The following is a 55767-nucleotide window of genomic DNA, read 5'->3' as shown; positions in this document are numbered from 1 at the left end:
AGGTGAGGTCGCCGAGGAGACGGCGCACCAGCCAGCCCCACGGGGCCCACAGGGCGCCGATGAGCGCCGCGAGGAGGAACGTGAACACGTGCAGGCTCGGCAGCAGCCAGTGGTGCATGGCCAGCATGAGGCCGAAGCCGCCCCACCAGCCGTCGTACGCGGCCCGCTTCCCGCTCGGCGCGGTGCGCAGCAGCAGGAGCCAGGGGACCAGGGCGACGTAGGCGCACCACCACAGGGACGGCGCGGGGAAGGCGAGGACGGGGAGGGCGCCCACGACCACCGCGGCTGCCGAGCGGCGCCAGGGGGAGGCGAGCCAGTGGCCGAGCGTCTTCATAGGCGCCTCCTACCCCGCGGTGCCTCCAGTGTGCGCCCTGCGGACGATCCAGGCCGTGTCCGCACAGTCCCGCCTGCCCCGCGTGCGGACGACGGGACCGAGCGGGCACGACCTGGGACAGGGCGCCGGGTCAGTTGACCACAGGTGCCGTCCGCGGCTCGGGAAGACGCCGCCACTTCTCCCGTACGACCACCTCGCTCAGCCGCCAGCCGTCGTCCGTGCGCAGCAGCGCGAAGGCGTACCGGCCGCCGCACACGAAGTCGGGAGCGGGCCCGGCGGTGGCCATGGGATTGACGTAGTCGGCCTGCACCTCGGCGGTGTCGCCGGTGTCCTGCTCCCAGATCCCGAAGCGCACCCGCCGGTTGACGATCAGATGCTGCCGCATCGGGAACAGCCGCAGGCTCTCCGCGAGCCACGCGGCGACCGCCCGCGCCTCTCCCTCGATGCCGCCGGCCGAGCGGTAGTCCGCCCGTCCCCGGGCGGCGAACAGTCCCCGGTAGGCCTCCCAGTCACCGTCGTCGACCGCCACCGCGTAGTCGGTGATCAGCCCGTCGACGGCCAGCCGGTCTCTCACGGTAGCGAGCTCCACGCGCTGCGTCATCGGCCCAGTGTTGGGCATGGCCGGGGCCGGGCCAAGAGCCGTGCGAGTGTGATATTCGGTGGCCGCCGAGGGGCGCCGGGGCCCAGCCTGTCCTGCGTGAAGGATCAGCACGAACCGAAGTTCCAGGTGCGCGCCCGCCACAGCGGGTCCACGATCACCGTTTACCAGGCCTATCGCCCGGAGATCGGCGGCCCCGCCGCCCGCGACGGCCGCTTCCCGGCCGCCTGGAAGCGGGAGCGCATGACATGGATCAAGCCGTCGTTCCTGTGGATGATGTACCGCTGCGGCTGGGGCACCAAGGAGGGCCAGGAGACGGTCCTGGCGATCGAGGTCGACCGCGAGGGCTTCCTCTGGGCGCTGCGCAACGCCTGCCTGTCCCACTACGTCCCCGCCCTGCACGGCGACCGGGCCGCCTGGAAGCGGCAGTTGAGGCAGGCGCCCGCACGGGTGCAGTGGGATCCGGAGCGGGACCTGCATCTCAGCCCGCTGCCGCACCGATCGCTTCAGCTGGGGCTCGCGGGGGAGGCCGCAGCGCGGTACGCGGACGAGTGGATCGTGGGGATCGAGGACGTCACGCCGCTCGCCACCCAGATCCACGGGCTGGTGCGGGCGAGGCAACTGGAGGCGGCCGCGGGGCTGTTGCCCGAGGAGCGGCCCTTCGAAGTCGACGACGAGGTGCTGGCGCGGCTGCGCGTCTAGAGGGGTGGTACGGGTCGGGAAGGGAGTGCGGGAGCCGCTCAGGCCGCTCTGACGACGCTGCCTCGGACCGCGGCCGCCCACTCGACGACGAGAAGCTCGTACTCCGCGCGCTCCTCGGCCGACAGGGTGCCGCCCGTGCGCTGCCACAGCGCACGGATCTCCTCGTTGACCTCGGCAGCGGACCGCACGGAACCAGGGGTCACGAAATCGGGGGACATGCGGACAAGCGTAGGGGCAGCCACTGACAGCCCGCTACCGGACGGCTACCCGATCGCTATGCGGTTGGTCACGAGAGCCGGGTCACACGGCCCCGGAATCAGCCCGCCGACTCGGCCGCGTGGGGGCTCAGGACACCCATGCTGACCAGCACGATGATGACGATGCCGAGGACGATGCGGTAGTAGACGAACGGCATGAAGCTCTTGGTCGAGATGAACTTCATGAACCATGCGATCACCGCGTATCCGACCCCGAAGGCGATGATCGTCGCGAAGATCGTCGGACCCCACGAGACGTGGCCGCCCTCCGTGGCGTCCTTCAGCTCGAACACGCCCGAGGCGAGCACCGCGGGGATGGCGAGCAGGAAGGAGTAGCGGGCCGCGGCCTCGCGCTTGTAGCCCATGAACAGGCCGCCGCTGATGGTGGCGCCGGAGCGGGAGACGCCCGGGACGAGCGCCATGGCCTGGCAGACGCCGTAGATCAGGCCGTCCCGGACACCCAGGTCCTCGAGGGCCTTGCGCTGCTTGGGTGCGCGGTGCTTGCCGCCGCTCTCGTCGCGGGCCGCGAGCCGGTCGGCGATGCCCAGGACGATGCCCATGCCGATCAGCATCGTCGCGGTGATCCGCAGATCGCGGAACGGTCCCTCGATCTGGTCCTTCAGCGTCACGCCGAGTACACCGATCGGGATCGAGCCGACGATGACCAGCCAGCCCATCCGGGCGTCGGGGTCGCTGCGCAGCGCCTTGTTCGTGAGCGAGCGCGTCCACGCCGAGATGATCCGCCCGATGTCCTTGCGGAAGTAGATCAGTACGGCTGCCTCGGTGCCGATCTGCGTGATCGCCGTGAAGGCCGCACCCGGGTCCTCCCAGCCCGAGAAGGCCGCCGTCAGCCGCAGGTGGGCGCTGGAGGAGACGGGGAGGAACTCGGTCAGCCCCTGGACGAGTCCGAGGATGAGTGATTCGAACCAAGACATGAGGTAGCGGAGTCCAAGTTGCCGATCGTGGAACGGACGACGGGCGCACCGGGCCGCCGTTGCGATGAACGGGGGATCGTGTGTGCCGAGGGGGAAGCGTAGCGTCCCCGGAAGGCCGCCCGGACACAGGGGTTTGGAAGCCGCCGCCGACCAGCGGCGATCAGGCCGCGGTGGGTCCGGTCACCGTCCAGCCGGGCGCCTGGGGACGCGCCGTGAGGTCCTCGTGGCGCACCTCCTCGCCGCAGGCCCGGCAGGTGACGGCCGGGGCGAGGGTCTGGCCGCAGGAGTGCTCCAGCACCATCGGGCGGTCGCCGTTCGCCTGGAGATGGCGGTCGCCCCACGCCATGAGGGTCATCAGCACCGGCTCCAGCTCCAGTCCCGCCTGCGTCGGCCGGTACTCGAAGCGCTGCGGGCGCTCGCTGTAGAGGTGCTTGGCCAGGATCCCGGCGTCGACGAGCCGGCGCAGCCGGGTGGCCAGGACGTCGCGCGGGGCGCCGATGTTGCGCACCAGCTGGTCGAACCGGCCGTTGCCCAGGCACACCTCCCGCAGCACGAGCAGGGAGTACTTCTCGCCGACGAGCGCGAGGGTGCCGGCGATGGAGCAGGGGCGCGGGTCTTTGGGGGCGGCCATGAGGCTCAGTCTAGGAAAGGGTTGGAATTTCCAACTTTTCAGGCTCGGCGGCACCGGCGTCCAGGTCGGCGAGCAGGCCATGGGCCGTGCACTTCGCGGCGCAGGGCGTGCTCTCGGGCGTCGATCGGCCGCGAGCAGGTGGACGACTTCGCCGTCTCCTCCCACCGGAAGGCCGCCGCGGCCTGGGAGAGCGGGCTCTTCGAGGTGCACGCGATGCGGGAACGAGGCGCCGGGTACGCACTCCGGACCATGTGCGAGGCGGGCGGACTCGCCAACGCCATGGTGCTGGAACGGGTCTGAGCCGGGCAGGCGTGACGGCGCGTCAGAGGCTGCGCAGCCGGTGCCGCTTGCGCCAGGCCACCAACACGCCCGCCAGCGCGGGCAGGGCGATGCACGCCAGGGCGATCAGAAAGGCGGGAGAGGTCGGGGCGGAGGCGCGGGCGCCCGCGACGACGTAGGCGGCGGTGTTCGGGATCGAACCGAGGCCCGTGGCCAGCAGGAACGGCAGCAGACCCATGCGGGAGACGGAGGCGCAGTAGTTCGAGGCCCAGAACGGCACACCCGGGAACAGCCGCACCGCCAGCATCGAACGGAAGCCGTGCCGGCTGAGCTGTCCGTCCGCAGCCTTCAGCCAGCGCCCCCGCAGCAGCGGCCGCAGGGCGTCCTGGCCCAGCGCCCGGCCCAGACAGAAGGCGATCCCGGCCCCGAGCACCGTGCCCGCCAGAGCCACACCGATTCCGAGCTGCGAACCGAACAGGGCGCCCGCCGCGAGGTTCAGCAGCGGCCTCGGCACGAACGCCACGGTGCACACGCCGTACGCCACCGTGAACACCGCCGCTGCCGCCGCACCGCCGAGCTGCGGCGGCCAGCCCTCCGTCAGCAGCCGCTGCGGCTCGAACAGCAGCACCCCGCACGCGCCCGCGGCGAGCAGCACCACGAGCAGGGACAGCCGCGACCACGGGGACAGCAGAACTCTCGTGCAGCGGGCGGCGAAACCGGTCGGTACGGCGGGCGAGACGGTCGTTGCCGGGGGAACGGCGACGGCGAGCTCCGCGCTGGTGGCCCGGGGAGAGGCCGTGGCGGTGCCCCCAGAGCGGGTGGTGGCATCGAGCATCCGGTGACACTAACCGACAAATGTGTGTGATCGCCGTATGGTTCGTCTCACGAGCGTCACAGGCAGCGATGCGCAACCCCCTGCCCGGGCAACCGAAAACCATTCGACGTGCGGTGAAGCGTCGGCAATGATCGACGACATGTTCCGGCACGCCTTCGCCCTCGCAGCATCCGTGGTCACGGATGCCCCGAAGGCTGCCGTCGTCGATCCCACGGCCGTCATGGACGGCGCCCGAAGCTGACCCTCTCCGGTTCGTCCGGCGGACCCCGCAAGGGGAGGGTCGGGCAGGTCCTCGGGGTCCCACTTCTTCTTCACCGAGCAGACGCTTCGAGGTACAGCCATGTCCAAAACGGCTTATGTCCGCACGAAACCGCATCTCAACATCGGCACGATGGGTCATGTCGACCACGGCAAGACCACACTGACCGCCGCCATCACCAAGGTCCTCGCCGACCGCGGCAGCGGCGCCTACGTGCCGTTCGACCGGATCGACCGGGCGCCCGAGGAGGCGGCGCGCGGCATCACCATCAACATCGCGCACGTCGAGTACGAGACCGACACCCGGCACTACGCGCACGTCGACATGCCGGGCCACGCCGACTACGTCAAGAACATGGTCACCGGCGCCGCCCAGCTCGACGGGGCGATCCTCGTCGTCTCCGCGCTCGACGGGATCATGCCGCAGACCGCCGAACACGTCCTGCTCGCCCGGCAGGTGGGCGTCGACCACATCGTGGTCGCCCTCAACAAGGCCGACGCGGGGGACGAGGAGCTGACCGACCTGGTCGAGCTGGAGGTCCGCGACCTGCTCACCGCGCACGGCTACGGCGGTGACTCCGTACCCGTCGTACGCGTCTCCGGCCTGAAGGCGCTGGAGGGGGACCCCCGCTGGACGGCGTCCATCGAGGCGCTGCTCGACGCGGTGGACACGTATGTGCCGATGCCCGAGCGGTATCTGGACGCGCCGTTCCTGCTGTCGGTGGAGAACGTGTTGACCATCACCGGGCGGGGGACCGTGGTGACCGGGGCGGTCGAGCGGGGTGTGGTGCGCGTCGGTGACCGGGTCGAGGTCCTCGGGGCCGCTGTCGACACGGTGGTCACGGGCCTGGAGACCTTCGGTAAGCCGATGGAGGAGGCGCAGGCCGGGGACAACGTGGCGTTGCTGTTGCGAGGGGTGCCGCGGGGTGCCGTGCGGCGGGGGCATGTGATCGCGGCGCCGGGGAGTGTGAAGCCGCGGCGGCGTTTCTCGGCGCAGGTGTACGTCCTGTCGGCCCGTGAGGGCGGGCGGACGACGCCCGTCTCCTCCGGGTACCGGCCGCAGTTCTACATCCGGACCGCGGATGTGGTGGGGGTGGTCGACCTGGGTGAGGTGGCGGTGGCCCGGCCCGGCGACACCGTTGCCATGACCGTGGAACTGGGGCGGGACGTGCCGTTGGAGGCGGGGCTCGGGTTCGCCATCCGTGAGGGTGGGCGGACCGTCGGGGCGGGGACCGTGACCGTGGTGGGCTGAGGTCGTGGGGGACTGCGGGACCGTTGTGGCTGGTCGCGCGGTTCCCCGCGCCCCAGAAGGGCGATCGCCCCCTGCACAATGGCGGGGTGAAGGATCCCATTCCCGTGGCCAGAACCACCGATCACGGCACCGCCAAGCTCATGCCCGACGTCGACCGGGAACGGGCCTGGCTGCTGACCGTGGACGGGGCTCCGCAGTCCTACGTCGATCTGGACGACCCCGCGCACCTGGAGTTCGAGTACACGCGGCGGCTCGGGCACGTGCTGGATGTCGTGGCCGAGCCGGGGCGGGCGCTGGACGTGGTGCATCTCGGGGGAGGGGCGCTCACGTTGCCCCGGTACGTGGCCGTGACCCGGCCGGGCTCGCGGCAGGACGTCGTCGAGGCCGACCGGGGGCTGCTGGAGCTGGTGTCCGAGCATCTGCCGCTGCCGGACGACGCGAACACCGCCCTGCACGCGGCGGACGCACGGGTCTGGCTGGAGCACGCTCCCGCGGCCTCGGCGGACGTTCTCCTCGCGGACGTCTTCAGCGGGTCGCGGGTGCCGGCCCACCTCACGTCGGTCACCTACGTCAGGGAGGCCGCGCGCGTGCTGCGGGGGAGCGGGGTCTATCTCGCCAATCTCCCCGACGCCGCGCCCTTCGGCTTCCTGCGGTCGCAACTCGCCACGCTGGCCACCGTCTTCGAGGAACTCGCGCTGATCGCCGAGCCGGGGGTGCTGCGGGGGCGGCGGTTCGGGAACGCCGTGCTCGTCGCCGGGCAGCAGGCGATCGACATCGCCGCCCTGGCCCGGCTCACCGCCGCCGACGCCTTCCCGGCCCGGGTCGAACACGGCGTCGCCCTGCGGGAGTTCATCGGGAGCGCGCGGGCGGTGCGGGACGAGGACGCCGTGCCGTCACCCGAGCCCCCCGACGGGGCGTTCGGCATCGGCTGACGCGCGCTCGGTGCCGCCCTTGGCCACCGGTGTGGTCCGGCGGCGCAGATTGCGTACGTCCGGTACGCACAGCACGGTCGCCGTGACCAGGACGACCAGGCCGGCGCAGCCCCACAGGGCCGCCGTGCGGCCGAAGACCTCCTCCGCCGGGCCGGCCGCGGCCGTGGCGAGGGGGACCAGCGCGACGGAGCCGAACCAGTCGTACGCCGAGACGCGGGAGAGCTTGTGCTCGGGGATCTCCTGGTGCAGTGCCGTCATCCAGGACACGCCGAACACCTCCACCGTCGCCCCGGCGACGAACATCACCCCGAACAGGACGCCGATCGGCACCGGGACGGCGAGGGCGGCCGAGGGCAGGGCCAGGGGGAACACGCAGAGGGTGCCGGCGAGGAGCAGCCGGCGGGGCTTCCAGCGGGTCATCAGCAGGGCGCCGGCGACCGTGCCCGCGCCGAACGCGCCCAGCGCGAGTCCCCAGGGGCCCGCACCGCCGAGGTGGTCGCGGGCGACGAGCGGGCCGTAGACCGCGTCCGCGGCGGCGACGACCGCGTTGGCGATGGAGAACTGGACGACGATGCCCCACAGCCAGGGGCGGTCGGCGAACTCGCGCCAGCCGTCCCGCAGGTCGGCGAGCAGGCCGCCGCCCGGGGCGCGGGGCGGGATGTGGCCGACGTCGAGGAAGGCCCGGAGCGCCCCGGCGAGCGCGAAGGCCGCCGCGTCCGCCGCGAGCACCCAGCCGGGCCCGATCGCCGCGACCATGGCGCCGCCGAGCGCGGCACCGCCGAGGACCGCGCCCTGCATCGCCATCCGGAACACGGCGAACGCGCGGCCCGCGTGCTCGCCCTCGACCGAGGACATCAGCATGCCCTCGGCGGCCGGGCCGAAGAAGGCCTGGCCGGTACCGCCGAGCGCGGCGAGCAGCATCATGTGCCACAGCCGGGGCTCCCCGGCCAGCACCAACACGGCGAAGGCGGCCTGGGAGAGGCAGTTCAGGACGTTGGCCGCGACCATCACATGGTGCCGGGGCAGCCGGTCCGCGACGGCGCCGCCGATCAGCAGGAACAGCACGAGAGGCAGCGTCCGCGCAGCCGCCACCAGGCCGACGTCACCGCCGTCGCCGCCCGTTTCGAGGACCGCGAACGCCGCCGCGACCAGGGCGCCGTGGCTGCCCAGACCGGTGACGACCGCGGCGGCGGTCAGCAGGGAGTAGTTGCGGCCCGCCCAGGAGGGTCTGCGGGGGCCCAGGAAGGAGGCGGTCGGGGACGTCACCGGGCGACTATCGCCGCCGAGGGCCCGTCCTGCCAAACCGTTTGCGCGGCGTCACGGCGCAAAGCTGAGTTGATCTTGATTTGACCTTGAATCGGGGAAGGAACCACATGCACAAGCGTTCTGCGACGCTGCTGGCCACGGCGGCACTCATCGGTGCCGCGCTGCCCGTCATGGGCGCGGGGTCCGCCTCGGCGGCCGGTTTCACGTGCCGGCCGACGTCCCACGACTACGTGGTCGTCAAGGAGAAGGCCGCGGTCCACTCCAGCTTCTCGGCGAACGCCAAGGTGGTCGGCTACGTCTACAAGAACAACGAGGTGCACGCCTACTGGGACTGCACCAACTCCTCAGGCAACCCCTGGGTCTGCATCGGCAGCTGCCGCGTCGACGAGGACTCCATCTCGGGCCGCTGGGTCTACCGCGGGTACCTGAGGGGCTGACGCCCGTCACGAGGCTCCGGTGAGCCGGGCCCGCCCCTGTCGCAGGGGGCGGGCCCGTTCCGTTCCCGGGTCAGCCGCCGGTCGGTTCGCCGTGCAGCCGGACCGTGCTGAGGATCTTCATGACGGTCTTCTCGGGCACCTCGCCCTTGACGCCCTTGGCGCCGAAGAAGCTCCACGCGACGAAGTCGCCGGCGGAGTTCTTGAAGCCGAAGGTGACCGCCTTGCCGTCGCTCGCACACTTGCCCTTGTCGGGCGTGTCCTCCGAGTGCGCCCAGGCGACGCTGCCCTTGACGCCCGAGGCGGTGGTGTAGGGCTTGGCCTTGTCGTCGGTCTTGACGCTCTTCTTGTCCGGCTGCGTGTAGCCGCCGTACACCCACCAGGCCACCTGGTTGACGGCGACCTCGTCCGTGTTCTTGGCACCGTCGGCGCCCTTGGTGCCCGCCCCGGCCAGCGACTCGGTCTCGGTCCTGCCGTCCTTGTTGTCGTCGCTCGTGCACCACTTGGACTTGTAGAACGCCGGTGCCGACATGAGGATCAGCGGCTTGCCGTCGTCGGACTTCTCGTCCTCGAAGAAGACGGACGACGTCGGAGACGCCACCTCCCAGTCGGCCGGGACGTCGAAGGCCGTGCCCCACTTGGGGTTGATGACGACCTTCCAGCCCTTGACCGTGGGCTTGGCCTCCTCGCCGCCGCGGGGGTTGTCGCCCGTGGCGGGGGCGCTCGGCTCCTCGGCCGACGGACTCGACGACGTCGTGCCGCTCTTGCCGCCGCCGTCCGCCGTGTCGTCCTTGTCGCCGCCCAGCACCAGGAAGCCGGTGACACCGGCCGCCACGACCACCGCCGTGGCGGCGATGGTCGCGACCAGCTTCGTCCGGTTGCCGCCGCCACCGCCCTGCGGGGGCTGCGGCGCGCCGGCCGGCGCGGGGGTGCCCCACTGTGGCTGCTGCCCATAGGGGCCGGGCTGCTGCTGGTACCCCGGCTGCTGGTACGGATTCGGCTGCTGGTACCCCGGCTGCTGGTACGGGTTGTTCGCTTGCGGGTTCTGCTCGCCCCCGGGCGGCTGCTGTCCTGGCCACATGGGCAGCCACCCTAGCCGCGCTCCGGACACGATTCGGTCACTGCCCGTGGACGGAGACGTAGCAACCCGGCGGCAGGACGGTGTGGATGTCGTGCGGACCGATGCGGCGGTCGTCATACCGGCCTGGCCAGTCGCCTCTACTCGTGAGTAACATTCGGCCATGAGCGCAGACCAGATGTCCATCGGCGAGATGCTCGCCGCCACGGTGCCCATGGCCCGGACCCTGAACCTCGAGTTCCTCGAGACCTCGCCGGAGCGGGCGGTGGTGTCACTGCCGGACCAGGGCGAGTACCACAACCACGTGGGCGGGCCGCACGCCGGCGCGATGTTCACGCTGGGCGAGTCCGCGAGCGGGGCGATCGTGCTGGCCGCGTTCGGCGACCAGCTCTCGCGTGCCGTCCCGCTCGCCGTCAGCGCCGAGATCTCCTACAAGAAACTGGCGATGGGCGCCGTCACCGCGACGGCCACCCTCGGCCGCCCGGCCTCCGAGGTCGTCGCGCAGCTCGACGCCGGTGAGCGCCCCGAGTTCCCGGTGGCCATCGCCATCCAGCGGGCCGACGGCGCCGTGACCGGCGAGATGACCGTGGTGTGGACCCTGCGGCCCAACGGCTGATCAGGCTGCCGTGTGTGCGTGACCCCGGCCGGGTGCCGGGGCTCTCGCGTGTCAGGCCGCCACGTCCCGGTGCCCGGGGCGCGCGCCGTCCAGCTCCCCGAGGAATCCCCTCAGCCACGCCACGAACTCCGGCCCCAGGTCGGGCCGTTCGCAGGCCAGCCTCACCACCGTGCGCAGGTAGTCGGCCTTGTCGCCGGTGTCGTAGCGCAGGCCCTTGAAGACGACTCCGCGCACCGTGCCGCCCGCGGCCAGCTCCTGGAGGGCGTCGGTCAGCTGGATCTCGCCGCCCCGGCCCGGTGGGGTGCGCTCCAGGACCGAGAAGACGGCCGGGTCGAGGACGTAGCGGCCGATGACGGCGTAGCGACTCGGCGCGTGCCGCCGGGCCGGCTTCTCGACCAGGCCCGTGACGCGGACGACGTCCTCCTCGCCGGTCGGCTCCACGGCCGCGCAGCCGTAGAGGTGGATCTGCTCCGGCGGGACCTCCATCAGGGCGATCACGCTGCCGAGCCGGCGGTCGCGGACGTCGAGCATCCGGCTCAGCAGGGTCTCGCGCGGGTCGATCAGGTCGTCGCCGAGGAGGACCGCGAAGGGCTGGTCGCCGACATGGCGGCGGGCGCACAGCACCGCGTGGCCGAGGCCGAGCGGGTCGCCCTGGCGGATGTGGTGGATGCTCGCCAGCTGTGCCGGGTCGCGCACCGCGTCCAGCCGCACGGTGTCGCCCTTGGCCGCGAGGGCCTGCTCCAGTTCGAAGGCGTGGTCGAAGTGGTCCTCGATGGCCCGCTTGTGCCGGCCGGTGACCATCAGGACGTCGTCGAGTCCCGCCGCTGCCGCCTCCTCGACGACGTACTGGATGGCCGGCTTGTCGACGACGGGCAGCATCTCCTTGGGCGTGGCCTTCGTGGCGGGCAGGAAGCGGGTGCCGAGACCGGCGGCCGGGACGACCGCCTTGCGGACGGTGCGGGCGGGGGCGGCCGGGGCGGAAGGGTGGGGGGCGATCATGCGGCCCATGCTGGCGCGCGGAGATGGGAGCGAACCGAGAGCCACATGGGAGCGCGCTGTGGAGTTGGAGATTTCGTGGACCAACCGCCCTTGAGTGCGCACAACTTGCGGCCCTCGGCGACCGGGTTTTCGAAAGCCGGTGCGGATACCGCCGGTAACATATCTGAATTCCCCGCGTTTTGAATCCGGGTCATCCGAACTCCTTGTTACCAGTCAGTCGCATGTGCGAAAGTGAGCCGCCTCACAGCCGAGTCCGCAGCTGACGCGGCATAGGTATGCACCAATCACGCACCTGCTTTCCGACGGACGCGCAATTCGCATGCCGTTCTGCGGCTGGAAGGAAATGGTTCCGTGCAATCCCCCACCCCCCCACGCCCGCCCTACCCGCCACGCCCCGGAGCGGGACCCGCGGAGTCCGACCGCAATCTCCTCGCCCGGGTCGGCGAACCCACTGAAGGACCGCGCGCCGTCGCGCTGTTGCTGGCGCGGCACTGGCGCGCCGTCTACGAATACGCCGTGATCTGCCTGGCGTCCTCGGAGGATTCCGCATCGATGGCGGCGGCCGCCGCCTTCCGCGGGGAACTGGCCCGGCCGGGCGGCGGCGCCCTGCGTCCGCGGCTGCTCACGGCCGTCCGGGAGACGGTCGGGGAGTGGGCCGCCGACGACGGCATTTCCGGAGTGCTGCCGGAACTCCGCAAAACCGTCGGCGCCCGCGGCCTGCGCGCCGCACGCTCCCGTACACCCGAAAGGCGACGCCTCGCGGAGCGGGCTTTCCGGAGTCTTCCGGGGGCTTCCCAATGCCTGCTCTGGCACACGGAGGTCGAGGCCGAGCCCATATCCGTACCGTCCGGTCTGCTGGGGGTGGATGCCGCCACCGCGTCGGCCGCCCTGGAGCAGGCGCGCGAGCAATTCCGGTCCGGATGCGTACGGGCGCACCGGGAACTCGCACCCACGCAGGAATGCCGCTACTACAACCGCCTGCTGGACGTCCCCATGCGCCGCGGCGGGGCACTGCTGCCGGATGTGCAGCGGCATCTCATGGCATGCCGCTACTGCCGGCACGCCGCCGAGCAACTCAGCCATTTCGAGGGCGGTCTGGAGGATCTGCTCGTCGAGACGGTGCTCGGCTGGGGCGCCCGCCGCTACCTCGCATCACGGCCGGGGCGCGACGGGGGCCAGCGCGCCCTGCCCGCCGGCGGACGCCACCGCCCCCGGGCCCGCGCCCTGCCGGCGACCGGTCGGCAGGGCACGCCGAGAAGGCACACGAAGGCGCTGGCCGCCGCGGTCGGGGTGACCTCCCTCGTGCTGCTCGCGACCCTGCTCGCCGCTCGGGGCTGGACGGAGGAGGGCGGCACCACCGATCCGCAGGCCACCTGGGGCGCGGTGAGCGGCCACTCCGTCGACCCGGACAGTGCGGGATCCTCGTCCGTGGGACCGGACTCCGTGACCTCCTCGTCCGAAGAATCTTCGGCTGCTTCCCGGTCGGCCGCCTCCGTCGGCCACCCCGTCGAAGTGGCCCGGGGGCGGCTGCGCAACCTCGACGGCGGCCTGTGCCTCGACGTCCTGGGCGGCCGGACGCGGGCCGACGCCCCCATCGTGCTGGCCGCCTGTTCCGCCGGCGGGTCCCAGCAGTGGTCGTACGAGGACGACGGTGTTCTGCGCAGCGCCGCAGACCCCACCCTGTGCCTCGGCTCCGACACGGCCAGGGGCTCGGTCGCCCTGGCCGTCTGCCTCGTGCACGCGGGAGTCGTCCGCTACGACCTGACCGTGCGCGGCGAACTCCTGCCGCGCGGCGGCAAGGGGCTGGCCCTCGCCCCCGGGAAGGGCCGGGACGTGATCGTCGCAGGGCGCGACGGATCCGGGGCGCAACGCTGGGCACTGGAAGCGGTGACCGCCCCCGGAGGGCAGGGGGAGTCCCGGGAGAAGCGGGCCGAGGACACTCCGCGCGAGAGCCGCAAGGAGCGCGGGCAACGGCCGTACGACGACGCCCCGTCCGGGCCGCCGCGCACCACGTCCGAGGAACTGCCGCAGGAGCGGTACGAGACGCGGTTCGCGCAGGTGGGGTGCTGCGAGGAGGCCGAGCCCGGGGCCGGCGAGGCCGCCCCGCCGCCCGACCCCGACGTCCTCGGCCCCGCGACCGCCACCGTTACCGACGCCGTGACGACGCTCCACTCCTCCGCACTGCCGTAGAACGCGTACGGGGTCGCCCACTCCGGCGACCCCGTAGGCAGAGGTTCACCCGCCCCGCCCGTGGTGTCCGACGGGGCGTCGAGCGGGGCCCCAGGTGTACGCGGGCCCCGCCCCGGACCTGCCGCTGGACCAGCCGGTACGCGTGCCGGCCGGATACCGGCGGCTCACCCTGCGGGCCGGGGAGGAGCGGCGCGTCACCGTCCGCGTCGAGCCCCGGACCCTGTCCTCCTGGGACCCGGAGGTCCACGACTGGGTGCTGGGCACCGGGCCGCGCGGCGAGTGGATCGGGGCGTCGTCACGGGATCTGCGGCTGCTGCTGAACGCGAGAGTGGGCGGCTGACACGGAGCGGCGGGCGACAGATGGCCGAGAGGCGCCTGGCATCGAACCGGAACAAACTGGTACTCCTCCTGAGTCCGTCCGCAGAACCCAGGGAGTCCACTCATGCCCGAGGCCCCGAGCCAGGACAGCAGGACCGCACTCACCGACGAGGAACTGCGCACGCTGGACGCCCACTGGCGGGCCGCCAACTACCTGGCGGCCGGTCAGATCTACCTGCTGGCGAACCCCCTGCTCAGGGAGCCGCTGCGGCCCGAGCACATCAAGCCGCGGCTGCTGGGCCACTGGGGCACCTCACCGGGGCTGAACCTCGTCTACACCCACCTCAACCGGGTGATCAAGGCGCGCGAGCTGGACGGCCTGTGCATCTGGGGCCCGGGCCACGGCGGGCCGTCGGTCCTGGCCAACTCCTGGCTGGAGGGCAGCTACAGCGAGAAGTACCCGGACGCGAGCCGGGACGCGCAGGGCATGGACCTGCTGATGCGGCAGTTCTCGTTCCCGGGCGGTGTGCCCAGCCATGTCGCGCCGGAGGTGCCCGGCTCGATCCACGAGGGCGGCGAGCTCGGCTACTCCCTCGCCCACGCCTACGGCGCCGCCCTCGACAACCCGGACCTGCTGGTGGCCTGTGTGATCGGCGACGGCGAAGCGGAGACCGGCCCGCTTGCGGCGTCCTGGCACTCCAACAAGTTCCTCGACCCCGTCCACGACGGGGCCGTCCTGCCCATCCTCCACCTCAACGGCTACAAGATCGCCAACCCGACCGTGCTGTCCCGCATCCCGGAGGCGGAACTCGACGCCCTGCTGCGCGGCCACGGTCACGAGCCGATCCACGTCTCCGGCGACGATCCGGCCACCGTCCACCGCGCGATGGCCGCGGCCATGGACACCGCGCTCGACCGCATCGCCGAAGCACAGCGCGCCGCCCGCGAGGAGGGCGTCAGCGAGCGCCCGCACTGGCCGGTGATCGTGCTGCGCACCCCCAAGGGCTGGACCGGCCCCGCCGAGGTCGACGGGGTGCCGGTCGAGGGCACCTGGCGCGCCCACCAGGTGCCGCTGGCCGGTGTCCGCGACAACCCCGAGCATCTGCGGCAACTGGAGTCCTGGCTGCGCTCGTACCGGCCCGAGGAACTGTTCGACGCCGAGGGCCGCCCGGTCGCGGACGTCCTCGCCTGCGTCCCCGACGGCACCAGGCGCCTCGGCGCCACCCCGCACGCCAACGGCGGACTGCTCGTCCGCGACCTGCCGATCCCGTCCCTGGACGACTTCGCCGTCCCGGTCGACAAGCCGGGCACGACGATGCACGAGCCGACCCGCGTCCTCGGCGACCTCCTCGCCCGGGTCATGCGCGACACCACCGACCGCCGGGACTTCCGCCTGGTCGGCCCGGACGAGACCGCCTCCAACCGGCTCCAGGCCGTCTTCGAGGCCAGCGGCAAGGCCTGGCAGGCCGAGATCCTGCCCGTGGACGAGCACCTGGACCGGAACGGCCGGGTGATGGAGGTCCTCTCCGAACACCTCTGCCAGGGCTGGCTGGAGGGCTATTTGCTCACCGGCCGGCACGGGCTGTTCTCCTGCTACGAGGCGTTCGTGCACATCGTCGACTCCATGGTCAACCAGCACATCAAGTGGCTGCGCACCTCCCGGCGGCTGCCCTGGCGCGCCCCCATCGCCTCCCTCAACTACCTGCTGACCTCCCATGTGTGGCGGCAGGACCACAACGGCTTCTCCCACCAGGACCCCGGCTTCGTCGACCACGTCCTCAACAAGAGCCCCGAGGTCGTGCGGGTCTACTTCCCGCCGGACGCCAACACCCTGCTGTCGGTGGCGGACCACGCCCTGCGGAGCCGCGACTACGTCAACGTCGTCGTGGCCGGCAAGCAGCCCTGCTTCGACTGGCTGTCGATGGACGAGGCCCGGGTCCACTGCGCCCGCGGCGCCGGCATCTGGGAATGGGCGGGCACCGAGGACGGCACCGAGCCCGATGTCGTGCTGGCCTGCGCCGGTGACGTCCCCACCCAGGAGGTCCTGGCCGCCGCGCACCTGCTCCGCCGGTACCTGCCCGAGCTCTCCGTCCGCGTGGTGAACGTCGTCGACCTCGCCCGGCTGCTGCCCCGCGAGGAGCACCCGCACGGCATGAGCGACTTCGAGTACGACGGCCTGTTCACCACCGACAAGCCGGTGATCTTCGCCTACCACGGCTATCCGTGGCTGATCCACCGCCTCGCCTACCGCCGCACCGGCCACCAGCACCTGCACGTGCGCGGCTACAAGGAGGCCGGCACCACGACCACGCCGTTCGACATGGTCGTCCGCAACGACCTCGACCGCTACCGCCTGGTCATGGACGTCATCGACCGTGTCCCCGGGCTCGCGGTCCGCGCCACGGCCGTACGCCAGCGGATGGCCGACGTCCGCACCCGCCACCACGCCTGGATCCGCGAGCACGGCACCGACCTGCCCGAGGTCGCCGAGTGGAGCTGGAACGCCTGAGCCCCGAGGGACGTCCTAGGAGCCGGTAGGCTTCCCGTGCACGCAGGGAAGCTCAGGGAAAGGAACCGGCGTTGCACGTCCAGGAATGGCTCGAAACAGTACCCGCGGTCGCCGTCTACGCACTGGTGGGGCTGGTCATCGGCCTGGAAAGCCTGGGTATCCCGCTGCCGGGCGAGATCATCCTCGTCTCCTCGGCGCTGCTGGCGTCCCAGCACGGCGAGATCGACCCCGTCGTCCTCGGCGCCAGCGCCACGGCCGGCGCGATCATCGGTGACTCGATCGGCTACGCCATCGGACGCAAGGGCGGGCGGCCCCTGCTGGCGTGGCTGGGCAACAAGTTCCCCAAGCACTTCAGCGAGGGGCACATCGCCACCGCCGAGCGCTCCTTCGAGAAGTGGGGCATGTGGACCGTCTTCTTCGGCCGCTTCGTCGCCCTGCTCCGCATCTTCGCGGGCCCCCTCGCCGGCGTCCTCCGCATGCCGTACTGGAAGTTCCTGATCGCCAACGTCCTCGGCGGCATCGTCTGGGCGGGCGGCACCACAGCGGTCATCTACTACGTCGGCATCGTCGCGGAGTCCTGGCTGAAGCGCTTCTCGTGGCTGGGCCTGGTGGCGGCGGTCCTGGTGGGCCTCACGTCCATGCTGGTGATCAAGCGCAAGGCGAAGAAGGCGCAGCAGGCGCACCAGGCCCAGCCCGTGACCGCCGCGGAGTAGCACGGCCTTCCCGCTACGCGTGCACCTCGCGGTGCGCCTTGGCCAGCTCGGCGTACATCGTGCCGTTGAGGGTGACGCCCTGCCGCTCCTCCTCCGACAGCTCCCGCCGCACCTTCGCGGGAACCCCTGCCACCAGTGACCCGGGCGGCACGACCATGCCCTGGGGCACCAGCGCCTGTGCGGCGACCAGTGACCCGGCCCCGATCACGGCGCCGTTCAGGACCGTCGCGCCCATCCCGATCAGACAGTCGTCCTCCACGGTCGCCCCGTGCACGACCGCGTTGTGCCCGATGCTCACCCGCTCACCGACGCTCACGGGAAACCCCGGGTCGGCGTGGAGCGTGCAGTTGTCCTGGACGTTGCTGCTCGCCCCGACGGAGATCGCCTCGACGTCACCGCGCACCACGGCTCCGTACCAGACGCTCGCCCCCGCGCCCAGCGTCACGCTCCCGATCACCGACGCCGTCGGCGCCACGAACGCCGACGCATCGATCTCCGGCTCCCTGCCGCCGATCCCCGTGATCATCGCCCGCTGACCCATGCCCGCCTCCAAGCGCCGTAGACAACGCGCACACCGTACGACACCCGGTGGGGCGAAGATCACAGGCATCCGACGCCGCGGGGTCAAGGGCCGCTGAGTACCGTGAGCGGGTGCCGAAGCGCAAGAACACGTTCTCATCCTGGCGGCGGGGCCTCACGCAGCGCGCCGTCCACGCGGGCTGGGCCTGGCTGCAGCGGACGGCCTCCGTCACCGCCGAGCACCCCGGCCGCTACCGCTTCGGCGCGATGGGAACAGGTACCAGGCTCGCCTTCCCGCTCGGCACGGTCTTCGGCGAGCCCTGGATCCACCTCGGCTCCCACTGCATCATCGGCGAGCAGGTCACCCTCACCGCGGGCCTGATGCCCGACCTCGACCTCGGACCGGACCCGATCCTGCGCCTCGGCGACGGTGTGGTCCTGGGCCGCGGCAGCCACGTCATCGCCGACACGACGGTCACGATCGGCAGCGACTGCTACTTCGGCCCGTACGTCTACGTCACGTCCACGAACCACTCCTACGACGATCCGCACGAGCCGATCGGCAAGCAGTGGCCGCGGATGGAGCCGGTGGAGATCGGGCCCGGCTGCTGGATCGGCACGGGAGCGGTGATCCTGCCGGGCGCCCGGATCGGGCGGAACGTGGTGGTGGCCGCGGGCGCGGTCGTGCGGGGCACGGTGCCCGACCACGCCGTGGTGGCGGGCGCACCGGCCCGCGTCGTACGGCGCTGGACCCCCGCCGACGGCTGGCAGCCACCGCTGCGCACCCCGGCGCCGGTGCCGATACCGGAGGGCGTCACCCCCGAGCAGCTCCGCGCGCTGTCGGACCTCGACGAGGAGACGGCGGCCCGGCTGGCCGAGCTGGACGAGGAGCCGGCGGCCGGACTCGCGGAACTGGAGCCGGGGTCGTCCTGACGCCCGCGAGGGACCCCGCCGGGGCTCGGACCCGCCGGGCGGAGCCGGTACCTGAAAAGCAACGGCGACCCGGCCGTCGGGCGGTGCAGCGCGCGGGTATGCGTCGATGTCCGGGGCCGCGCGGTGAGCCCGGTTCAGCCCGACGCCAGCAGCACCGTCCCCACCAGGGCCAGGCCCGCACCCGCGGCCTGCACCGCCCGCAGCCGTTCGCGCAGGACGCCGCGCGCGGCCACGGCCGTCACCACCGGGTACAGGGAGGCCAGCACGGCGGCGACCGTCACCGGGCCGTGCTGCGCGGCGATCGAGTACGTGCCGTTCGCGGCGACGTCCGCGAGGCCGACGAAGGCGAGGGCGGGCAGTGAGCGCCAGGGGAAGCCGTCCGCCGGAAGGGCGGGTGCGCCGCGGCGCACCGACACGAACAGTGCGAGCCCGCCCGCGGCGACGTTGGTCACCCGCTGGACGAACAGCGCCAGGAACAGGCCGGTCAGCGTCGTCGACGCCTCGGCGATCAGGGCCATCACCGCGCCGAAGCCGAACGCCGCGAGCAGGGTCAGGGCGATGGCCTGCCGCTGGACGGCGGCGCCGCGGAACTGGGGGCCACCCGCGAGGCACACACCGGCGACGGCCACCAGGATGCCGGCGAACTGCAGCAGACCGGGACGCTCGCCCAGCACCAGGCCCACCCCGACCGGCACGGCCACGCCGAGCGACCCCAGCGGCGAGACCACGCCCATCGGGCCGAGCGCGAGCGCCTTGTAGAAGGCGAGCATCGCCACCGGCCCGACGAGTCCGGCCGCCACGGCGAACCACAGCTGCGGCCCCGTCTCGCTCCAGCCGCCGGTCGCCACCACCACCGCGCCGAGCACCACCACCGCGATCGACTGCGAGACCACGACCACCGTGAGCGCGGGCGTGCGCCGGGTCAGCAGGCCGCCGCCGAAGTCGGCCAGTCCCCACAACAGGCTGGTGGCCAGGGCGAAGAGCGCTGTCATGGGACGGATACCTCGCAGTACAGTTCAGTGAACGATCAGGTCAACCACACCATAGTGCAGCCTGTTGCACTGTGTCATACAGAATATTGGACGGAACGTGTCGGACCTCGACCTGCTGACCCAGTCCCTGGCGCGGAGCGTCAAGCACTGGCGCGCGGTGCGCGGCTTCACCCTGGACGTGCTCGCCGCCCGGGCGGGCGTCAGCCGCGGCATGCTCATCCAGATCGAGCAGGCCCGCACCAACCCCAGCCTCGGCACCGTCGTCAAGATCGGCGACGCACTCGGCGTCAGTATCACCACCCTGCTCGACTACGAGCAGGGCCCGAACGTCCGCGTCATCCCGGCAGAGCAGGCCGTACGGCTGTGGCACACCGACGCCGGCAGCTACAACCGGCTCCTCGCGGGCACCGAGGCGCCCGGCCCGCTGGAGATGTGGGACTGGCGGCTCATGCCCGGCGAGAGCAGCCCGTCGGACCCGCACCCCGCCGGCACGACCGAACTGCTCCACGTCACGGCGGGCGAACTGACCCTCACCGTCGACAGCGTCGAGCACCGCGTGCCTGCCGGCGCCAGCGTCCACTTCGAGGCCAACGTCCCGCACACCTACGCCAATACCGGGGACGCGCCCATGGAGATGGTCATGGCCGTCTCGGTGCCGCCCGTGTCCTGAGACGCCCGGTCCGCCGCCGGTCGGCTGTTGTTAGCGTGCGGACATGCGCGCACCCATCGGACACTTCGACAACGCCCGTCCGGCCCCCGCCTGCCTCGACGAACTCACCGGCCCGGTCGCCGACGCCGTGCGCCACTGGCCGGGCAGCGTCCCTGCCGACCAGATCGTCTACGTCGACACCGACCCGGCGTGGGCCGACACCGCCACCTTCGTGGAGCACTACGGGCAGGACCTGCTGGAGCGGTCCGCGAACTGCGTGGTCGTCGCGGGCAAGCGGGGCGGCGAGTCCACGCTCGCGGCGTGCGTCGTGCTGTCCACCACCCGGGTCGACGTGAACGGCGTCGTGCGCCGCCGGCTCGGCGCCCGCAAGGCCTCCTTCGCCTCGATGGACACGGCGACCGGCGAGACCGGTATGGAGTACGGCGGCATCACCCCGCTGGGGCTGCCGGACGGCTGGCCCGTCCTGGTGGACGCGGCCGTCGTCGACTTGCCGTACGTGCTCGTCGGCAGTGGCCGGCGGCGCGGCAAGCTGCTGGTCCCGGGCAAGGCGTTCGCGGAACTGCCGGGTGCCGTGGTGCTGGAGGGGCTCGGGGTCTCCTGACTCACGCCGCGATGTGGTGGGCCAGCGGCAGATGGGGGTCGCTCTCGCCCGGGGCCGGCTCCGGATCCGCGTGCACCAGGGCCGCGGTCAGCCGCGGTACCGCGTGCAGCAGCGCGTGCTCGGCATCCACGGCGATGCGGTGGGCCTCGCGCACCGTCACGTCGCCGTCCACCACGACCGCCACCTCGGCACGCAGCCGGTGGCCGATCCAGCGCAGCCGCAGCTCACCCACCCCGCGCACCCCGGGAACCTCGGTCAGGGCCCGCTCGGCCCGGTCCACCAGCGCCGGGTCGACGGCGTCCATCACCCGGCGGAACACCTCCCGGGCCGCGTCCCGCAGCACCAGCACGATCGCCGCGGTGATCGCCAGCCCGACGATCGGGTCCGCCAGCTGCCACCCCAGGGCCGAGCCTCCGGCGCCCAGCAGCACGGCCAGGGAGGTGAAGCCGTCGGTGCGGGCGTGCAGTCCGTCGGCGACCAGCGCGGCCGAGCCGATCGAGCGGCCGACGCGGATCCGGTAGCGGGCCACCCACTCGTTGCCGGCGAAGCCGACGAGGGCGGCCACGGCGACCGCCGGGACGTGCGCGACAGGGCGCGGATCCAGCAGCCGGTCCACAGCCGTCCAGCCCGCGAAGGCCGCGGACGCGGCGATCGTCAGCACGATCACCAGGCCCGCCAGGTCCTCGGCCCGCCCGTAGCCGTAGGTGAAGCGGCGCGTGGCCGCGCGCCGGCCCAGCATGAAGGCGATCCCGAGCGGGACGGCGGTCAGCGCGTCCGCGGTGTTGTGCACCGTGTCCCCGAGTAGTGCCACCGAGCCGGAGACGGCCACCACGACCGCCTGGGCCAGCGCCGTCACGCCGAGGACGCCGAGCGAGACCCAGAGCGCCCGCATCCCGCGGGCCGAGGACTCCAGGGCGGAGTCGACCTTGTCGGCCGTCTCGTGGGAGTGCGGGGTGAGGAGATGACCCACCCGGTGGCGCAGACCGTGCCGGTGCCCCTGGTCGTGCCGGTGCCCCTGGTCGTGCCGGAGCCCGTGGCCGTCCCCATGCCCGTGGTCCTGCTCGTGCTCGTGGTCATGAGGGTGGGAGTGCTCGTGCCGGTCGCTCACGTGGATCCCCTTTCGGTGCGCGCGAGAGTGGACGTACCCGTGCCGTGGCGCCATTATGTGCGTATGAGCGCACGCATGCACCTGTCATCTGCGCATGATGCGCACCCGCGCAGCCCCGGCGAGGAGCAGTTCGCACTCGCCGCCGAACTGCTCGCCCTGCTGGGGGACCGCACGCGGCTCGCCCTGCTGCACGCGCTGACCGGGGGAGAGGCCGACGTCACGACGCTCACGGAGGCGTGCGGGGCGGCCAGGCCGGCCGTCAGCCAGCACCTGGCGCGACTGCGTCTCGCGGGCCTGGTGAACACGCGCAAGGAGGGCCGCCGGGTGATCTACTCACTGCGCGACGGCCATCTGCGCCGGCTCGTCGACGAGGCGTTGAACGTGGCCGACCACCGCCTCAGCGACCGGCCCCCGCACGACTGACCACGCGTGGCTCAGTACCGCGCCGCCGTCCCGAGGTACTGCTCGGCGAAGGCGGCGGCCGCCGCGGGCGAGGTGAACAGGCGGCGCAGCCGGGCGAGCGTGGTGCCCGCGCGGAACGGGTCGCCCGCCGCCGAGCCGTGGTACAGCTCGGACAGCCACTGCGAGAACTCCTGGTAGTCCCACACGCGCCGCAGACACGCCTCCGCGTAGCCGCCGAGGCCGCTGTCGTCACCGGTGGTCAGCCGGGCGACCAGGGCGTCGCCGAGCAGGAAGGCGTCGTGCAGGGCGAGGTTCATGCCCTTGGCGGCGATGGGGGCGACCAGGTGGGCCGCGTCGCCCGCGAGGTAGAGCCGGCCGTGCACCATCGGCTCGACCACGTAGTCGTGCATGTCCAGCACGCGCTTCTCGATCAGCCGCCCCTCGGTCAGCGGCGGCACTCCGGCCGCCCGGAGCCGTTCCCGGAGCTCCGACCAGACGCGCTCGTGCGGCCAGTTCTCCGGGTCGTCGCCCGGCGGGCACTGGAGGTAGTAGCGGGTCACCTGCGGGCTGCGGGGCATCTGGCCGGCGAAGCCGCGCGCGTGGCAGCCGAACAGCACGCAGTCGGCGGACGGCGGCGCCTCGGCGAGCAGGGCCAGCCAGCCGATGCCGTAGTCGTGTCGCGCGATCCGGACCCGTTCGGGCGGGAGCGAGGCCCGGGTCGCCCCGCGCGCCCCGTCGCACCCGGCGACGAAGTCGCAGTGCACGACCTGGCGTTCACCGGTCTCGGGGCAGGTGTACGACACCGACGGCCGGTCGCTGTCGAAGTCGTGGACCTGCACTTCCCGGACGCCGAAGCGGATCCGGCCGCCCCGGACGTCGGCGTACTCGCGCACCAGGTCCGTCACCAGCAACGGCTGCGGATAGACGAAGTGATGGCTGCCCGTCAGCTCGCCGTACGGGAACCGGTAACGCTCTCCGTCGAAGCGGAACTCGCAGGCGGTGTGCGATTCCGCGCGGTCCAGCAGGTTCCGGGCGAGGCCCCGCTTCTCCAGGCCCCGCACGGCCCATTCCTCGATGACCCCGGCCCGGGGCCGCTGTTCGACGAACTCCCGGGTCTCGCTCTCCAGCACCAGGCAGTCCACGGACGCCGCCCGCAGGACGTTGGCGACGGTCAGACCAGCCGGACCGGCGCCCACGACGACGACCGAAACGCGGTGCGGGGCACCGGAGTTCGCGGGCGGAGAGGCGTGGGTCATGCGCACATTATGGAGGCCGGTCTCCATCGAGGCCGGTCTCAGCGGTGATGAGTCAGCCGTGGGATCTCGATCGCCGGGCAGCGGTCCATCACCATCTCCAGACCAGCCGCGCGGGTCCGCTCGTACGCCGCCTCGTCGATGACGCCGAGCTGGAACCAGACGCCCTTCGCGCCCCTGGCGACCGCCTCGTCCGCGACCGCCCCGGCGAGGTCGCTGTTCACGAACACGTCGACGACGTCCACGTCGAAGGGGATGTCCGCCAGGCTCGCGTACCCCTTCTCCCCGTGCACCGTCTCCGCCTTCGGATGCACCGGCACGACGCGCTTGCCGAACCGCTGGAGGACGGCGGCGACGCCGTACGCCGCCCGCTGCTGGTTCGACGACAGGCCCACCACGGCCCACGTGTCGCCGAGCTCGGTGAGGATCCTGCGGACCGTTGCCTCGTCGCCGTACACCGGCGGCCTCCTCGGAGTCGTGGACGCACTTCACTCCCGGCAACGACGCAGGGTACGCGGTGATTCCCGGAGGCCCCCGTGATAGCTTGCCGAGGCCAGTCGAACCCATGTACGTGGGTCAGGGAATCCGGTGCGAATCCGGAACTGACGCGCAGCGGTGAGGGGGACGGGCGGGGCCTCGGCCACTGGACGACTCCGGTCGTCCGGGAAGGCGTCCCGCACCGGGTGAACCCGAGTCCGAAGACCTGCTGGCGGCCCCCGCGGCCGCATGCGGCGGGGGAGCACCGTACGACCGGGCTCCGCGATCGGGCCCTCGACGACTGAGGACTGGTTCCCGTGCCCCTCGCCCGACCCGCCCGTGCCGCCGTCCTGCTCGCGGCCGGCTCCCTGCTCCTGACCGGCTGCGGCGGCACCGGGTCCACCGATGCCAAGGCCGCCGTCACGCTCACCAACTGCGGGCACGAGGTCCGCGTCCCGGCCGCGCCACGGCATGCCGTGTCCCTCAACCAGGGCACCACCGAGATCCTGCTCTCCCTCGGCCTGGCCGACCGCCTCGCGGGCACGGCCACCTGGACCGACCCCGTGATGAAGGGGCTGGAGAAGGCCGACGCAACGGTGCCGCGCATCGCCGACAACAATCCGTCCCTCGAACGCGTCCTGGACACCCAGCCCGACTTCGTCGCCGCGTCCTTCGTCTCCACCCTCGGCAAGGGCGGCGTCGCCACCCGCGAGCAGTTCGAGAAGCTCGGCGTCCCCACCTACGTCTCTCCGTCCGACTGCGCCGGCAAGGACAACTCGGGCGGCGGCGACGGCGCACGCGACAAGGCCCTGGGCATCGACACCGTCTACGGCGAAGTGCGGGACCTCGCGACCGTGTTCGGGGTGAAGGGGCGGGGCGACAAGCTCGTGGCCTCCCTCCAGCAGCGCATGAAGAAGGCCACGGCCGGCATCAACGCCCGTGACGTCACCCTCCTCTACTGGTTCGCGAACTCCGAGTCGCCCTACCTGGCGGGCTGTTGCGGAGCGCCCGGCATCATCACCCGGGCCCTCGGCGCGAAGAACGCCTTCGACGACACGCACGAGGAGTGGCCGCAGGTCAACTGGGAGACGGTCGCCGACCGTGACCCCGACGTCCTCGTCATCGGCGACCTCACCCGCAAGTCGCAGACCGCCGAGTCGGCCGCGAAGAAGATCGCCTTCCTGGAGTCCAACCCGGTCACCAGGAACATGGACGCCGTCCGGCACAAGCGGTACGTGCTGCTCAGCGGGCAGGCCATGAACCCGACCATCCGCACCGTCGAGGGCGTGGAGCAGGTGGCCGCCGGGCTGCGCCGGTTCGGGCTGGTGAAGTGACCGCCCGGGAACTCCCGGGCGCCGGGGTCCGACCCCGGCGCGGGGCCGGGCTCGCGCTCGGCACGGCCGGGACCGTCGCGCTCGTCGCCTCCCTCGCCGTGGCCATCACCATCGGTCCCGCCGACATCCGCGTCGGCGACGTGTGGTCCGTCGTGGCCGCCCATCTCGGCCTCGGCAGCTCGGAGCTGACGCCGATCCGGGACGGGATCGTCTGGCAGCTGCGACTGCCGCGCACCCTGCTCGCGGCGGTGTGCGGGGCCGGACTGGCCGTGTGCGGGGCGGTGATGCAGTCGCTGCTGCGCAACCCGCTGGCCGACCCCTTCGTGCTCGGGGTGTCCTCGGGCGCATCCACCGGAGCGGTCCTCGTGGTCGTGCTCGGCGTGGGCGGCGGCGCCCTGTCGGTGTCCGCGGGCGCGTTCCTCGGCGCCCTGCTCTCGTTCGCGCTGGTGCTGCTGCTCAGCCACACCCTCGGCGGCACCACCGACCGGGTCGTCCTCGCGGGCGTCGCCGCCATGCAGCTCTTCTCCGCCCTCACCTCGTTCGTCGTGATGACCTCCGCCGACGCCGAGACGACCCGCGGCGTGCTGTTCTGGCTCCTCGGCTCGCTCGGCGGCGCCGGCTGGACCGACGTGTGGCTGTGCGCGGCCGTACTGGCCGTGGCCCTGGTGGTCTGCCTGTCCTACGCCCGTACCCTCGACGCCTTCGCCTTCGGGCAGGACGCGGCGGCCGCGCTCGGGGTGTCCCTCGCCCGGACCCGTCTGGTGCTGCTGTGCGTCACGGCCCTGCTCACGGCCGCGCTGGTCAGCTCGGCCGGGGCGATCGGCTTCGTCGGCCTGGTCCTGCCGCACGCCGCCCGGGCCCTGACCGGCCCCGGGCACACGCGGCTGCTGCCGGTCACCGCCCTCGCGGGGGCGGTGTTCCTCGTGTGGGTGGACACCCTGGCCCGGACCGTCCTCGATCCGCAGGAGGTCCCGGTGGGGGTCGTGACGTCACTGATCGGGGTGCCGGCGTTCGTGGCGGTGCTGTACCGGACGCGGAGGGCGCGGTGACCGGCGCGGGGGCATCGGTGGGGGAGGGGCTGCGGGCCGACCGGGTCAGCCGCCGTGCCGACGGGCGTCTCATCCTGGACGGCGTCGCCCTCGCGCCGGAGACCGGCTCCACCGTCGGCGTCCTCGGCCCCAACGGCTCCGGCAAGTCCACGCTGCTGCGGCTGCTGGCCGGGCTGCTCACGCCGGCCTCCGGAGTCGTCACCCTCGACGGCACACCGCTGGGCGACCTGCCCCGCCGCGCGGTCGCCCGCCGTCTCGCCGTCGTCGAGCAACAGTCGGACACCCAGATCGAGCTGACGGTCGAGGACATCGTGCGGCTGGGTCGCGTCCCGCACCGCCGCGCCTGGACACCCGCCTCCGCGGACGACGAGCGCGCGGTGCGCGCCGCGCTGGAGCGCACGGGCCTCGACGGCCGCTCCGGCCGGCTCTGGCACACCCTGTCGGGCGGCGAACGCCAACGGGTGCAGATCGCCCGCGCGCTCGCCCAGGAACCCCGCGAACTCCTGCTCGACGAGCCCACCAACCACCTCGACATCCACCACCAGCTCGACCTGCTCACCCTGGTCACAAGCCTGCCGGTCACCACCGTCGTCGCCCTGCACGACCTCAACCTCGCGGCGATGTACTGCGATCGCGTTGTCGTGCTGTGCGCGGGGCGGGTCGTGGCGGGAGGCACTCCGGGCGACGTCCTCACGGCCGAGCTCATCGCCGAGGTGTACGGGGTGCGGGCCGCCGTCAGCCCGGAAGGGCCCGAGGGACGGCCTCATGTGCGGTTCCTGGGCACGCTGGCCTGAGAGGAGCGATCGGGCACGCCATTGGTGGGGCGATCGCGCCACGGTGGCCGGAAAATGCCGAACCTGCCTGCGCATGCCCGCCCGCCCGCCTACGCTCGCCTCGTGCTGCGCATCATCGACGCCCGAACCCGTGAGCCGGTCGACGCCGCCCCGGCCCTCCGGGGCCTGACCCGTGTGGAGGTGCACGCGCCCGGCTCCGACACGACCAACCTGCGGGTGCTGCTCGTCGGGGACCTGCTCGTCCGGGCCCTGGAGCTCGGCGGCACACCGGTGTGGGCGCTGCTGACCGGCGGCCGACGGCAGGCGGAGCTGCGCGCGGGCGCCGCGACGCTCGGCATCCGCCCGTTCGAGGACAGCCCCGACGTCGGTGCCGGTCTGGGAGAGGCCCAGGTCGTCCATGTCACCGCCGAGGGCGGGGCGGTACCCGACGGGGTGCGGATCGCCGTCGCGCCTGTGGAGCCCGGCCTGCCGGACCAGTCCGATCCCGCCGCCCTGCGCCTCGCCCTGATCGCGCGGCACCACAGCGCCCCCGTCCGGCTGGAGGCGGCCGGACTCGACGACGCCCGCGCCACCCTCGCCCGCTGGCGCGCCGCGGTCGCCCGCTGGGCACGGCAGCCCTCGCGGCCGATCCCCGACGGCGTGCGGGGGCGGCTGCGCGAAGCCTGGGACGACGACCTGGACGTGCCCCGGGTGCTGGACGTCCTGCGTCAGGTCGAGACCGAACCGGAACTGGCGGACGGCGCCCGCTTCGAGACGTACGCCTACGCCGACCGGCTCCTCGGCCTCGACCTCACCCGCGACCTGGGAGCCCCGTCATGATCGACCGCGCCGGAGCGGGCCCGCTGCGCCGCCTGATCGTGCTGCGGCACGCCAAGTCCGCCTGGCCGCTGGACGTCGCCGACCACGAACGCCCCCTCGCCCCGCGCGGCCGCCGGGACGCCCCCGCGGCAGGGCGGGCCCTGGCCGACGCCGACCTCCTGCCGGACCTCGCGCTGTGCTCCACCGCCGTCCGAGCCCGCCGGACCTGGGACCTGGCCGCCGCCGAGTGGGGCACGCCCCCGCCGGTCCGGTACGACCGGCGGCTGTACGCCGCCGGCCCGTCGGGTCTGCTGGCCGTCATCCACGAGGTGCCCGCCGAGGTGGAGACGCTGCTGCTGATCGGACACAACCCGGAGCTGGAGGAACTGATCGTGGCCCTCGCCGATGACGGCCTCGACGACACCCTGGAGCAGGTCCGCACGAAGTTCCCCACGTCGGCGATCGCCGTCCTGTCCTGGCGCGGCACGGCCTGGCGGGCCCTCGCCCCCGGCACCGCGCTGCTCACGTCCGTGACCGTGCCCCGGGGCGCGAAGAAGTAGCCCGGGTTCCCGAACCGGCATGGGGCCTTTCAGGTGACGTGCGCCGGGATCGCGCTGCGCGCTCGGGCCGCGGTGGGTACGCCGTCTGCGAAGAACGGCCGTGCCGATCCATGAGGAGACCAGCCATGCACGCAGTGATCCGGCGGTACGCAGGGGTGACCGACCCGGCCGAGGCGGGACGCCGGGTGAACGAGGGGTTCCTGCCGCTCGTCCGCCAGGTCAAGGGGTTCGTGGCCTACTACTGGGTCGACGCCGGCGGCGGGGTGATGGTGTCGACCAGCGTCTTCCAGGACCGGGCCGGCGCCGAGGAGTCGACCGAGAGGGCAGGGGACTTCGTACGGGATCGGCTTGCCGAGCTGCTGCCCCATCCGCCCCAGGTCACGGCCGGCGAGGTCGTGGCCCATGGATAGCGGGGGTTCCGGCAGGTCCGGCTGACCGGAGGCATCGCAGGCCCGCCCGGCCGCGTCCCCGAGAGGCCTCCGCCCCGTCGGGACGCCCTCAGGCACGCGATTAGGCTGGCCGGATGCCCGACGAATACCGCACGGTCGCCGGCGCCGGCGTGCACGAGACCGAGGTCAACCGCTCACGCTTCCTGTGCGCCCTCGCCCCGGCGGCCACCGAGCAGGAGGCCCAGGACTTCATCGCCGCGGTCCGTAAACAGCACGCCGCCGCCTCCCACAACTGCTGGGCCTACGTCATCGGCGCCGACGCCTCCGTGCAGAAGGCGAGCGACGACGGCGAACCCGGCGGCACCGCCGGCGTCCCCATGCTCCAGATGCTGCTGCGCCGCGACATGCGGTACGTCGTCGCCGTCGTCACCCGCTACTTCGGCGGGGTCAAACTCGGCGCCGGCGGGCTCATCCGGGCGTACGGCGGGGCGGTCGGCGAGGCCCTGGACAGCCTCGGCACCCGCACCCGCCGCAGGTACCGGCTGGCCACGGTCACCGTCGACCACCAGCGGGCCGGCAAGCTCGAGAACGACCTGCGCACCGGCGGGCGCGAAGTCCGGGACGTGCGCTACGAGGACGCCGTCACCATCGAGATCGCCCTCCCGGACGCCGATGTGGACGCCTTCCGGTCCTGGCTCGCCGACGCCACCGCCGGTACGGCCGGCTTCGAGGCGGGCGGGGAGGCGTACGGGGACGCGTGACGGCGGCTCCGCCTCGCACGACGGCGGTGCGGCGGGGGCGGGATCCGGCCGGTCGCCCGCCGAGGTCAGCGGCCGGCGCCGGTCCGGCCCGCGGCCCCCTCCCCGCCCGCGGCCCCCTCCCCGTCCTCGGCCGCCGTGCCCGTCGGGACGCGGCCCAGCCGGAACGCGAGCAGCGCCGTGCCGACGGCGAGCGCCGCGAGGACGTACGCGGTGCGGTCGAAGGCCTCCGCGAAGTCGGCCAGGTCCGTGTCCGGACCCGGTGCTTGGGGATTGGTACCCAGGAAGCCGCGGTACAGGGCCCCGATGACGGCTACCCCGAAGGCCATCCCCGCCTGGGTGACGGTGTTGAGCACACCGGACCCGGCGCCCGCGTCGTCCGGGTGAACCCGGGTGAGAACGGTGTCCACCAGGGGCGCGACGACCAGGCCCTGCCCCAGTCCGGAGACGCCCATCACGGCGGCGAGCGCGACCGCCTGGTCCGATCCGTCCAGGCCGGTGACGGCGGGCACGGCGACGAGACCGGCCGCCATGACCAGACCGCCCGCCACCGACACCCCGATACCGAACCGGGCGGCGAGCCTGCGGCACGCGGCCGAGGCGACGATGAACCCGAGGCCGAGCGGCACGAAGACCAGGCTCGCGGCCAGCGGGGTCTGCCTCAGGCCCGACTGGAGGTGGTAGGTGAGCACCAGGAACAGCCCGGCGTTGCCCGAGAAGAACATCAGCACCGTGCCCATGCTGAGCGGGAAGCCCTTGGCCCGCAGCAGCCGGGCCGGCAGCAGCGGGTCGTTTCCGGCGGCCTCCGTCCGGCGCTCCCAGCGCAGGAACGCCAGGGTGCCGGCGGCGCCGAGGACGAAGCACGCGTACGTCCACCAGGGCCAGCCGTGCTCGCCGCCGAGGATCAGCGGGATCAGCACGAGGGGCAGCAGCACGGCGGTGAAGGCCGCGCCGGCGATGTCCAGGCGTGGCCGGTCCGCGCTGCGGCTCTCGCTGATCGCGGGCACGGCCGCGCACAGGATCGCCGCGCCGATGGGCACGTTGATCAGGAAGATCATGCGCCAGCCCAGACCCGCCACGTCCAGGTCCAGCAGCAGGCCGCCGCCCACGAGGCCAGCGATGACGCCCGCGCCGATGGAGGCGCCGTAGGCACCGACGGCCCGGGCGCGGTCGCGCTCGTGCACGAAGACGGCCCGGATGAGGGAGAGCACCTGCGGTGTCATCACCGCGGCCGACAGGCCCTGCAGCACCCGCGCCGCGATGAGCGTGCCCGGACCGGGCGCGAGCGCGCACAGCAGGGACGTCAGGGTGAACGCGGCCACGCCGTACTGGAAGGTGCGCTTGCGGCCGATCCGGTCGCCCAGACGGCCGCCGGTTACCATGCCCGCTGCGTAAGCGATCACGTACCCGTCGATCACGAACTGGAGCTGGCCGAACCCGGCGTTCAGGTCCGCCTGGATCCCCGGAGCGGCGACGTTCACGATGAACATGTCGATCTGGCTCATGAACATCGCCAGCAGGACCACGGTGAGCCCCGCCCAGTCCCGTCCGGTGGCTCGAGGAGGGCCGGTGGTGGTGGAGGCCCCGGCCGTGGCCTTCGGACTCGCTTTCCGTGTCACAGTGCGCATATCACCACTCGTCGTCGCATGCGTTTAGCGCTAAATTCAGATCTAAATGTAGCAGGTGGAAGGGAATCCCCATGAGGACGCCGGAACGAAGCGATCGCCGGCCGGCCGCCGCGGACCCGACAGGAGACGACCCCGCGGACGCCATCGCGGCCGCGTGGAGCCGCGAGCGCCCCCAGACCCCGGTGGACTCCATCGGCGTGGTCACGAGGATCTGGCAGCTCGCCAAGCACTTCGGCGACGACCGCCGGCGGGTCCTGGCCGAGGCCGGGGTCGACCCGGCCACTCTGGACCTGCTGAGCGTGCTGCGCCGCAGCGGGCCTCCCTACACGATGAGCACCCGGGACCTCGCCGTGCACTCCCTGGTCACCGCCGGCGCCATCTCGCAGCGGGTCGCACGTGCCGAACGCGAGCACCTGGTCACCCGCCGCCCCGCCCCCGGCCGCAGCCGCGCGGTGCTGGTGGAACTGACCACGGCCGGGCACGAGTTGGTCGAGCGCACGGTGGACCGGGTGCTCGCGCGCGAGTCCGAACTCCTCGAAGGCCTGGGCGCGGAGCGGCAGGAGGCACTCTCCGAGCTGCTGCGTGAGCTCCTCGGCGACGTGCAGGAACGGCTCAACGTGCGGGGCGTCTCCCATGTGGGGCACGAGGGCCTCGACCATCCGGAGCGGGGCTGAACCAGCCGCTCCGGCCGTCACGGGCCCGACGGCCCTCGTGCCCCGACGGCCCTCGTGTCCCGGGGGCGCCGCCGGGAGCGGCTCAGTAGCCGTGGGCGCTCGGCGCGTTCTGTCCGCCGTCCACCGGGATGTTCGCGCCGTTGACCGCCCGCGCCGGGTCCGAGAGCAGGAAGGCGATCACCTCGGCGACATCCCGCGGATCGACCAGGCGGCCGCCGGGGAACTCCTGCTCGAACCGGCGGTAGCCTTCCGGATCCTCGTCCCGCAGCCTCGCCCAGCCCTTGCCCTCGATCAGCATCGAGCCGGGCGAGACGCAGTTGACCCGGACGCCCCGGGGTCCGAGCTCGCGGGCCAGGGAGGCGGCGAGGTGGATCTGCGCGGCCTTGGCCGCCGCGTACTGGGCCGGCGGTGCGGGCTTCCAGCCGGAGACGGAGGACACCAGTACGGCGCTGCCCCCGGTCTCGGCCAGCGGTCCGGCGGCCTCGCGCAGGGCGATCGCCGGATGGGTGACGTTCAGCCGGCACGTCCGGTCCCAGTCGGACGGTGCCGTGGCGCGCAGGTCCGTGCCGTGCACGCCGCCCGCCACCGTCACCAGGCCGTCCAGCCGGCCGAGTTCGGCGGCGGAGTCCCGCACGAACGCCGCGAGCGCACCGTCGTCGAGCACATCCAGCCGCTCGGTGCGCAGGGTGCGCCCGTGCAGGGCCCGCACCTCCTCGGCCACCGCCTTCAGCGAGGCGGCGTCCCGGCCGCAGACGGCGAGATCACAGCCCTGCGCGGCGAGCCGGAGCGTGGTCGCCCGGCCGAGGCCCCGGCTCCCGCCGGTCACGATCACCGCCCTGCGTTCCGCCCGCGGCCGGTCGAACTCCCGTACGCCGTCCATGACGTCCGTGTCAGCCACTCGGTCCCTGCTCCTCTCGTCGTTCCTGACACCCCCTCCCCGGGCGGATCAGCCCGTCCGCGCCGGGTCCCGCACCACGTAGTCCCCGAGGATCTCGTCGATGCGGTCCAGCACGTCCTGCTCCAGGCGCACGCCCGAGGCCGCGACGTTCTCCTTGACCTGTTCCGGACGGCTCGCGCCGATGATGGCCGCCGAGACGGAGGGGTTCCGCAGGACCCAGGCGAGGGCGAGCTGGCTCATCGTCAGACCGAGGTCCGCGGCGACCGGTCCCAGCTCCTGGACGGCCCGCAGAGCACCCTCGTCGTTCATCCAGTGGCCGACCAGCATGTCGACGAAGCCCTTGCCCGCGTCGCCGCCCGCCCGCGAGTCCGACGGCGCGGCGGCGCCGGGACGGTACTTGCCGCTGAGAATGCCCTGCGCGAGCGGCGACCAGACGACCTGGCCCAGACCCTCCCGCTCGCACGCGGGCACCACCTGCGACTCGATGACCCGCCACAGCATGGAGTACTGCGGCTGGCTCGCGACCAGCGGGACGCGCAGCTCCCGGGCGAGGCCGGCGGCGCGGCCGATCTGCTCGGCGGTCCACTCGCTCACCCCAACGTAGAGCACCTTGCCGGAGCGGACCAGATCCGCGAAGGCCAGCATGGTCTCCTCCAGCGGTACGCCGGGGTCGTAGCGGTGCGCGTAGTAGACGTCGAGATAGTCGGTGCCGAGGCGGCGCAGCGAAGCCTCGCAGCCCTCGACGACGTGCTTGCGGGACAGGCCGCGGTCGTTGGGGCCGGGGCCCACCGGGTGGCAGACCTTGCTGGAGAGAACGAGTCCCTCACGTCGCTGACCGGCGAGTGCCTTGCCCAGCACGGTCTCGGCGCGGGTCTCGGAGTACACATCTGCGGTGTCGAAGGTGGTGATGCCCGCGTCGAGCGCGGCCCGCACACAGGCCTGGGCCGTCTCCTCGTCGATCTGGGCACCGTGGGTGATCCAGTTGCCGAAAGCGAGCTCGCTGATCACGAGGCCGCTGTTGCCGAGCCTGCGGAACTCCATGGGTGTGTCGCCTCTTCCTTCTCTGGTTCTGGTCCGGTTCGTGCCCGTGGTCCGGGGCGGCTGACGTGGGGGTGCTCGGGCGTGCCCGGCCGGCCGCCTCACAGCAGGGCCGCCGTGAAGGCCACGACCTCACGGGCCTGGCGCGGGCTCAGGCGCGGGTCGCAGGCCGACTCGTAGCGGGGCAGCGGCGTGGCCGAGGCCAGCTCCGCCGCCGAGTCGACGCACTCGGTGACGGGGTGATGGGCGGTCTCCAGCATCAGACCGGCGGGGTGCAGGCCGTGGGCGTGCAGGGCCGAAACGAAGCCCTCGATCTCCCGGGTGACGTCCTCGACCGCGCGGCTCTTCTGCCCGGCGCCGTTGACCCGGGTGTTGCCGTGCATGGGATCGCAGATCCAGGCCACGTCGGAGGCCTCGTCGCCGAGCGCCCTCAGCACGGACGTCAGCTTCGGGACGATCCGGTCCCGGCCCATGCGCACGATCAGGGAGAGTCGGCCGGGGTGCCGCCGGGCGCCGAGCATCCGTACCAGCGAGCGGACGTCCCCGGGGGAGGCCGAGGGGCCGATCTTGACGCCCACCGGGTTGCCGATCGAGGCGGCGAACCGCACGTGCTGGTGGTCTGGTTGACGCGTACGGTCACCGATCCACAGGAAGTGCCCGGAGGAGCCGTAGCCCCTGCCGTCGGTGCCCGGGCGGACCAGAGCCTGCTCGTACTCCAGGAGCAGCGCCTCGTGCCCGGCGTAGGTGCGCTGGGGGGCGGCCCGGCCGGCCAGGCCCAGGTCCCGTTCCAGCAGGGTGCTCAGCGTGGCGCCGGCGTGCCGGTACGCCAGCAGCAGCCGGGACGGGAGGGCGGCACGGGCCGCCGCGGTGGGCTCGGGGGCGTTGACCGCGTCGCCGCGGTAGACGGGCAGTTCGGTGCCGTCGGCCAGGGTCTCGGTCGGGTTCGAGCGCGGTTTGGCGTACTGCCCGGCGATCCGGCCCATCCGTACCGCGGGCGGGCCGCCCGCTTCGGTGAACGTGTCGGCCAGCGCGTGCAGTTCGTCCGCCTTGGCGAGCACGACGTCGGGGGTGGCGTCGGCGAACCGCTCGGCGCACTCCCCGGCCTGCAGCACGAAGACCTCACCACGGGTGGCCCGCCCGAGTTCGGTGGCGAGACCGGCGCAGGCGGTGGCGTCCACCAGGGGAGGTTTGTGCTCCAGGGTGAGCAGGACGTCCTTGAGTTCGTCGAGCGAGGCCCATTCGGGCTGCTGCCGGGCGCGGGCCGGCAGCAGCAGGCGCGTGGCGGTCATGGTTCTTCCTCCGTCGGCTGATCGTGGGGGAGGGGTACGGCGTCACACCGCCGCGGTCGTGGCGTCCGGGTTGGTGGTGGGGCGAGGCAGATGGCGGGCCCGGGCCAGCGCGGCCGCCCGGGTGATCTCCCCGGCCAGCGGACGGTCCCGGTCCAGGGGCGGGAACTCCTCCCGCAGCTCCCGCCACAGCCGCGCCTCGTCCCCGTCCCGGTGTCCGGTCAGATGGGCGAGCTGGTTCACCGCGAGGAGCAGCGAGCCGAGGATCCACCAGGCCCGTTCGGTCATCTGGGCCACGGCGTTGGCGCTGTTCAGCGCGAGCGGCACCTGATCCTGGTTGTGCAGATTGGTCGGCACGGCGGTGAACGACGCCGGAAGGCCCAGCTGGCGCAGCCGGCCCAGATGGGAACTCGCCGCGATCTGCACCCCGGCGAAACCGCTCCCGGCGCCGGGCCGGGGCGTCAGCAGCGGGGGCAGCCCGCCGTTGGCCGCCGGATCCAGCACCAGGGCGAGCTGGCGCTCCATCAGATAGGCCACCTGGTGTGCGCAGGAGGCATGCGTCTCCGAGGCGAACGCCACGGGCGCGGCGTGGAAGTTGCCGCCGTGCAGCAGGTCGCCGTCGACGAGCACGGGGTTGTCGCTGCACCCCTCCGCCTCGTCGGCCAGGACCGAGCCCTGGAGGTCCAGCTGGTCCAGGACGGCGCCCAGGACCTGGGGAGCGCACCGCAGGGAGTAGCGCTCCTGGAGCGGGCGGTCCGGGCCGGGCGCCGGGTCGGGCGGGGCGCCCGAGGCGGTGCGTTCGGCCCGGATCCAGGAGGCGACCGTCCGCTGCCCGGGCTGGTTGCGCACCCGCTGGAGCGCCTCCTCGTAGGGCTCGCCCGACGCGCCGAGCAGTGCGGCCGTCCGGCCGGTGACGGCCGCGGCGGCCCGGGTGAGCGCGCCGAGCTCCCGGTGGGTGTGCAGGGCGCGCGCCAGACAGGCGCTGCTGCCGTTGACGAAGGCGAGCGCGGACCGCGCGTCCCAGGTGACGGGAGGCAGGCCCAGTCCGTCCAGTACGGCCGAGGCGTCCGCCCGCCGCCATTCGCCCGAGGCGTCGCTGCTCCAGGCTTGGGAGGTGGTGCCGCCGGTCTCGCCGTCGTCGACCGGACCGTCCGCCGCGAACGCCAGTGCCGCGTGGGCCAGGGGGACGAGATCGCCGCTCGCGCTGAGGCTGCCCTCGCCGGGTACCACCGGGAGGAAACCGGCGTTCAGCAGGTCGGCGAGCCGCTGCCAGGTCTTCGGGTCGACGGCGGAGTGTCCCAGGGCCATGCCACGCAGCCGGAGCCAGACCACGGTGCGGGTGACGTCCGGCGCCAGTGGTTCGCCCTGTCCGGTCGCCAGATGGGAGATCAGGCCGAGCCCCTGACGGGCCGGGTCCGGGTCGGCGGGATGGTCCACCAGCGGTCCGAAGCCGTGGGTGACGCCGTAGACGCGTCGGGAGCCGTCGACGCCGGCCAGGGCGCGGTGGGCCGCCGTCATCCGGGCCTGGTCGACCGCGGTCGGTTCCAGGGGTTCGTTGCTGCGGTCCAGCAGGTCTTCCACCAGTGTGTCGGGCGGCCCGGGGTCGGCGCGGGGGTGGGAGTGGTGCATTGCTGCCTTCCGTCGTCCGGGCGGGGCGGGTCGCTTCAGCTCGGCCTGAGGCCGAGCGGCCCGACCGCCTGCTCCAGCAGCGCGGCCAGCCGGATCAGCAGCGGTTCGTGGTCGCGGCGGGCGATGAGCTGCACGCACAGCGGTGCCCCGCGCTCGTCCCGGGCGACCGGCATGGTGAGCGCGGGCAGCCCGGCGAAACTGGCGAGCGGGGTGTAGGCCACGCGCTCGTCGTAGTCGGGGTCCTGCGGGGCCGGGATGGTGGAGACCCGGGCGTCCGCGGTCGCGAGGTCCGGCGGCGCTGCCGGGTCCAGGGGCAGCAGCCAGGCGTCCACGCCCGTGGCGTCGAAGTCGCCCTCGACCGTGGCGCGGGTGTGCGCCAGGCGCTCCAGGATCCAGGCGTAGCGGTCGTCCCGGACCTTCGCCCCGACCTCCAGCGCACCGCGGGTGGTCTCGTGCAGGTCGGCGGGCACCCAGGGCCGCCACACCTGGTACGCGTCCCACGCCTGGCGCGCGCACAGCTCCCAGGCGGGTCCGCGCAGCGCCCACAGGTCGTCGACGCGCACGGCGTCGAGCAGGTGGCCGCTCGCCTCGAGGTGTCCGCAGGCGGTCTCCAGCGCCCCGCGCATGACGGGACCGCACGTGCCCTCGGGCCCCTCGGCGTTGGCCACGACTCCGATCCGGTAGGGGCCCTCACCGGGCGGGCGCTGGGCGCCGAGCCGGTCGAGTCCGAGGAGCGGCCACAGGTACGCCAGGTCCGCGGCGCTGCGGGCGGCCCAGCCCAACGCGTCCATGGGCGGCGACAGCGGGAAGACGCCCTCCAGCAGCGAGCTGCGGTGGGTCATCCGCAGACCCACCGTCCCGCACTGGCCGGCGGGCCAGCGCACCGAGCCGAGGACGTCCGTGCCGAGGGCGAGGTCGCAGATGCCGGCGGCCACCGACACGGCGGTGCCGGTGCTGGAGCCGCCGGGGTCGATGTGCGGGACGTAGGGGTTGACGCACTCCGACCCGACCCCGATGTTCAGCTCGGTGGTGACCACCTTGGCCGTCACGGCGGCGAGTTCGGGCGGCAGGGCGGAGATCGCGGGGGTCGAGACGCGGGCGTGGTGGCGGTGGCCGCGCAGTCCGAGCCGGGTGGGCAGGCCGGCCACGTCGACGGTGTCCTTCACGCCGACGCGCACCGGCGGTGCCTGCGGGCCGAGCGGGGCGCGCTGGACACAGGCCCGGTAGCGGGCGTCGGCCTCGTCGGACCAGGCGGCCTCCGCGGTGCGCCACTCCTCGGCGGTCAGGGTGCCCCGGGAGCGGGCCGCCACCCTCTCCGGCAACGACAGCCGTACCGGGGCGCCGGGGACCGGGGGCCGCGACGTCGTGGTCGTCCAGCGCGCCTGCCGCGCATAGCTGGTGATCGCGTCCTGGGCTGTGGGGGTGTCAGACATGCTCGGGCTCCTCGGCGGGGGGTCGGGCGGCGGTGAGCTCGGCGGTGAGGACCTTGCCGGTGGCGCTGCGGGGGATGCGGGCGACGCGGCGCACGGCACGCGGGGCGGGCAGGCCGGAGGGGAGCCGGCCCAGCATCCGGCGCAGGTCCGCGGGGTCGGCCGGTCGTCCGGCGTAGAACATCTCGTAGTGCTCTCCGCGCACCGGGTCGCCGACGGGGACGCAGACCAGGTCGACGCCGGGGCAGCGGGCACGGGCCAGCTCCTCCACGCGGGCCAGGTCGCAGCGCAGCCCGTTCACCTTGATCAGCCGGGACGCCCGCCCCAGGTGGTGGAAGGTGCGCGGGCCCACCGGAGCGACGAGGTCGGGCAACTCCCACTCGTCCGGAGGAGCTTCGGTGCCGTCCCGGCGGGCCAGCCGCGGGCTGGTGACCCGCAGCCGCCGGGCCGTGCCGGCACCGCCCGTGGGATCGCCGCCGGTGGCCGCGCCCGGTGGCAGCGCCACGTCGTGCGGGACATCCACGTCGGGCAGCAGGGTCCAGGGGAGCGCGTCGTGCTTCCCGCCGGCGACGGGGCGGTGGGCGACGGCGCCGGTCTCGGTGGAGCCGAGCAGCTCGAACGCCCGGAAGCCGGTGCCGGCGAGGTGTCCGGTGACCTCGTGGGCCGCAGGGGTGGTGGGGCCGGTGCTGTGCAGGGCCGTCACCCGGCCGTGCCGCGCCAGGGCGGGCAGATGCCGGGCGAGCAGCTGCCAGGTGGCGGGCAGGCAGACCAGCAGGGTGGGCACGCCGTCGTCGAGCGGCGGCAGGGTGAGCGGCTGGTCCCACAGTCCGGTCACCGGGACGCCCTCGACGCGGGGCAGTTCGCGGCTGTAGAGCCGACCGTAGAGGTGCTCGGGGGGTGCGTAGGACACGACGCGGCCGAACCGGGCGGAGCCCAGTACCGCCTCGCGGACCAGGGCCGCCTCGGTGTGCAACTGCTCCTCGGTGCGCAGCCAGGTCACCGGCGGGCCGGTGCTGCCGGAGGTGGCGAAGGCGACGTCCGGCACGGTCAGCTCCTCGGGCCGAGGGCCACCGTGTCCTCCAGGCGCTCGTGGGTGAAGCGCACCATCCGCTCGACGCTGGAGAACCAGTGGCGCACGTCGTCCGCGACGAAGTCCACCTCGATGCCGAACTCGCTCTCGACGGCCGATATGCACTCCATGGCGGTGAGGCTGTCGTAGCGCTCGCCGAGCGCCTGCTGGAGGTCGGCGTCGGAGGGTACGGCGGTGAAGGCGTCGCCGATGCGGGCGGCGAGGACGGACCGGGTCCGGTCGTGGATCTGCTCGGGGGACGGGACGGTCGTGGTCATTGGTCGTACTCCTTGCGGTGGATCGGGTCACGGTGGACCGAGTTGTGGTGGATCAGGTCGTGGTGATCAGGGGGGTGGGACCACGACGGGGACGCTGCACGGCTGGGCGTCGGTCAGACGGCGGCGGGTGCGGGGCGCACGGCGGTGCCGTCGGCCCGGCGCAGCCCCTCGCCGGCGCCGAGGTAGACCTCGGAGGGCGAGGTGGGACGGAACTCCAGGTAGCAGAACGGAGTCGTGGCGTCCGCGCCGAGTGCCTCGGTGACACAGCGGGCGAGTCCGTCGCGGAAGGTGTCGTCGCGGTCGGGGCCCACACAGCAGGTCACCGACGCGTGCCGCACGCCGGTGCTGTCCGGCGTCTCGTGCGGCAGGGCCTCGACCGGCATGCCGCCGGAGAAGACGGTGTTCTCCTCGGTGGGCTCGAAGCGCACGACGACATGACCGGCCTGGACGCCCTGGGCGGCGAGCCAGCGGGTGACACGCAGGGCGACGGCGCGGCGCCGGGGGACGGGGAGTTCGGGGGTACGGATGGTGATCGTGGGCACGAGGCCTCCGGTTCGGCGGTTCAGGACAGGGCGAGCGCCGGCAGCACACCGGGGCCGGCGGCCGGGCGCCGGGCGAGGAGGGTGCCGAGGCAGTCGGCGAGCGGACCTCCGCTGCCGGGGGCGAGGGGACTCCAGGCGGTGCCTCCGGCGTCGCGCACCCGGTCGGTGAACGCGCGCAGGTGCGCGGTGTCGAGACCGAGTCCGGCCCGGTCGGCGGCCAGCACGGCCTCGTAGGTGGACAGCAGGTCGGGGACCCGGTTCCCCGCGCCCGCGTAGCCGCCGCCGCGGACGCGATGGCGGGCGAGCAGGACGCGGACGGCCTCGCTCACCTCGGCGGGCTCGGCGAAGGCGGGACCGAGGAGCATGCGGACCCGCTGGGCCTGGAGCGCCGGGCGCAGCCCCGGCTCGCCGCCCGGCACGTTGCCGTGCGCGTACGGCTCCGCTCGTGACGCCTGCGAGACGGCCGAGACCCGTGCGTCGTGCGAGTCGGGCCCCTCGTGCGGGCCGTGCGGGACCCGCGCATCGTGCGGGCCGTGCACATCGTGCGAGTGGGGCGACACGCGGCAGGAGTCGACGAAGGCGAGGACGCCCGCGAGGTCCAGGCCGAGCCCGTCCGGGCCGCCGAGGAGGGCCGCCGTCTCCACGGCCGCGGCGGTGGACACCATGTCGGACCCCCGGCCCTCCCAGTAGCCGAACCCGCCGTCGGCGTTCTGCAGTTCCGCCAGCCAGTCGGCGATCCGCCTCCGGGCCGCAGGGTCCTCGGCGAACGCCCCGGCCGCCAGGGCCCACAGGGTGCAGCGCACCTCGCTGCCCCGGCCCGGCATGTACATCACGCCGCCCTCGTTGGGCAGTTGGCAGCCCTCCAGCCAGCGCACCCCGTCCGGCCGCGGAGATCCCGGGTCCGCCGAGAGCACGGCGGCGGCGGTGCTCAGGGCATCCGCGGCGGCCGGCGGCTCCCGGTAGGTGTAACCGCCGCCCGCGCAGGCCAGCTCGGAGATGCGGGCGGTGACGGCGTCGGCGACGGGGGCGAGCGGTGCGCCGAGCGCCTTCAGGGTGCCCACGGCGCAGAACGACGCCCACACGTCCTCGACGTCATAGCCCTCCCAGCGGACGAAGGCGCCGGTGGGGCCCCGCAGGCCCATGATCCAGTCCCGGCAGGCGTCCGGGTCGCGCGGCGTCTCGCCGAGGGCCCGCAGGGCGCCGACGGCCCGGTAGGTGGCCCACAGGCACGGCACCTCCGCGGCGGGGGCGAAGTGGAAGCCGCCGCTCTTGGCCTGCCGGGCGCGCAGCCACTCGGTGAGCGCCGGGACGTCCCAGGGCGGGATCGCCCCGGAGGTCTGCCCGGTGGCGGCGCGCCAGGCCATCACCCCGTAGTAACAGGCCCTTACGTCGGCCTTGCCGCGGCGCGCGTCCTCGGGGGACCAGCTCAGTCCGCCCCCGGCGCACTGGAGCCCGCTCAGCCAGTCCAGCAGGCGGTCCGGGTCGGGCACCCGGCCGCCGCACAGCTCCGCGGCCGAGCGGGTGGAGAAGTGGGTGGCCCACACGTCGGGGGCCTGCCCCGGCAGCATCGCGTAGGCGTCGCCGGACCAGGTGCTGTCCAGCCAGCGGGACGTGGCGTCCGGGCCGGGCACCGGGCGGCCGAGGTCGCGCAGTCCCTGGGTGCAGTAGAAGGTGGCCCAGGCGTCGGAGAGCATGCCCCGGCTCCAGGCGTAGCCGCCGTCGGCGTTGCGCCGGCCGGCGAGGTAGGCGGCCGTGCCGTCCGCGCCGGTGACGCTGCCGGTGCGGTCCAGCCAGGCCAGGGTCCGCACGGCGGCGTAGGTGCACCACAGGTCGGGTTCGCCGCCGGACACGCCGGTGCCCTGCGGAGCGCGCGGAGCGGTCGTCGCGGGGGTGGTCATCGCGTGACCTCCACTTCCCTGATGTTGGACCGCTTCCAGCTCTTCTGCGACGCGCCGCTCTTGGTGTTGGCGGGCAGGGAGTTGACGTGCACCACGTCGTCCCAGCGCAGTCCGAGCAGTTCCTCGGACCGGTCCTGGACGCGCCCGCGCTCCTCGGGTTCGCCGTCGCGCCCGGCGCCGACTCCGCGTTCCAGGAGCAGCCGGGCGTAGCCGCCCTCGCCGTCCACCTCCAGCAGATAGCCGGTGGCGTCGGTGACGCCGTAGATGACCTCCTCGACGGCCCGTACCGACAGCGGGGCGCCGCGCACCCGCAGGGCGTCGGAGGAGCGGCCGTGGACGGTGATCCGGGGTGCGGCGCTGCCGCACGGGCAGTCGGTCCCGATGGAGACCTCGTCGCCGGTGTCGAGCCGGAGGAGGGGCCGGGCGTGGGCGTTGAGCGGGGTGACGACGAGCCGTCCCTCCCGGTGCTCGCCCCGGTCGTGCAGCGGCACGACCCCGTCGGGCGTGGCGAGTTCGAAGTAGGTGGCGGCGGGCAGCAGATGCTGGCCGCCGTGCGGGCAGGCCGCGGCGAGCGTGCCGGTCTCCGTGCTGCCGTAACTGGCGTCGTAGGCCTGTGCGTTCCACCACCGGCCCAGCCGGTCGCGGAAGGGCGCGGTGTTGACCTCGCCGAGCAGCATCAGCCGGTCCACCGAGGAGCTGAGGTCGGCGAGCTCCCCGCGTTGCGCCAGCAGCCGGGTGAACTGCAGGGCGACGCCGGGGGCGACGAAGACCGTGGTGGGGCGGAAGGTCCGCCACATCGCCTCCAGCCGGTCCCAGTCGGAGATGCCGGCGGCGAAGGGATAGGCCCGGATGTGGGCGAGGTCCAGGTACTCGCAGACCCCGGAGATCAGATCGGCCACGGGGACGATGTCGGACGGCAACAGGATCACCACGCGCTCGTCGGCTCCGAGCAGCGGACGCCATGCCTCGGCCACCGAGACGGTGTTCCAGATGGTGTCCTCGGCCAGGCGCGGAGTGGGCGTGGGCTGCCCGGTCGTGCCGGTGGTCTCGTAGTACTTCGAGGCCTCGGTGGGGGTGGCGGCCGCATAGCGCATGGGCTGCGCCTTCAGCGACTCACGGGGTGTCACGGGGAGACTGTGGAAACGGCCGAGGGAGAACTCGCCGATATCGCCATGGTCTTCACTCGGGCCGTAGGCCTCGCTCCCACGTGCGCGTTCCCAGGCCGCTGAGAGCTTTCTGGTGTAGAAGTCCGCGTCCGGGACGCGTCCGTGATTTTCCCGTATCTCGGTCTGTGCCTCACGGAGTAATGCCTGGCGTTTGTCGGTGTGCAGTATCACACGCACCTCGCTCGTTTATCGCTGATCGCTTGCGCACAGCCAGGAAGCGGGGAGGGCTGTGCGGGCCCGTGACGTCGGTGGCTCGACGGGTTGCCCTGCGGGGGTCGGGAAGCCTCAGTTCAGGGCGTGCCGGAGGAACCGGAAGCCCGATCCACAGCGAACGTATAGCACTAAAGGTGGGCCGTGCAACCGCCCCCGGGAGTCTCAACTGGCCATGTGCGACCGAAAATCGACGACCTCCGGACCGAGGAAAGCGCCTACTGATCGGTACGTTGCCCGAGTTGTATTTCCGTCCTAGTCTCGGGCAGTGCCGACGGGGCTTCCGCCCGGCTTAGGGCCGGGCGTGCGGAGTGCGCACGCGGTCGATCAACGCGGAATCGGAAGTGTTGTGAAGCCGCGGTCAAGCGCGCATGAACAGTGGGTTTCCCGACCTGTTGGCGCCCCTGTCCCCGCGCCGAATTCCCGGTAACACCCCACCCTTCATCCGGACACATCCGTCCGTCCCCTCACCCCTTCGCTTGGAGCCTTTTCATGTGCGGAATCGCAGGCTGGGCCGATGTCGGTCTCGATCTCACCCGGGAGGTGGACGGCGTCGAACCCATGGTGCGGACCATGGCCTGCCGCGGCCCGGACGCCGCCGGGATCCACGCGAGTGAGCACGCGGTCCTCGGCCACCGCCGACTGGCGATCATCGACCTGGAAGGCGGCAGGCAGCCCATGACCGCCCCGGAGCACGTGGATGCGGCGGCCTCCGCCGGGCCCGCAGAGGGCGGGCGTCCGGCCGTCGTGCTCAGTTACAGCGGCGAGGTCTACAACTTCCGCGAACTCCGCGAGGAACTGAGTGGATTCGGGCACACCTTCCGTACCCGCTCGGACACCGAGGTCGTCCTGCACGCCTATCTCCAATGGGGCCAGGACTTCGTCAGGCGCCTCAACGGCATGTTCGCCTTCGCGCTGTGGGACGAGCGCGCCCAGCGCCTCCTCCTGGTCCGCGACCGCCTCGGCATCAAGCCCCTCTACGTCGCACGGCTCGCGAGCGGTGTCCTGTTCGGCTCCGAACCCAAGGCGCTCCTCGCCCACCCCCGCTTCCGGGCCCGGATCGACAGCCAGGGCCTCGCCGACCTCCTCGGTCTGGTGAAGACCCCGGGCGTCACGCCGTACCGGGACATCGAGGAAGTCCCGCCGGGCTGCGTCGCGGTCTACGACCGAAGCGGGCTGCGGACCGACCGGTACTGGAGTCTCGGGCGGCACCCGCACGAGGACGACGCCGAGGCCACGGCCGACACCGTGCGGGCCCTGCTGGAGGACACGGTCGCCCGCCAGATGGTCACCGACGTGCCGCTGTGCACCCTGCTCTCCGGCGGACTGGACTCCACCGTCCTCGCCGCCCTGGCCGCCCAGGTGCAGGCCCGGGCCGGTGAGCCCCCGGTGCGTTCCTTCGCCGTGGACTTCACCGGCAGTGAAGCCGACTTCAGGGCCAGCGACTTCCGGCCCGAACGCGACTCGCCCTACGCCCGGGAAGCCGCCCGGCACATCGGCACCGACCACCGGCTCATCGAGCTCTCCGCCGGCGAGCTCACCCGGGACGCCCACCGGGACGCGGTCCTGCGGGCCCACGACCTGCCGTACACCTTCGGTGATGTCGACACCTCGCTGCATCTGCTGTTCCGCGGAATACGCGAGCACTCCACGGTCGCCCTGTCGGGGGAGTCGGCCGACGAGGTGTTCGGCGGCTACGCCTGGTTCCACGACCCGGCTGCCGTTCGAGCGGCGGGGTTCCCCTGGCTCAGCCGTATGCAGCTGATCACCCCCGAGCTGCTCGCCCCGGGCTTCCGGGCCGCCACGTGCTTCGAGGAGTACCGCGCGGAGCGTTACCGGGAGGCCCTCCGCGAGGTCGAGCACCTGCCCGGCGACTCCCCGGCCGAACGCCGCATGCGGGAGATCGGCCACCTCCACCTCACCCGCTGGCTGCCCGCCCTGCTCGACCGCAAGGACCGGCTCAGCATGGCCGCCGGGCTGGAGGTCCGGGTGCCCTTCTGCGACCACCGGCTGGTCGAGTACGTGCACAACACGCCCTGGGACCTCAAGACACCCGGCGGCGACCCCAAGGGCCTGCTCAAGCGGGCCACCCGCGACATCGTCCCCCGCTCCGTGCTGGAACGCCGCAAGAGCCCCTACCCGACCACCGCCGACCGGCTCTACGAGAAGGATCTGCGCGCCCGGACCCACACGCTGCTCGCGGACCGCTCCTCGCCCGCCTTCGACGTCGTCGACGCCGGCGCACTCGCCCGGCTGCTCGAACACCCGCAGGGCCACTTCGACACGCAGCTGCGCCGCAACGGACTGGAGACCGCTCTCTACCTCGACCGGTGGATGCGGGAGTACGGCATCGCACCGGAATGACCTGTTTCACAGCATAGTCGGGACATTTCCTCGCAATCATCTCCGGAGGGGTGTGAACCTCCGGGGTTCGTGGTGGAGCAGGTGCCCCCACGCGTTAGCGTGGTGGTTCCGACGGCGAGCCGGACCGGCTCGCGGCGGCCGAAGACGACAGTAGGGGGAGACATGCAGGTCGGAGCGGCGTCTTGAGGCTGCTGCACACCTCCGACTGGCATCTGGGCCGTGCCTTCCACCGGGTGAACATGCTCGGTGCCCAGGCCGAGTTCATCGGCCACCTCGTCACGACCGTGCGGGAGCGGGCCGTGGACGCGGTGGTCGTGTCGGGGGACGTGTACGACCGTGCGGTGCCGCCGCTCGCCGCGGTCGAGCTGTTCGACGACGCCCTGCACCGCCTCGCCGACCTCGGCGTGCCGACAGTGATGATCTCCGGGAACCACGACTCGGCCCGCCGGCTCGGCGTCGGCGCCGGGCTGATCGGGCGGGCCGGCATCCATCTGCGGACCGAACCGGCGGCGGCCGGCACCCCGGTGGCGCTGGCCGACGCCGACGGCGAGGTCGCCTTCTACGGGCTGCCCTACCTCGAACCGGCCCTGGTCAAGGACGAGTTCGCGGTGGAGAAGGCCGGGCACGAGGCCGTGCTCGCCGCCGCCATGGACCGGGTCCGCGCCGACCTCGCCACCCGCCCGCCCGGCACCCGCTCCGTCGTCCTCGCGCACGCCTTCGTCACCGGCGGCGAACCCAGCGACAGCGAGCGGGACATCACCGTCGGCGGCGTCGCCGCGGTACCGGCCGGGGTGTTCGACGGCGTCGACTACGTGGCGCTCGGGCATCTGCACGGCTGCCAGACCCTCACCGACCGCGTCCGCTACTCCGGCTCCCCGTTGCCCTACTCCTTCTCGGAGGCCGCCCACCGCAAGAGCATGTGGCTGGTCGACCTGGCCGCGGACGGCTCCGTCGACGCCGAGCGCGTCGACTGCCCGGTGCCCCGCGCCCTGGCCCGGATCCGGGGCACGCTGGAGGACCTGCTCGCCGACCCGGACCTGACACGGCACGAGGAGGCGTGGGTCGAGGCGACACTGACCGACCCCGTCCGCCCGGCCGACCCGATGGCCAGGCTCACCGAGCGCTTCCCGCACACGCTCAGCCTCGTCTTCGCCCCCGACCGCGACGAGGACGAGTCCGAGGTGTCGTACGCCCGGCGCCTGGCCGGACGCAGTGACCAGCAGATCGCCGAGGACTTCGTCGCCCATGTGCGCGGCGCCGGGCCCGACGCGCACGAACAGGGCGTGCTGCGGGACGCGTTCGACGCGGTGCGGGCCGACGAGACCGTACGGGAGGTGGCCCGGTGAGGCTCCACCGGCTCGCGGTCACCGCCTTCGGCCCCTTCGGAGGCACCCAGACCGTCGACTTCGACGACCTGTCGGCGGCCGGGCTGTTCCTGCTGCACGGACCCACCGGCGCGGGCAAGACCTCCGTCCTCGACGCCGTCTGCTACGCCCTCTACGGCTCGGTGCCGGGAGCCCGGCAGGGCGGCGGGCAGGGCACGGCCCTGCGCAGCGACCACGCCGCGCCCGCGACCCGCACCGAGGTCACCCTCGACCTCACCGTCGCCGGACGCCGCTTGGAGGTGACTCGTCAGCCGCCCTGGGAGCGCCCCAAGAAGCGCGGCACCGGCACCACCCTGGACAAGGCCCAGACGTGGCTGCGCGAGTACGACGCGACGGCCGGGGCCTGGAAGGACCTCAGCCGCTCCCACCAGGAGATCGGCGAGGAGATCACCCAGCTGCTCGGCATGAGCCGGGAGCAGTTCTGCCAGGTCGTGCTGCTGCCGCAGGGCGACTTCGCCCGGTTCCTGCGCGCCGACGCCGAGGCCCGCGGCAAGCTGCTGGGCCGCCTGTTCGACACCCGCCGCTTCGCCGACGTCGAGAAGCGCCTCGCCGAGCGGCGCCGCGCCACCGAGGCCCAGGTGCGCGACGGCGACGCGGAGCTGCTGGCCGACGCCCACCGCATGCAGCAGGCCGCGGGCGACGCCATGGAGCTGCCCGAACTGGCCCCCGGCGAACCGGGGCTCGCCGAGGCCGTACTGAGCGCGGCCGCCGTCGCCCGCAGCACCGCCCGCGAACAGCTCACCGTCGCCGCGGGCACGCTCACCGCCGCCGAGTCCGCGCAGGCCGCCGCCGGCCGCGCCCTCGACGACGCACGCGAACTGGCCCGGCTCCAGCGGCGGTTCGCGGAGGCACGGGAACGGGCGGCCCGCCTGGAGCAGGGGGCGGAGGCCTACCGCGAGGCGCAGGCGCTCATGGAGCGGGCCCGCAAGGCCGAAGCGGTCGCGCCCGCCCTGGAACTGCGGGAGTCCTCCGAAGCGGAACACCGCCGGGCCGCCGCCGCCGAGGCACGCGCGCGTGCCCTGCTGCCGGACGCCTTCGCCGACGCGGGCGCGGCCGGCCTCGCCGCCGCCGCACGCCGGGCCGCCGAGGAACTGGGAGGGCTCGACTCCGCCCGCCGCGCCGAGCGGCGACTGGCCGAACTCCTCGACGAGCGAACCGGCCTGGACCGCCAGGAGCGCGCCGACGCGGACCTCCTGCAGGAGGCGGAGGCCTGGCTCGACGGCTGGGAGGAGACGCGCACCGCACACCAGGCCCGGGTCGACTCCGCACAGCGGGCCGCTGCCCTCGCCGAGCAGCTCGCGGTACGGCGCGAGCCCGCACAGCAGCGCCTCCGGGCAGCCCGCATGCGCGATCAGCTCGCCCAGGACACGGACCGGGCGGTCGAACGGGTCCGCACCGCGCAGGACGAGACGCTCCGGGCCAAGCAGCACTGGCTCGAACTCAAGGAGCAGCGCCTGAACGGCATCGCCGCCGAACTGGCCGCGCACCTCACCGACGGCGAACCCTGCGCCGTCTGCGGCGCCACCGAACACCCCGCCCCCGCCCGCAAGGTCGCCGGTCACATCGACCGCGAGGCGGAGGAGCACGCCCTCACCGCCTACCAGCGCGCCGACGAGCAGCGCGCCGAGGACGAACGGCGCCTCGGCGTCGTACGGGAGGCACTGGCCGCCGCCACCGCGGAGGCCGGTGACACCCCCACCGGGCAACTCACCGACGAAGCCGCCGAACTGGAGGAGCGGTACGCGCAGGCCCGCAGTGCCGCCGCCGAACTGCACGCCGCGCAGGAGCGGCTGCGGCAGGCCGGGCACGAGCACGAACAGCGCCTCGCCGCCCGGCAGGAGACCGCCGTACGGGCCGCCTCCCGGGTCGGGCACCGGGAGCGGCTGGACCGTGAACGGGCCGCCCTGGAGGAGGAGCTGGACCGGGCGCGAGGATCCCTGGACAGTGTCGCCGCGCGGGCGGCACAGCTGGAGCGGCGGACCGCGATGCTCACGGACGCCGCCGACACCGCCCGGGTCGCCGAGGACACCGCCCAGCGGCTCAAGGACGCCGACGCCCGGCTCGCCGACGCCGCCTTCCGTGCCGGCTTCGAGACCCCGCAGGCCGCGGCCGCCGCCCTCCTCGACAACGCCGCCCACCGCGAACTGCAACGCCGCCTGGACACCTGGCAGCACGAGGAGGCCGCCGTACGGGCCGTCCTCGCCGAGGCCGACACGGCCGCGGCGGCCCGCGAGCCGCAGGCCGACCTGGACTCGGCGCAGCAGACGGCCGACGAGGCGGCCCGTCGGCTGCGCGACGCCGCCTCCGCCCACGACGCGGCCGGCCGGCGCTGTACCGAACTCGACCGGCTGTCCGCCCGGGCGACCGCCTCCGTGCGCCGGCTGGCACCGCTGCGCGAGGAGTACGACCGGGTGGCCCGGATGGCCGGCCTCGCCGCCGGCACCTCGGCGGACAACGAACGCCGGATGCGCCTGGAGTCGTACGTGCTGGCGGCCCGGCTGGAGCAGGTCGCGGCCGCCGCGACCGTCCGGCTGCGCCGTATGTCGTCCGGCCGCTACACCCTCGTCCACTCCGACGACCGCACCGGACGCGGCCGCAGCGGCCTCGGGCTGCACGTCGTCGACGCCTGGACCGGCCGCGAGCGGGACACGGCGACGCTGTCGGGCGGCGAGACGTTCTTCGCCTCGCTCGCGCTCGCCCTCGGCCTCGCGGACGTCGTCACGGACGAGGCGGGCGGGGTGCGGCTGGACACCCTCTTCATCGACGAGGGCTTCGGCAGCCTCGACGACCAGACCCTCGACGAGGTCCTCGACGTCCTCGACTCCCTGCGCGAACGCGACCGCAGCGTCGGCATCGTCAGCCATGTCGCCGACCTGCGGCGGCGGATCCATGCCCAGCTCGAAGTGATCAAGGGCCGGTCCGGGTCGGCCCTGCGGCAGCGCGGCACCGGCTGAGGCCAGCGGCCCAGGAGACGCCGGGGGAGCGGCGAGGAGTACACCACGCTCGTGGTCACCGAGCCCAGGGCCCCGATCTTCCCCGACACCTCCTCGAGGTGCCGCATCGAGCCGGCCGTGACCTTGATGACGAAACAGTCGTCGCCCGTGACGTGGTGCGCCTCCAGGATCTCGGGCGTGACGGTGACCAGGTCGTGGAAGGGCTTGTAGGTGCCGGTCGGATACCGCAGACGCACGAACGCCAGGACCGGCAGGCCCAGCCGGTCCGGATCCGCCACCGCGGCGTAGCCCTGGATGACCCCGGCCTCCTCCATGCGGCGCACCCGCTCGGTCACCGCGCTCGCGGACATGGACACGGCACGGGCCAGCTCGGCGAAACTGGCCCGGCCCTCCCGCTGGAGGACGTCCAGGATGCGCCAGTCGGTGGCGTCCGGGGAATACTCGGTCATGCCCGAGGGACAGCAGGGGAATCCCCGGCGGATCAAGCGGAGCACCGGGGATCATCCCTTCAGGGACGGGGTCGGCGGCCGTAGCTTTGTCGCACCCCGCCTCGCGTCCTTCACGCATCAGTGAGGCGGTGGGCCGCTCCTGGTCGTGGTCCCGGTCGGGCCGGTTGGGATTCCGTCCTCGGTCAAGGGGTCGCGCGCCAGATCCGCGCGGTCCCGTCACCGCTGACGGTGGTGATGGTGCGGCCGTCCGGGGAGTACGCGACATCGTAAACCGGGCCTTTGTGTCCCTTGAGGAGCTGGAGTGCGGTACCGGTCTTGACATCCCAGACCTGCGGAGTGTTGGCCCAGGACTCGTCTTTGGTGTCGTGCCTGACCACCAGGGTGCGGCTGTCCGGGGCCCAGGCGACCTGACCCACCTGCGCGTAATTGCCGACCGCTATCAGCAGGCCATGCAGGCCACGTAGCGTACGGAGCTTCTTACCGCTCTCCGGATCGACCAGCCAGACGTCGTCACCGCTGCGCTCCGCAAGCAAGCTCCCGTCCGGGGCGTAGACCGGCTTGTCTCCCTCATACAACCCTGACGACCACCGCACAGCACCTGTCGCCGTGTCCCAGGCCCGAACCCTGTCACCATCGGCGACCACGGTTCGTCCGTCCGGCGCGAACCCGACCGTCCTGAAATGCCCTCCGGACGGGTCGAGCGGGTGTACCTGGGCACCGGTGGCGACGTCCCAGATGCCGCCCTGACGTTCGGCCACGGCGGCGATGGTCCTGCCGTCCGGCGCGAATGCCGCATCCCTGGCTGAGACGTCGATCTGGTGCCGGCGCGTGCCGGTGGCCACGTCCCAGAGCTGCAGATGGTCGCCGGTGGCCGCGATGGTGCGACTGTCGGATGAATACACCAGCTTGCTGGCGCGCAGCGGCACCAACCCGTCGGGATGGGTGAGCGGGACCTTGATCACGGTGAGCGTGGCACCGGTCCGCGTATCCCAGATCTGGATCGTCCGCCCGTCGTTCAGCTCCGTCGCCACCGTGTCGCCGTCCGGTGCGAAAACCACCTCGCGGTAGGAGTACCGCCCATTGGTGTTGACGGCGAAGGGCAGGACGTGTCGACGCGTGCCCTTGTCGACATCCCACAGTTCTACAGTGCCGTTGTCACTCCAGCCGGCCAGGGTGTGTCCGTCGGGCGAGTACGCCACCGGGCCCCTCAACGGCAACGTCCGCAGCGTCACGCCGTCGGACGACGCGGTGGGATCGTACAAGCCCAGGATGTGGCGCGCCTGGTGGTACACGAGGGGAACGATACCGGCGAGCAGCCCGACCACCAGCAGAACTACCACGATCGCTCGCCCACCCCTGCGTTTGCGCGGCGGTCCGGCACCGGGGGCGTAGACGGGTCCACACGGATCACCGAACCCGCGGTTGCCGGCTTGCGGAAAGGTCGGAGGCGGCGTGGGTCTCAGGTCGCTCACGGTTGAACCCTCCGAGTCGGCTGCGTCGTGATGGCGCTGACCAGACCTGTACCGGGACCGCCAGCGCCGCGTGTGGCGAGGCTAACCACGCATCCCAATGCCGGCATGAGTAGAGCTACTCAGCTGTGATGTGTAGCGGTCGTCGGCGGTGACGTAGCCAGCGGTGAAGAACTGGGTGTGGCGAAAGGTGCAGTGGCCGTGGTCCCAGTCGGGCCGGTAAGGGTGCCATTGGCACCAGCCCAGGTCACGGTCGGTCAGCCAGGGTCTCCTGGCCCATCAGCCGCCAGCCATCGGTCACGGCCCGATCCTCGCGCAGCACTGGTCGAGGCTGTGGCGCGGATCCGGTCACGTCACCTCCGTACGGCCGACCTCCCGATCGGTTCCACCGACGCCTTTCACCGGCTGGGCGGAGAGTCGCTGACGCTGCTGCAGGTGCTGAACCAGGTCGCCCGGGAACTGGTCGGCCCGCACCCCGGGCTCCTGCACCGGCGGCACTCCGGGCCTGCGGTCAGCCCGCTGACGCAGCTCCGCCACCGGTTGCCGGACCAGGTGCTCGACCAACGGGTGGGTGGCGGAGAACAGTCCGGGCCTTCTGATCTGGCAAGCTCCAAGAATCCGACCGCGAAGGAGGGCTTAGGTCAGGAAGTCGGCCTCGACCTGCAGGGACGATCTCCTGCGGGCCCAGCCAGGACATGAAGTCGACGGTTGTCCGTGGACCAGATCGCCGGGCGCGTGTCGGCTTCGCCGCCGGCGCCTCGCTGCGCCAGGCTGCACGCGGCGATCGAGGTCTCGGTGCGGACGTACCTTAGGACGTTCCAGACGGCTCGCTCACGGTGCGGCGAACGTTTCGGGCGGCTGCGGCGTCGAAGTGGCGCAAGGAACGAGCGGGGGCGGACATGCGCAGAGGGCTCGTCGCGGTGGCAGCCGCACTGGTGGCTGTCGTGGGATGCGGCGCCGAGGACGACGGGGACGTGATTATCGACTACGGGCCGGCGGTGACGCCGTACAGCGGTCCGCTCCACATCGAGACCGAGGAGGTGAACGAGGACACCCCGGAGGCCATGCTGCTCGCCTCGGGCGCTGCGGGCCGGGCGCTGGAGTGCGACGGGAAGATCTTCCGGGGCGGTGCGCCCGACGGCTGGGGGAGGGGCGACGGCGGCAAGACGCCGGAGGACGGGCTGAGGCTCTACTTCCGTATGTTCGAGCCGGGAGGCATCCCCGCACAGTTCCGCGTGGAACGCGAGGAGACCGACCGCGTCCTGTACTCGCACCGTGTCGACGGTCGGACGAAGACGGCGGTCGTGGTCGCCAAGGACCAGGAGGGCAGGCCGGGTTGGGGACCGGAGACCTACGCCTCCTGCTACCACGCCCGGCGAGCGTCACCGACTCCGGCCACGAGGAGTTCTGGACCGACCGGAGCGGCCAGCGGGTCGCAACCACGACACTGAGCAGCTACTCCGGCGCGGAACACTGCGACTGGAGGCCGACCTGCTCAAGCGGTTCCCCGGGCCAACGGGGGCGATCTGCGACACGAGCGGATGTCTGCGCGTGGCTCCGTCACCTCCTGCGGCACCTGGATCGGACCCGCCCTGGCACGCACGGGCCGGCACCACGACCTGCTCGACAACCTCGCCGTCCAGATCGCGGGAAGGAAGCGCTTCTGCCTGGCGTGCGCCGACACCGACGAGCGCGCCGGGGCGCTCCGCGCCACGTGCGACGCCTGGGCACGACTGTCACGTGGGGGCATCGCCGAACTGGTCGCCGGCGACCCGGCGGCCGGCGTCGACTTCTTCGCGGTGACGAGCGGATGGCCCCGGCTCGGAGCTGTGCGGCTCGGCGCGAGAGTGGCGCAGTGGGTGGTGGGGGGTGAGGGGCGGCGTCGGCGTCCGTTCGGTCCGGGCTTCTGCCTTGCTGACGGGTCCGCAGAAGCAGGATAGGGGCGTTTCTTGTGGGAATTCTGTGGTTCCGTGCGCGGGCCCCGGCGGCGGATCGGCGCACGTACGATCGCCGCCGTGAGTACGGGAATGCATGCGGGAGAGCGAGTACTGATCGCCGATGACGACGCGGCGGTCCGCCGCTCGCTGGAGCGCGGGCTGCGCCTCGACGGCTTCTCCGTGGTCCTGGCGGACGACGGCCGCGGTGCGCTGGCGGCCGTCCGCGACGGAGCACCGGACGCGGTGGTGCTGGATGTCTCGATGCCCGGCCTGAGCGGGATCGAGGTGTGCAGGACGCTGCGGGCAGAGGGCGACGACGTGCCGGTGCTGATGTTGTCGGCCCTTGACCAGCTGGCCGACCGGGTGGCCGGCCTGCAGGCAGGCGGGGACGACTACCTGGTCAAGCCGTTCGCCCTGCAGGAGCTGGTCGAGAAGCCATGGGTCGCCGCCGTGGACTCCTTCGACCTCGGTGGCGGCATGCTGAAGTCGCTCACGGATGGTCGCTGCCCCACGGGTTCGGTGTGGGCTCTCCGGGTGTGCTGCACGCGGTCGTCGGCGGGAGGAGGCGCTGGGCGGCGACTCGGGTGGTGCCGAATGGTGTGTCCGCCGTTGTGGAGGCAGGCGTCAAACGGGCTGCGGCGGTGGGGAGTTCGGTCTGCGTCAGAGGTGCGCCCGCGTACGCCGCCATGAGGACGCCGACGCAGTCGTCGCGTTCCTCCGGGGAGAGGCCCGCCGGGAAGCCGATGGTCCGGGACCTGCCTCCGTCGGTGGTCAGGCGGATGCGCAGGACGGACCTCAGGTCCGTCCCCGCCCTCGTGGCGGTGGCCTCCCAGAACTGGACCTGCACCGCGATCGGTTCGCACAGGGGCTCGCCGGTGTGCGAACCGATCACCACCGCCGCGCCCTCGGCCGCCGCCTCGTCGGGGAACGACACGGCCGGGCGCAGCCACTCCGCCCGCTTCTCGGCCGACCAGCCGCCGTCCGCTCGGCAGGCGTCGGCGGCGGTCTGTGCGCCGTCGGACCTTTCCGCGCAGCCGGTTGTCAGCAGGGTCAGAGCCGCCGCCAGTGACGTCAACGACCCGTGGGCGAGTTGGGTCCCGGACATGGTCTCCCTCGATCGGTGCGGGCGAGGCGTCGGCGGCCTCGCGGAGTGGGGGCAGTCTTTGCGGAACGCGGCGGCGGCCGGGGGACCGGGAAGGGGCATGTAGCCGACTTGTGATCAACACCCGCTTGCTGGGCCGGGCCGTCCGTCTTGCGGGAGCGGTTCCGACCGGGGCTCGGTGGGACTACTTGCCGGTACAGGCATGGCGGACCGGCAGTCTGTCGCCTGATTTCCCAACTGGTTGAACGTTTGTCGGTTGCTGTCCACGATTCTCCTGTCAAGTGCCCGGAGGCACGACTTCCGGCCCCGCCGCTGCAGAAGCGAGTCGAGCATGGTGCGCGTCCGTTCGTCCCTGACCCAGTTGCCCGCCTACGTCCCTGGCCGCAAAATGCCCGGTGCGGTCGCGCTGGCCAGCAACGAGTCTCCGTACGGGCTGCTGCCCGGTGTCGCGGCGAGGCTCGCGGAACTGGCCGGCGGGGTGTCGCGGTATCCCGACCTGAGCGCCACCGCACTCGTCCAGGCCCTCGCCGAGCACCACGATGTCGAGGCCGAGCGGATCGCGGTGGGCGCCGGTTCCTCGGAGGTCTG

55 protein-coding genes, 3 pseudogenes and 1 riboswitch (2 of these 59 running past the window's edge) are annotated in these 55767 nt (G+C 73.0%); of the genes and pseudogenes, 30 read left to right on the top strand and 28 right to left on the bottom strand.

All coding sequences use genetic code 11. The features are described 5' to 3' along the window. Positions 1-334, bottom strand: the 5' end (the start) of a protein-coding gene (gene lnt / locus G3I77_RS30180; protein ID WP_248508550.1) for an apolipoprotein N-acyltransferase. 1232 nt of this gene lie to the left of the window's left edge; only the first 334 of its 1566 coding nucleotides appear in the window; it begins with the start codon at positions 332-334; its stop codon lies off the left edge, out of view. Between the two features lie 130 nt (positions 335-464). Next, positions 465-935 carry a nuclear transport factor 2 family protein gene (locus G3I77_RS30175; RefSeq protein WP_248508547.1) on the bottom strand — a complete coding sequence of 157 codons (471 nt, stop codon included), beginning with the start codon at positions 933-935 and terminating at the stop codon, positions 465-467. Between the two features lie 96 nt (positions 936-1031). Here G3I77_RS30175 and G3I77_RS30170 point away from each other — a divergent pair, with 96 nt between their 5' ends. Further along, positions 1032-1634, top strand: coding sequence for a DUF4291 domain-containing protein (locus G3I77_RS30170; protein WP_248508545.1), 603 nt, complete (start codon positions 1032-1034; stop codon positions 1632-1634). 38 nt (positions 1635-1672) lie between these two features. Here the strand turns inward: G3I77_RS30170 and G3I77_RS30165 are convergent, their stop codons facing one another. The 3 genes from G3I77_RS30165 to G3I77_RS30155 form a co-directional block, all read right to left on the bottom strand. Then, on the bottom strand, positions 1673-1852 hold the full coding sequence (locus G3I77_RS30165; protein WP_248508543.1) for a hypothetical protein: 180 nt from the start codon (positions 1850-1852) through the stop codon (positions 1673-1675). Positions 1853-1950: 98 nt separating this feature from the next. After that, positions 1951-2826, bottom strand: a complete 876-nt coding sequence (locus G3I77_RS30160) for an undecaprenyl-diphosphate phosphatase (RefSeq protein WP_248508541.1) — start codon at positions 2824-2826, stop codon at positions 1951-1953. A 160-nt stretch (positions 2827-2986) separates the two neighbouring features. Continuing rightward, positions 2987-3457, bottom strand: a complete 471-nt coding sequence (locus G3I77_RS30155) for a helix-turn-helix domain-containing protein (RefSeq protein ID WP_248508539.1) — start codon at positions 3455-3457, stop codon at positions 2987-2989. Positions 3458-3595: 138 nt separating this feature from the next. Here G3I77_RS30155 and G3I77_RS30150 point away from each other — a divergent pair, with 138 nt between their 5' ends. Beyond that, positions 3596-3757, top strand: a complete 162-nt coding sequence (locus G3I77_RS30150) for a hypothetical protein (protein WP_248508637.1) — start codon at positions 3596-3598, stop codon at positions 3755-3757. 22 nt (positions 3758-3779) lie between these two features. On the opposite strand, the gene G3I77_RS30145 is transcribed toward G3I77_RS30150, so the two are convergent. Next, a complete protein-coding gene (locus tag G3I77_RS30145) occupies positions 3780-4571 on the bottom strand; it encodes a TVP38/TMEM64 family protein (protein ID WP_248508537.1) in 792 nt (263 codons plus the stop codon). A 340-nt stretch (positions 4572-4911) separates the two neighbouring features. Between G3I77_RS30145 and tuf the strand changes: the two genes are divergently transcribed. Both tuf and G3I77_RS30135 read left to right on the top strand, forming a co-directional pair. Continuing rightward, positions 4912-6081 (top strand): elongation factor Tu, encoded by a 1170-nt coding sequence (tuf, locus tag G3I77_RS30140; protein WP_248508535.1) that lies wholly within the window; start codon positions 4912-4914, stop codon positions 6079-6081. Positions 6082-6167: 86 nt separating this feature from the next. Further along, complete coding sequence (locus G3I77_RS30135; protein WP_248508533.1) at positions 6168-7013, top strand: fused MFS/spermidine synthase; 846 nt, start codon at positions 6168-6170, stop codon at positions 7011-7013. Here G3I77_RS30135 and G3I77_RS30130 read toward each other — a convergent pair. Then, positions 6975-8279 carry an MFS transporter gene (locus tag G3I77_RS30130; protein ID WP_248508531.1) on the bottom strand — a complete coding sequence of 435 codons (1305 nt, stop codon included), beginning with the start codon at positions 8277-8279 and terminating at the stop codon, positions 6975-6977. The two genes, G3I77_RS30135 and G3I77_RS30130, sit on opposite strands and share 39 nt — an antisense overlap. A 107-nt stretch (positions 8280-8386) precedes the next feature. On the opposite strand from G3I77_RS30130, the gene G3I77_RS30125 reads away from it, so the two are divergent. After that, positions 8387-8716 (top strand): hypothetical protein, encoded by a 330-nt coding sequence (locus G3I77_RS30125; protein WP_248508529.1) that lies wholly within the window; start codon positions 8387-8389, stop codon positions 8714-8716. Positions 8717-8786: 70 nt separating this feature from the next. Here G3I77_RS30125 and G3I77_RS30120 read toward each other — a convergent pair whose 3' ends face one another. Next, on the bottom strand, positions 8787-9794 hold the full coding sequence (locus G3I77_RS30120) for a hypothetical protein (RefSeq protein ID WP_248508527.1): 1008 nt from the start codon (positions 9792-9794) through the stop codon (positions 8787-8789). A 175-nt stretch (positions 9795-9969) separates the two neighbouring features. On the opposite strand from G3I77_RS30120, the gene G3I77_RS30115 reads away from it, so the two are divergent. Further along, the gene (locus G3I77_RS30115) at positions 9970-10407 is read left to right on the top strand and encodes a DUF4442 domain-containing protein (protein ID WP_248508629.1); all 438 of its coding nucleotides are present in this window, start codon (positions 9970-9972) and stop codon (positions 10405-10407) included. A gap of 51 nt (positions 10408-10458) precedes the next feature. On the opposite strand, the gene galU is transcribed toward G3I77_RS30115, so the two are convergent. Beyond that, positions 10459-11406: a UTP--glucose-1-phosphate uridylyltransferase GalU gene (gene galU, locus G3I77_RS30110; protein WP_248508526.1), complete on the bottom strand. Its 948-nt coding sequence runs from the start codon at positions 11404-11406 to the stop codon at positions 10459-10461. Between the two features lie 351 nt (positions 11407-11757). Between galU and G3I77_RS30105 the strand changes: the two genes are divergently transcribed. The 4 genes from G3I77_RS30105 (at position 11758) to G3I77_RS30090 (ending at position 17136) form a co-directional block, all read left to right on the top strand. Next, the gene (locus tag G3I77_RS30105) at positions 11758-13596 is read left to right on the top strand and encodes an RICIN domain-containing protein (RefSeq protein WP_248508525.1); all 1839 of its coding nucleotides are present in this window, start codon (positions 11758-11760) and stop codon (positions 13594-13596) included. Positions 13597-13690: 94 nt separating this feature from the next. Continuing rightward, positions 13691-13936 (top strand): fibronectin type III-like domain-contianing protein, encoded by a 246-nt coding sequence (locus G3I77_RS30100; RefSeq protein ID WP_248508524.1) that lies wholly within the window; start codon positions 13691-13693, stop codon positions 13934-13936. Between the two features lie 102 nt (positions 13937-14038). Continuing rightward, complete coding sequence (locus G3I77_RS30095; protein ID WP_248508523.1) at positions 14039-16423, top strand: phosphoketolase; 2385 nt, start codon at positions 14039-14041, stop codon at positions 16421-16423. Between the two features lie 71 nt (positions 16424-16494). Next, entirely contained in the window at positions 16495-17136 is a 642-nt protein-coding gene (locus tag G3I77_RS30090) for a DedA family protein (protein WP_248508522.1), read from the top strand. Between the two features lie 13 nt (positions 17137-17149). On the opposite strand, the gene G3I77_RS30085 is transcribed toward G3I77_RS30090, so the two are convergent. Further along, positions 17150-17677, bottom strand: a complete 528-nt coding sequence (locus tag G3I77_RS30085; RefSeq protein WP_248508521.1) for a gamma carbonic anhydrase family protein — start codon at positions 17675-17677, stop codon at positions 17150-17152. 110 nt (positions 17678-17787) lie between these two features. Between G3I77_RS30085 and G3I77_RS30080 the strand changes: the two genes are divergently transcribed. Further along, a complete protein-coding gene (locus tag G3I77_RS30080) occupies positions 17788-18588 on the top strand; it encodes an acyltransferase (protein ID WP_248508520.1) in 801 nt (266 codons plus the stop codon). A 134-nt stretch (positions 18589-18722) separates the two neighbouring features. Here G3I77_RS30080 and G3I77_RS30075 read toward each other — a convergent pair whose 3' ends face one another. Beyond that, entirely contained in the window at positions 18723-19580 is an 858-nt protein-coding gene (locus tag G3I77_RS30075) for a DMT family transporter (RefSeq protein WP_248508518.1), read from the bottom strand. A gap of 97 nt (positions 19581-19677) precedes the next feature. Between G3I77_RS30075 and G3I77_RS30070 the strand changes: the two genes are divergently transcribed. Together G3I77_RS30070 and G3I77_RS30065 are read left to right on the top strand one after the other, a co-directional pair. After that, positions 19678-20250: an XRE family transcriptional regulator gene (locus G3I77_RS30070; RefSeq protein ID WP_248508516.1), complete on the top strand. Its 573-nt coding sequence runs from the start codon at positions 19678-19680 to the stop codon at positions 20248-20250. A 43-nt stretch (positions 20251-20293) separates the two neighbouring features. After that, on the top strand, positions 20294-20851 hold the full coding sequence (locus tag G3I77_RS30065; protein ID WP_248508514.1) for a YbaK/EbsC family protein: 558 nt from the start codon (positions 20294-20296) through the stop codon (positions 20849-20851). 1 nt (position 20852) lies between these two features. Here the strand turns inward: G3I77_RS30065 and G3I77_RS30060 are convergent, their stop codons facing one another. Beyond that, complete coding sequence (locus tag G3I77_RS30060; protein ID WP_248508512.1) at positions 20853-21959, bottom strand: cation diffusion facilitator family transporter; 1107 nt, start codon at positions 21957-21959, stop codon at positions 20853-20855. Positions 21960-22022: 63 nt separating this feature from the next. Between G3I77_RS30060 and G3I77_RS30055 the strand changes: the two genes are divergently transcribed. Next, the gene (locus tag G3I77_RS30055; RefSeq protein WP_248508510.1) at positions 22023-22382 is read left to right on the top strand and encodes a metalloregulator ArsR/SmtB family transcription factor; all 360 of its coding nucleotides are present in this window, start codon (positions 22023-22025) and stop codon (positions 22380-22382) included. An 11-nt stretch (positions 22383-22393) separates the two neighbouring features. Here the strand turns inward: G3I77_RS30055 and G3I77_RS30050 are convergent, their stop codons facing one another. Together G3I77_RS30050 and G3I77_RS30045 are read right to left on the bottom strand one after the other, a co-directional pair. Further along, entirely contained in the window at positions 22394-23617 is a 1224-nt protein-coding gene (locus G3I77_RS30050; protein WP_248508508.1) for a 4-hydroxybenzoate 3-monooxygenase, read from the bottom strand. Positions 23618-23655: 38 nt separating this feature from the next. Beyond that, entirely contained in the window at positions 23656-24072 is a 417-nt protein-coding gene (locus G3I77_RS30045; RefSeq protein ID WP_248508506.1) for a CoA-binding protein, read from the bottom strand. A gap of 79 nt (positions 24073-24151) precedes the next feature. Beyond that, positions 24152-24340: riboswitch (cobalamin riboswitch) on the top strand. A 68-nt stretch (positions 24341-24408) separates the two neighbouring features. Between G3I77_RS30045 and G3I77_RS30040 the strand changes: the two genes are divergently transcribed. From G3I77_RS30040 to G3I77_RS30010, 7 genes are all read left to right on the top strand, one after another. Further along, the gene (locus G3I77_RS30040; RefSeq protein ID WP_248508504.1) at positions 24409-25425 is read left to right on the top strand and encodes an ABC transporter substrate-binding protein; all 1017 of its coding nucleotides are present in this window, start codon (positions 24409-24411) and stop codon (positions 25423-25425) included. Then, positions 25422-26474 carry an iron ABC transporter permease gene (locus G3I77_RS30035; protein ID WP_248508502.1) on the top strand — a complete coding sequence of 351 codons (1053 nt, stop codon included), beginning with the start codon at positions 25422-25424 and terminating at the stop codon, positions 26472-26474. Before G3I77_RS30040 ends, G3I77_RS30035 begins: the two co-directional genes overlap by 4 nt. Further along, positions 26471-27268 (top strand): ABC transporter ATP-binding protein, encoded by a 798-nt coding sequence (locus G3I77_RS30030; protein WP_248508500.1) that lies wholly within the window; start codon positions 26471-26473, stop codon positions 27266-27268. The genes G3I77_RS30035 and G3I77_RS30030 overlap by 4 nt, the downstream gene beginning before the upstream one ends. Before the next feature lie 102 nt (positions 27269-27370). Further along, positions 27371-28087, top strand: a complete 717-nt coding sequence (locus G3I77_RS30025) for a hypothetical protein (RefSeq protein WP_248508498.1) — start codon at positions 27371-27373, stop codon at positions 28085-28087. Continuing rightward, entirely contained in the window at positions 28084-28626 is a 543-nt protein-coding gene (locus G3I77_RS30020) for a histidine phosphatase family protein (RefSeq protein ID WP_248508496.1), read from the top strand. Before G3I77_RS30025 ends, G3I77_RS30020 begins: the two co-directional genes overlap by 4 nt. A 125-nt stretch (positions 28627-28751) precedes the next feature. Then, on the top strand, positions 28752-29036 hold the full coding sequence (locus G3I77_RS30015; RefSeq protein ID WP_248508494.1) for a hypothetical protein: 285 nt from the start codon (positions 28752-28754) through the stop codon (positions 29034-29036). 113 nt (positions 29037-29149) lie between these two features. Continuing rightward, on the top strand, positions 29150-29776 hold the full coding sequence (locus G3I77_RS30010) for a YigZ family protein (RefSeq protein WP_248508492.1): 627 nt from the start codon (positions 29150-29152) through the stop codon (positions 29774-29776). Positions 29777-29841: 65 nt separating this feature from the next. On the opposite strand, the gene G3I77_RS30005 is transcribed toward G3I77_RS30010, so the two are convergent. Next, the gene (locus G3I77_RS30005) at positions 29842-31401 is read right to left on the bottom strand and encodes an MFS transporter (protein ID WP_248508490.1); all 1560 of its coding nucleotides are present in this window, start codon (positions 31399-31401) and stop codon (positions 29842-29844) included. A 71-nt stretch (positions 31402-31472) separates the two neighbouring features. Between G3I77_RS30005 and G3I77_RS30000 the strand changes: the two genes are divergently transcribed. Beyond that, positions 31473-32075 carry a MarR family winged helix-turn-helix transcriptional regulator gene (locus tag G3I77_RS30000; protein ID WP_248508488.1) on the top strand — a complete coding sequence of 201 codons (603 nt, stop codon included), beginning with the start codon at positions 31473-31475 and terminating at the stop codon, positions 32073-32075. Positions 32076-32157: 82 nt separating this feature from the next. Here the strand turns inward: G3I77_RS30000 and G3I77_RS29995 are convergent, their stop codons facing one another. The 10 genes from G3I77_RS29995 to G3I77_RS29950 all read right to left on the bottom strand — a co-directional run bounded on the left by G3I77_RS29995 (position 32158) and on the right by G3I77_RS29950 (position 43270). Continuing rightward, complete coding sequence (locus G3I77_RS29995) at positions 32158-32973, bottom strand: SDR family oxidoreductase (RefSeq protein WP_308311429.1); 816 nt, start codon at positions 32971-32973, stop codon at positions 32158-32160. A 48-nt stretch (positions 32974-33021) separates the two neighbouring features. After that, positions 33022-34014 carry an aldo/keto reductase family protein gene (locus G3I77_RS29990; RefSeq protein ID WP_248508486.1) on the bottom strand — a complete coding sequence of 331 codons (993 nt, stop codon included), beginning with the start codon at positions 34012-34014 and terminating at the stop codon, positions 33022-33024. 98 nt (positions 34015-34112) lie between these two features. Next, complete coding sequence (locus tag G3I77_RS29985) at positions 34113-35300, bottom strand: 3-deoxy-7-phosphoheptulonate synthase (protein ID WP_248508484.1); 1188 nt, start codon at positions 35298-35300, stop codon at positions 34113-34115. 42 nt (positions 35301-35342) lie between these two features. Beyond that, positions 35343-36926 carry an aromatic amino acid ammonia-lyase gene (locus G3I77_RS29980; RefSeq protein ID WP_248508482.1) on the bottom strand — a complete coding sequence of 528 codons (1584 nt, stop codon included), beginning with the start codon at positions 36924-36926 and terminating at the stop codon, positions 35343-35345. Between the two features lie 35 nt (positions 36927-36961). Then, on the bottom strand, positions 36962-38359 hold the full coding sequence (locus tag G3I77_RS29975; protein ID WP_248508480.1) for an amidase: 1398 nt from the start codon (positions 38357-38359) through the stop codon (positions 36962-36964). Next, positions 38352-39401 carry an acyl-CoA synthetase gene (locus G3I77_RS29970; protein WP_248508479.1) on the bottom strand — a complete coding sequence of 350 codons (1050 nt, stop codon included), beginning with the start codon at positions 39399-39401 and terminating at the stop codon, positions 38352-38354. Before G3I77_RS29970 ends, G3I77_RS29975 begins: the two co-directional genes overlap by 8 nt. Positions 39402-39403: 2 nt before the next feature. Then, complete coding sequence (locus G3I77_RS29965) at positions 39404-39703, bottom strand: acyl carrier protein (protein WP_248508478.1); 300 nt, start codon at positions 39701-39703, stop codon at positions 39404-39406. A gap of 113 nt (positions 39704-39816) precedes the next feature. Next, entirely contained in the window at positions 39817-40245 is a 429-nt protein-coding gene (locus G3I77_RS29960; protein WP_248508477.1) for a hypothetical protein, read from the bottom strand. Between the two features lie 20 nt (positions 40246-40265). Then, positions 40266-42143 carry a prenyltransferase/squalene oxidase repeat-containing protein gene (locus G3I77_RS29955; RefSeq protein WP_248508476.1) on the bottom strand — a complete coding sequence of 626 codons (1878 nt, stop codon included), beginning with the start codon at positions 42141-42143 and terminating at the stop codon, positions 40266-40268. Continuing rightward, positions 42140-43270 carry a phenylacetate--CoA ligase family protein gene (locus G3I77_RS29950; RefSeq protein WP_248508475.1) on the bottom strand — a complete coding sequence of 377 codons (1131 nt, stop codon included), beginning with the start codon at positions 43268-43270 and terminating at the stop codon, positions 42140-42142. Before G3I77_RS29950 ends, G3I77_RS29955 begins: the two co-directional genes overlap by 4 nt. Before the next feature lie 741 nt (positions 43271-44011). On the opposite strand from G3I77_RS29950, the gene asnB reads away from it, so the two are divergent. The 3 genes from asnB to G3I77_RS29935 all read left to right on the top strand — a co-directional run bounded on the left by asnB (position 44012) and on the right by G3I77_RS29935 (position 50222). After that, the gene (asnB, locus tag G3I77_RS29945) at positions 44012-45883 is read left to right on the top strand and encodes an asparagine synthase (glutamine-hydrolyzing) (RefSeq protein ID WP_248508474.1); all 1872 of its coding nucleotides are present in this window, start codon (positions 44012-44014) and stop codon (positions 45881-45883) included. 182 nt (positions 45884-46065) lie between these two features. Next, positions 46066-47229 carry an exonuclease SbcCD subunit D gene (locus G3I77_RS29940; protein WP_248508473.1) on the top strand — a complete coding sequence of 388 codons (1164 nt, stop codon included), beginning with the start codon at positions 46066-46068 and terminating at the stop codon, positions 47227-47229. Continuing rightward, on the top strand, positions 47226-50222 hold the full coding sequence (locus G3I77_RS29935; RefSeq protein WP_248508472.1) for an AAA family ATPase: 2997 nt from the start codon (positions 47226-47228) through the stop codon (positions 50220-50222). Before G3I77_RS29940 ends, G3I77_RS29935 begins: the two co-directional genes overlap by 4 nt. A 5-nt stretch (positions 50223-50227) precedes the next feature. Here G3I77_RS29935 and G3I77_RS29930 read toward each other — a convergent pair. After that, positions 50228-50671 (bottom strand): annotated as a pseudogene (locus tag G3I77_RS29930) (Lrp/AsnC family transcriptional regulator); the annotation flags it as partial. A gap of 182 nt (positions 50672-50853) precedes the next feature. Further along, entirely contained in the window at positions 50854-52011 is a 1158-nt protein-coding gene (locus tag G3I77_RS29925) for a PQQ-binding-like beta-propeller repeat protein (protein ID WP_248508471.1), read from the bottom strand. Between the two features lie 828 nt (positions 52012-52839). On the opposite strand from G3I77_RS29925, the pseudogene G3I77_RS41300 reads away from it, so the two are divergent. The 4 genes and pseudogenes from G3I77_RS41300 to G3I77_RS29910 all read left to right on the top strand — a co-directional run. Next, positions 52840-52971: pseudogene (locus G3I77_RS41300) on the top strand (AraC family transcriptional regulator); the annotation flags it as partial. Between the two features lie 68 nt (positions 52972-53039). Then, positions 53040-53591, top strand: a complete 552-nt coding sequence (locus tag G3I77_RS29920) for a hypothetical protein (protein ID WP_248508470.1) — start codon at positions 53040-53042, stop codon at positions 53589-53591. A gap of 90 nt (positions 53592-53681) precedes the next feature. Then, positions 53682-54080 (top strand): cupin-like domain-containing protein, encoded by a 399-nt coding sequence (locus G3I77_RS29915; RefSeq protein WP_248508469.1) that lies wholly within the window; start codon positions 53682-53684, stop codon positions 54078-54080. Positions 54081-54167: 87 nt separating this feature from the next. Next, positions 54168-54506, top strand: a pseudogene (locus G3I77_RS29910) (response regulator transcription factor); the annotation flags it as partial. A 61-nt stretch (positions 54507-54567) separates the two neighbouring features. Here the strand turns inward: G3I77_RS29910 and G3I77_RS29905 are convergent. After that, the gene (locus G3I77_RS29905; RefSeq protein WP_248508635.1) at positions 54568-55182 is read right to left on the bottom strand and encodes a hypothetical protein; all 615 of its coding nucleotides are present in this window, start codon (positions 55180-55182) and stop codon (positions 54568-54570) included. A 328-nt stretch (positions 55183-55510) separates the two neighbouring features. Between G3I77_RS29905 and hisC the strand changes: the two genes are divergently transcribed. After that, positions 55511-55767 carry the beginning of a histidinol-phosphate transaminase gene (gene hisC / locus G3I77_RS29900; RefSeq protein WP_248508468.1) on the top strand. 790 nt of this gene lie beyond the right edge of the window, so only the first 257 of its 1047 coding nucleotides appear in the window; its start codon is at positions 55511-55513; its stop codon lies off the right edge, out of view.

Origin of the sequence: Streptomyces sp. D2-8 (assembly GCF_023184515.1) — a bacterium.
In the GTDB taxonomy this organism is placed as follows: Bacteria; Actinomycetota; Actinomycetes; order Streptomycetales; family Streptomycetaceae; genus Streptomyces.
The sequence above is the reverse complement of the archived record's forward strand: the minus strand, read 5'-3'. Positions and strand labels throughout refer to the sequence as shown.

What these genes read in the sequence shown, in the direction of transcription:
- G3I77_RS30010 (WP_248508492.1), top strand. Translation starts at nt 29,150, where the DNA reads ATGCCCGACGAATACCGCACGGTCGCCGGCGCCGGCGTGCACGAGACC.
- asnB (WP_248508474.1), top strand. Translation starts at nt 44,012, where the DNA reads ATGTGCGGAATCGCAGGCTGGGCCGATGTCGGTCTCGATCTCACCCGG.
- G3I77_RS29905 (WP_248508635.1), bottom strand. Translation starts at nt 55,182, where the DNA reads ATGTCCGGGACCCAACTCGCCCACGGGTCGTTGACGTCACTGGCGGCG.
- G3I77_RS29920 (WP_248508470.1), top strand. Translation starts at nt 53,040, where the DNA reads ATGCGCAGAGGGCTCGTCGCGGTGGCAGCCGCACTGGTGGCTGTCGTG.
- G3I77_RS30005 (WP_248508490.1), bottom strand. Translation starts at nt 31,401, where the DNA reads ATGCGCACTGTGACACGGAAAGCGAGTCCGAAGGCCACGGCCGGGGCC.
- G3I77_RS30075 (WP_248508518.1), bottom strand. Translation starts at nt 19,580, where the DNA reads ATGACAGCGCTCTTCGCCCTGGCCACCAGCCTGTTGTGGGGACTGGCC.
- G3I77_RS30050 (WP_248508508.1), bottom strand. Translation starts at nt 23,617, where the DNA reads ATGACCCACGCCTCTCCGCCCGCGAACTCCGGTGCCCCGCACCGCGTT.
- G3I77_RS30155 (WP_248508539.1), bottom strand. Translation starts at nt 3,457, where the DNA reads ATGGCCGCCCCCAAAGACCCGCGCCCCTGCTCCATCGCCGGCACCCTC.
- G3I77_RS30175 (WP_248508547.1), bottom strand. Translation starts at nt 935, where the DNA reads ATGACGCAGCGCGTGGAGCTCGCTACCGTGAGAGACCGGCTGGCCGTC.
- G3I77_RS30160 (WP_248508541.1), bottom strand. Translation starts at nt 2,826, where the DNA reads ATGTCTTGGTTCGAATCACTCATCCTCGGACTCGTCCAGGGGCTGACC.
- G3I77_RS30065 (WP_248508514.1), top strand. Translation starts at nt 20,294, where the DNA reads ATGCGCGCACCCATCGGACACTTCGACAACGCCCGTCCGGCCCCCGCC.
- G3I77_RS30015 (WP_248508494.1), top strand. Translation starts at nt 28,752, where the DNA reads ATGCACGCAGTGATCCGGCGGTACGCAGGGGTGACCGACCCGGCCGAG.
- G3I77_RS30115 (WP_248508629.1), top strand. Translation starts at nt 9,970, where the DNA reads ATGTCCATCGGCGAGATGCTCGCCGCCACGGTGCCCATGGCCCGGACC.
- G3I77_RS30165 (WP_248508543.1), bottom strand. Translation starts at nt 1,852, where the DNA reads ATGTCCCCCGATTTCGTGACCCCTGGTTCCGTGCGGTCCGCTGCCGAG.
- G3I77_RS30145 (WP_248508537.1), bottom strand. Translation starts at nt 4,571, where the DNA reads ATGCTCGATGCCACCACCCGCTCTGGGGGCACCGCCACGGCCTCTCCC.
- G3I77_RS30120 (WP_248508527.1), bottom strand. Translation starts at nt 9,794, where the DNA reads ATGTGGCCAGGACAGCAGCCGCCCGGGGGCGAGCAGAACCCGCAAGCG.
- G3I77_RS30125 (WP_248508529.1), top strand. Translation starts at nt 8,387, where the DNA reads ATGCACAAGCGTTCTGCGACGCTGCTGGCCACGGCGGCACTCATCGGT.
- G3I77_RS29980 (WP_248508482.1), bottom strand. Translation starts at nt 36,926, where the DNA reads ATGCACCACTCCCACCCCCGCGCCGACCCCGGGCCGCCCGACACACTG.
- G3I77_RS30000 (WP_248508488.1), top strand. Translation starts at nt 31,473, where the DNA reads ATGAGGACGCCGGAACGAAGCGATCGCCGGCCGGCCGCCGCGGACCCG.
- G3I77_RS29990 (WP_248508486.1), bottom strand. Translation starts at nt 34,014, where the DNA reads ATGGAGTTCCGCAGGCTCGGCAACAGCGGCCTCGTGATCAGCGAGCTC.
- G3I77_RS29985 (WP_248508484.1), bottom strand. Translation starts at nt 35,300, where the DNA reads ATGACCGCCACGCGCCTGCTGCTGCCGGCCCGCGCCCGGCAGCAGCCC.
- G3I77_RS29955 (WP_248508476.1), bottom strand. Translation starts at nt 42,143, where the DNA reads ATGACCACCCCCGCGACGACCGCTCCGCGCGCTCCGCAGGGCACCGGC.
- G3I77_RS30055 (WP_248508510.1), top strand. Translation starts at nt 22,023, where the DNA reads ATGAGCGCACGCATGCACCTGTCATCTGCGCATGATGCGCACCCGCGC.
- G3I77_RS29965 (WP_248508478.1), bottom strand. Translation starts at nt 39,703, where the DNA reads ATGACCACGACCGTCCCGTCCCCCGAGCAGATCCACGACCGGACCCGG.
- G3I77_RS29975 (WP_248508480.1), bottom strand. Translation starts at nt 38,359, where the DNA reads ATGTCTGACACCCCCACAGCCCAGGACGCGATCACCAGCTATGCGCGG.
- G3I77_RS30095 (WP_248508523.1), top strand. Translation starts at nt 14,039, where the DNA reads ATGCCCGAGGCCCCGAGCCAGGACAGCAGGACCGCACTCACCGACGAG.
- galU (WP_248508526.1), bottom strand. Translation starts at nt 11,406, where the DNA reads ATGATCGCCCCCCACCCTTCCGCCCCGGCCGCCCCCGCCCGCACCGTC.
- G3I77_RS29915 (WP_248508469.1), top strand. Translation starts at nt 53,682, where the DNA reads ATGTCTGCGCGTGGCTCCGTCACCTCCTGCGGCACCTGGATCGGACCC.
- G3I77_RS30020 (WP_248508496.1), top strand. Translation starts at nt 28,084, where the DNA reads ATGATCGACCGCGCCGGAGCGGGCCCGCTGCGCCGCCTGATCGTGCTG.
- tuf (WP_248508535.1), top strand. Translation starts at nt 4,912, where the DNA reads ATGTCCAAAACGGCTTATGTCCGCACGAAACCGCATCTCAACATCGGC.
- G3I77_RS30085 (WP_248508521.1), bottom strand. Translation starts at nt 17,677, where the DNA reads ATGGGTCAGCGGGCGATGATCACGGGGATCGGCGGCAGGGAGCCGGAG.